Annotated in this window: 38 protein-coding genes, 1 tRNA gene and 1 CRISPR repeat array; of the genes, 18 read left to right on the top strand and 21 right to left on the bottom strand. The window is 50.6% G+C overall.

Translation table 11 applies throughout. The annotated features are described in order from the left end of the window. Positions 1–265 precede the first annotated feature (265 nt). Positions 266–3,189: direct repeats of the CRISPR family, unit length 36 nt; unit sequence GTTTTCCGATTACCTCAAATCGGATTAGTTGGAAAC. A 52-nt stretch (positions 3,190–3,241) separates the two neighbouring features. The 3 genes from ACN4EK_RS24885 to ACN4EK_RS24875 form a co-directional block, all read right to left on the bottom strand. Further along, positions 3,242–3,439, bottom strand: coding sequence for a hypothetical protein (locus ACN4EK_RS24885; RefSeq protein WP_431660974.1), 198 nt, complete (start codon positions 3,437–3,439; stop codon positions 3,242–3,244). A gap of 32 nt (positions 3,440–3,471) precedes the next feature. Then, positions 3,472–4,257, bottom strand: coding sequence for a Uma2 family endonuclease (locus ACN4EK_RS24880; RefSeq protein ID WP_431660973.1), 786 nt, complete (start codon positions 4,255–4,257; stop codon positions 3,472–3,474). A 208-nt stretch (positions 4,258–4,465) separates the two neighbouring features. Continuing rightward, positions 4,466–4,538, bottom strand: a tRNA-Phe gene (locus ACN4EK_RS24875). Between the two features lie 175 nt (positions 4,539–4,713). On the opposite strand from ACN4EK_RS24875, the gene ACN4EK_RS24870 reads away from it, so the two are divergent. The 5 genes from ACN4EK_RS24870 to ACN4EK_RS24850 all read left to right on the top strand — a co-directional run bounded on the left by ACN4EK_RS24870 (position 4,714) and on the right by ACN4EK_RS24850 (position 7,665). Continuing rightward, positions 4,714–5,535 (top strand): DUF1350 family protein, encoded by an 822-nt coding sequence (locus ACN4EK_RS24870; protein WP_431660972.1) that lies wholly within the window; start codon positions 4,714–4,716, stop codon positions 5,533–5,535. Continuing rightward, positions 5,508–5,858, top strand: a complete 351-nt coding sequence (locus ACN4EK_RS24865) for a hypothetical protein (RefSeq protein ID WP_431660975.1) — start codon at positions 5,508–5,510, stop codon at positions 5,856–5,858. The genes ACN4EK_RS24870 and ACN4EK_RS24865 overlap by 28 nt, the downstream gene beginning before the upstream one ends. Before the next feature lie 81 nt (positions 5,859–5,939). Continuing rightward, complete coding sequence (locus ACN4EK_RS24860) at positions 5,940–6,293, top strand: resolvase (protein WP_431660971.1); 354 nt, start codon at positions 5,940–5,942, stop codon at positions 6,291–6,293. Between the two features lie 314 nt (positions 6,294–6,607). Further along, positions 6,608–6,790, top strand: coding sequence for a hypothetical protein (locus ACN4EK_RS24855; protein WP_431660970.1), 183 nt, complete (start codon positions 6,608–6,610; stop codon positions 6,788–6,790). 227 nt (positions 6,791–7,017) lie between these two features. Further along, positions 7,018–7,665, top strand: a complete 648-nt coding sequence (locus tag ACN4EK_RS24850; protein ID WP_431660969.1) for a DUF3318 domain-containing protein — start codon at positions 7,018–7,020, stop codon at positions 7,663–7,665. Between the two features lie 2 nt (positions 7,666–7,667). On the opposite strand, the gene ACN4EK_RS24845 is transcribed toward ACN4EK_RS24850, so the two are convergent. Further along, positions 7,668–7,973, bottom strand: coding sequence for a hypothetical protein (locus ACN4EK_RS24845; RefSeq protein ID WP_431660968.1), 306 nt, complete (start codon positions 7,971–7,973; stop codon positions 7,668–7,670). A gap of 1 nt (position 7,974) precedes the next feature. Then, the gene (locus tag ACN4EK_RS24840; RefSeq protein WP_431660967.1) at positions 7,975–9,288 is read right to left on the bottom strand and encodes a tetratricopeptide repeat protein; all 1,314 of its coding nucleotides are present in this window, start codon (positions 9,286–9,288) and stop codon (positions 7,975–7,977) included. A 210-nt stretch (positions 9,289–9,498) separates the two neighbouring features. Between ACN4EK_RS24840 and ACN4EK_RS24835 the strand changes: the two genes are divergently transcribed. Beyond that, positions 9,499–10,581, top strand: a complete 1,083-nt coding sequence (locus tag ACN4EK_RS24835) for a tetratricopeptide repeat protein (protein ID WP_431660966.1) — start codon at positions 9,499–9,501, stop codon at positions 10,579–10,581. On the opposite strand, the gene ispD is transcribed toward ACN4EK_RS24835, so the two are convergent. Beyond that, complete coding sequence (gene ispD / locus ACN4EK_RS24830; protein ID WP_431660965.1) at positions 10,571–11,278, bottom strand: 2-C-methyl-D-erythritol 4-phosphate cytidylyltransferase; 708 nt, start codon at positions 11,276–11,278, stop codon at positions 10,571–10,573. The genes ACN4EK_RS24835 and ispD overlap by 11 nt on opposite strands. Before the next feature lie 284 nt (positions 11,279–11,562). On the opposite strand from ispD, the gene ACN4EK_RS24825 reads away from it, so the two are divergent. Beyond that, a complete protein-coding gene (locus ACN4EK_RS24825) occupies positions 11,563–12,525 on the top strand; it encodes a glycosyltransferase family 9 protein (RefSeq protein ID WP_431660964.1) in 963 nt (320 codons plus the stop codon). 7 nt (positions 12,526–12,532) lie between these two features. Here ACN4EK_RS24825 and ACN4EK_RS24820 read toward each other — a convergent pair whose 3' ends face one another. Further along, positions 12,533–12,784 (bottom strand): MBL fold metallo-hydrolase, encoded by a 252-nt coding sequence (locus tag ACN4EK_RS24820; RefSeq protein WP_431660963.1) that lies wholly within the window; start codon positions 12,782–12,784, stop codon positions 12,533–12,535. A gap of 147 nt (positions 12,785–12,931) precedes the next feature. Here ACN4EK_RS24820 and tnpA point away from each other — a divergent pair, with 147 nt between their 5' ends. Continuing rightward, positions 12,932–13,327, top strand: coding sequence for an IS200/IS605 family transposase (tnpA, locus tag ACN4EK_RS24815; protein ID WP_431657961.1), 396 nt, complete (start codon positions 12,932–12,934; stop codon positions 13,325–13,327). Further along, on the top strand, positions 13,320–14,588 hold the full coding sequence (locus ACN4EK_RS24810; RefSeq protein WP_431657960.1) for an RNA-guided endonuclease InsQ/TnpB family protein: 1,269 nt from the start codon (positions 13,320–13,322) through the stop codon (positions 14,586–14,588). The genes tnpA and ACN4EK_RS24810 overlap by 8 nt, the downstream gene beginning before the upstream one ends. Here the strand turns inward: ACN4EK_RS24810 and ACN4EK_RS24805 are convergent. After that, positions 14,585–15,214, bottom strand: a complete 630-nt coding sequence (locus ACN4EK_RS24805; protein ID WP_431660962.1) for a 4Fe-4S domain-containing protein — start codon at positions 15,212–15,214, stop codon at positions 14,585–14,587. The two genes, ACN4EK_RS24810 and ACN4EK_RS24805, sit on opposite strands and share 4 nt — an antisense overlap. Before the next feature lie 216 nt (positions 15,215–15,430). Between ACN4EK_RS24805 and ACN4EK_RS24800 the strand changes: the two genes are divergently transcribed. Next, entirely contained in the window at positions 15,431–16,147 is a 717-nt protein-coding gene (locus ACN4EK_RS24800; RefSeq protein ID WP_431660961.1) for a response regulator, read from the top strand. A gap of 150 nt (positions 16,148–16,297) precedes the next feature. Here the strand turns inward: ACN4EK_RS24800 and ACN4EK_RS24795 are convergent, their stop codons facing one another. Both ACN4EK_RS24795 and ACN4EK_RS24790 read right to left on the bottom strand, forming a co-directional pair. Beyond that, a complete protein-coding gene (locus ACN4EK_RS24795; protein WP_431660960.1) occupies positions 16,298–18,937 on the bottom strand; it encodes a CHAT domain-containing tetratricopeptide repeat protein in 2,640 nt (879 codons plus the stop codon). An 11-nt stretch (positions 18,938–18,948) separates the two neighbouring features. Next, positions 18,949–21,741 (bottom strand): two-partner secretion domain-containing protein, encoded by a 2,793-nt coding sequence (locus tag ACN4EK_RS24790; RefSeq protein ID WP_431660959.1) that lies wholly within the window; start codon positions 21,739–21,741, stop codon positions 18,949–18,951. Positions 21,742–22,264: 523 nt separating this feature from the next. Between ACN4EK_RS24790 and ACN4EK_RS24785 the strand changes: the two genes are divergently transcribed. Further along, positions 22,265–23,311: a diguanylate cyclase domain-containing protein gene (locus ACN4EK_RS24785; protein WP_431660958.1), complete on the top strand. Its 1,047-nt coding sequence runs from the start codon at positions 22,265–22,267 to the stop codon at positions 23,309–23,311. Further along, a complete protein-coding gene (locus ACN4EK_RS24780) occupies positions 23,308–24,123 on the top strand; it encodes a DUF6816 family protein (RefSeq protein ID WP_431660957.1) in 816 nt (271 codons plus the stop codon). The genes ACN4EK_RS24785 and ACN4EK_RS24780 overlap by 4 nt, the downstream gene beginning before the upstream one ends. Before the next feature lie 68 nt (positions 24,124–24,191). On the opposite strand, the gene ACN4EK_RS24775 is transcribed toward ACN4EK_RS24780, so the two are convergent. The 8 genes from ACN4EK_RS24775 to topA form a co-directional block, all read right to left on the bottom strand. Beyond that, on the bottom strand, positions 24,192–25,388 hold the full coding sequence (locus ACN4EK_RS24775; protein WP_431660956.1) for a hypothetical protein: 1,197 nt from the start codon (positions 25,386–25,388) through the stop codon (positions 24,192–24,194). Between the two features lie 309 nt (positions 25,389–25,697). Further along, complete coding sequence (ilvN, locus tag ACN4EK_RS24770; protein ID WP_431660955.1) at positions 25,698–26,216, bottom strand: acetolactate synthase small subunit; 519 nt, start codon at positions 26,214–26,216, stop codon at positions 25,698–25,700. A gap of 129 nt (positions 26,217–26,345) precedes the next feature. Continuing rightward, entirely contained in the window at positions 26,346–27,965 is a 1,620-nt protein-coding gene (locus tag ACN4EK_RS24765) for a serine/threonine-protein kinase (protein ID WP_431660954.1), read from the bottom strand. 493 nt (positions 27,966–28,458) lie between these two features. Further along, positions 28,459–30,258 carry an aspartate--tRNA ligase gene (gene aspS / locus ACN4EK_RS24760; RefSeq protein ID WP_431660953.1) on the bottom strand — a complete coding sequence of 600 codons (1,800 nt, stop codon included), beginning with the start codon at positions 30,256–30,258 and terminating at the stop codon, positions 28,459–28,461. 166 nt (positions 30,259–30,424) lie between these two features. Next, a complete protein-coding gene (locus ACN4EK_RS24755; protein ID WP_431660952.1) occupies positions 30,425–31,177 on the bottom strand; it encodes a Uma2 family endonuclease in 753 nt (250 codons plus the stop codon). A gap of 139 nt (positions 31,178–31,316) precedes the next feature. Continuing rightward, on the bottom strand, positions 31,317–32,018 hold the full coding sequence (locus ACN4EK_RS24750) for a CADD family putative folate metabolism protein (protein ID WP_431660951.1): 702 nt from the start codon (positions 32,016–32,018) through the stop codon (positions 31,317–31,319). A gap of 14 nt (positions 32,019–32,032) precedes the next feature. Then, entirely contained in the window at positions 32,033–32,155 is a 123-nt protein-coding gene (locus tag ACN4EK_RS24745; protein ID WP_431660950.1) for a hypothetical protein, read from the bottom strand. Then, entirely contained in the window at positions 32,152–34,911 is a 2,760-nt protein-coding gene (gene topA / locus ACN4EK_RS24740; protein WP_431660949.1) for a type I DNA topoisomerase, read from the bottom strand. Before topA ends, ACN4EK_RS24745 begins: the two co-directional genes overlap by 4 nt. 662 nt (positions 34,912–35,573) lie before the next feature. Between topA and ACN4EK_RS24735 the strand changes: the two genes are divergently transcribed. Then, positions 35,574–37,154, top strand: coding sequence for an NAD(P)H-quinone oxidoreductase subunit N (locus ACN4EK_RS24735; RefSeq protein WP_431660948.1), 1,581 nt, complete (start codon positions 35,574–35,576; stop codon positions 37,152–37,154). A 380-nt stretch (positions 37,155–37,534) separates the two neighbouring features. Here ACN4EK_RS24735 and ACN4EK_RS24730 read toward each other — a convergent pair whose 3' ends face one another. Genes ACN4EK_RS24730 through ACN4EK_RS24720 form a run of 3 tightly spaced genes read right to left on the bottom strand, consistent with a single transcriptional unit; the run spans position 37,535 to position 40,940 of the window. After that, positions 37,535–38,182 (bottom strand): GDYXXLXY domain-containing protein, encoded by a 648-nt coding sequence (locus ACN4EK_RS24730; RefSeq protein WP_431660947.1) that lies wholly within the window; start codon positions 38,180–38,182, stop codon positions 37,535–37,537. A 3-nt stretch (positions 38,183–38,185) separates the two neighbouring features. Next, on the bottom strand, positions 38,186–39,634 hold the full coding sequence (locus ACN4EK_RS24725) for a DUF2157 domain-containing protein (RefSeq protein ID WP_431660946.1): 1,449 nt from the start codon (positions 39,632–39,634) through the stop codon (positions 38,186–38,188). A gap of 40 nt (positions 39,635–39,674) precedes the next feature. Continuing rightward, positions 39,675–40,940 carry an RNA-guided endonuclease InsQ/TnpB family protein gene (locus ACN4EK_RS24720; protein ID WP_431660945.1) on the bottom strand — a complete coding sequence of 422 codons (1,266 nt, stop codon included), beginning with the start codon at positions 40,938–40,940 and terminating at the stop codon, positions 39,675–39,677. Between the two features lie 36 nt (positions 40,941–40,976). Here ACN4EK_RS24720 and ACN4EK_RS24715 point away from each other — a divergent pair, with 36 nt between their 5' ends. The 5 genes from ACN4EK_RS24715 to ACN4EK_RS24695 all read left to right on the top strand — a co-directional run. Then, the gene (locus tag ACN4EK_RS24715) at positions 40,977–41,117 is read left to right on the top strand and encodes a ribbon-helix-helix protein, CopG family (protein ID WP_431660944.1); all 141 of its coding nucleotides are present in this window, start codon (positions 40,977–40,979) and stop codon (positions 41,115–41,117) included. A 192-nt stretch (positions 41,118–41,309) separates the two neighbouring features. Then, the gene (locus ACN4EK_RS24710; RefSeq protein WP_431656348.1) at positions 41,310–42,374 is read left to right on the top strand and encodes an IS4 family transposase; all 1,065 of its coding nucleotides are present in this window, start codon (positions 41,310–41,312) and stop codon (positions 42,372–42,374) included. A gap of 246 nt (positions 42,375–42,620) precedes the next feature. Beyond that, a complete protein-coding gene (gene ylqF / locus ACN4EK_RS24705; RefSeq protein WP_431660943.1) occupies positions 42,621–43,463 on the top strand; it encodes a ribosome biogenesis GTPase YlqF in 843 nt (280 codons plus the stop codon). A gap of 121 nt (positions 43,464–43,584) precedes the next feature. Beyond that, positions 43,585–44,526, top strand: a complete 942-nt coding sequence (locus ACN4EK_RS24700; protein WP_431660942.1) for a DUF2382 domain-containing protein — start codon at positions 43,585–43,587, stop codon at positions 44,524–44,526. 731 nt (positions 44,527–45,257) lie between these two features. Beyond that, positions 45,258–46,267 (top strand): protein kinase domain-containing protein (locus ACN4EK_RS24695; RefSeq protein ID WP_431660941.1); only part of this gene is annotated, 1,010 nt, incomplete at its 3' end.

The raw sequence follows: 46,267 nt of genomic DNA, 5'->3' as shown, positions 1-46,267 counted from the left end.
AGATGTGTATAAGAGACAGCCTCCTCACCTCCCCCTCTCCCCATCCCCCCATCTCTCCAGTTCCTATTAGCAACTCATCCTCGCTCCACAGGTCGCCGGATCGCCAGAACTCCCATTCTTCCGTTGACCTCTGTGGATTGCCTGCGTAGTAATGGTTTCAGCTACCTGCTAAGAGGCTAAGTCGAGAGATGTTAAGCTGGATTTACCCCCCTCTGGAGTTTCGCTGCCTGAAGTTGGCTTCGGGTAGGGATCTCTGGAGGGGTGAGTTTTCCGATTACCTCAAATCGGATTAGTTGGAAACCAGCCATAAAACCGAACGAAAAACCGGTCAAAATTACAAACGCGTTTTCCGATTACCTCAAATCGGATTAGTTGGAAACAAAACTCAGACCCGCTACCGACAAACATTGTGACCAGAATTGGTTTTCCGATTACCTCAAATCGGATTAGTTGGAAACTCTCACTCTACAGCCAGAAACTAAAGACTAAATAAGTTTTCCGATTACCTCAAATCGGATTAGTTGGAAACTCCGCCTGTTCAGAAGTGAAGCTAGAAAGTTCTTCATCCACGTTTTCCGATTACCTCAAATCGGATTAGTTGGAAACGCGGCAAGCCACAGATTCATCCGTTAACCAGGATGAAGACTCGTTTTCCGATTACCTCAAATCGGATTAGTTGGAAACACGTCGTAGGTTATATATACATAACTGATAAAAGCCTTAGCGTTTTCCGATTACCTCAAATCGGATTAGTTGGAAACTTGGGGCAATAATATCTTACCCCGTTCATCATCACCTTGTTAACGTTTTCCGATTACCTCAAATCGGATTAGTTGGAAACTAATCAACCTCCTGAAGATCGGGATCTCCAGTTTCATAAGGTTTTCCGATTACCTCAAATCGGATTAGTTGGAAACGTTCCGCTTGGAACCGCAGTCGGTGCAGCAATGGCAGCAGGTTTTCCGATTACCTCAAATCGGATTAGTTGGAAACTTTACCATTACCTTGTTCACGTTACTTGGTTCACGACCGCCTCCTGGTTTTCCGATTACCTCAAATCGGATTAGTTGGAAACAAGTGGTCTTGAAGAGCTTGCTCTGGTGTCCAGCTTGAATGTTTTCCGATTACCTCAAATCGGATTAGTTGGAAACTTAATAAGTTGGAAGTGAGGGAGTGACGTAGGGAGCTATGACTTAGTTTTCCGATTACCTCAAATCGGATTAGTTGGAAACCCGTGACAGGTGGGGTAGTGGGAGTCGGTTTCATCAGAGGTTTTCCGATTACCTCAAATCGGATTAGTTGGAAACGTTGGCTACAGTCAACCCAACTTTGATCCACCAATCTATCGGTTTTCCGATTACCTCAAATCGGATTAGTTGGAAACTCAAGGTGGAGTTCCCAGCAGGAAAGGTGGAAAATCCTCTCGGACGTTTTCCGATTACCTCAAATCGGATTAGTTGGAAACCTAATTGCTCTTGATGCACAACCATCATTGCCGTGGTTATGTTGTTTTCCGATTACCTCAAATCGGATTAGTTGGAAACCTGCCAAATGCTCCCGGTATAATAGGAGTCTGGAACACCAAGCGTTTTCCGATTACCTCAAATCGGATTAGTTGGAAACCATTGATGCAGGCATTGTACTCCTGCATGGCCATAGAATGTTTTCCGATTACCTCAAATCGGATTAGTTGGAAACCAATATCATGCCGCTAAAAGCAACGGCTCCCATAGCCCGTATAGGTTTTCCGATTACCTCAAATCGGATTAGTTGGAAACACAACAAACAAAACTGAAAAGTCAGTTAGTCGATTTCGTGTTTTCCGATTACCTCAAATCGGATTAGTTGGAAACGAAAGTCATCCTTTGAAACGGTTTTGCCCTTCAGATCACCAAGAGTTTTCCGATTACCTCAAATCGGATTAGTTGGAAACTTACGTCAGGCTGGGGATAAAAAGTTGATTCTTGTCTCAAGTGTTTTCCGATTACCTCAAATCGGATTAGTTGGAAACTAGGTTCACCTCACCGGGTTCGATAATCATAACTGGACTCGCGTCCGTTTTCCGATTACCTCAAATCGGATTAGTTGGAAACACCTTTTTGGAATTTCATGATTTGAACCCTCTACAAAAAATGTTTTCCGATTACCTCAAATCGGATTAGTTGGGAACAGTAATGCTGGGTGCATCAACAGCGCCATTGATGTTATCGTTTTCCGATTACCTCAAATCGGATTAGTTGGAAACATTAGTGTTTGCCCAAAAATCTGATGGCTATAACAGATAAGGTTTTCCGATTACCTCAAATCGGATTAGTTGGAAACTTGACTCTCACTAATTGGGCTGTGTGCCAGTAGGCTGTTGCGCCTGTTCCGAGAAGTTTTCCGATTACCTCAAATCGGATTAGTTGGAAACTGTTTTACGAGGACACAATTGTCAGAAAGCATGCTGTTTGCGGTTTTCCGATTACCTCAAATCGGATTAGTTGGAAACGGCAGCAGAACATAAAGATTTGACACGATGAAAAAGTCATTTAGGTTTTCCGATTACCTCAAATCGGATTAGTTGGAAACGTTCCAGCGTCGATCGTGCCATGCCGGAAACTTGTATCAAGTTTTCCGATTACCTCAAATCGGATTAGTTGGAAACTTTATGCGTTGCCATAGGTTTCTGCCTTCTTCACTCAACCATGTTTTCCGATTACCTCAAATCGGATTAGTTGGAAACTCCCAGTATAAATGGTGTCAGCAATCCCAAGGCCGTCAACGCGTTTTCCGATTACCTCAAATCGGATTAGTTGGAAACGAGGGTGGTTTGGTAACTCAACGATGTGTTGGGTGCTGAAAGTTTTCCGATTACCTCAAATCGGATTAGTTGGAAACTGTAGTCGTCTCTATGGTTCTTTGCTGCATTCCAATCAGAGTTTTCCGATTACCTCAAATCGGATTAGTTGGAAACCACAGCAAGATGCTGCTAGCAACTAAACTCAAGCCGAACGTAACGTTTTCCGATTACCTCAAATCGGATTAGTTGGAAACATTGCCGTAGCTGTCGTGCAGTAGATGATCGTACATACGTTTTCCGATTACCTCAAATCGGATTAGTTGGAAACGTTATAACTTTATCAGCATCGATAATATATGTTGAGCTAGGTAGTTTTCCGATTACCTCAAATCGGATTAGTTGGAAACTGCTTAATACCGCTACAGCGATTGGGTCGATGCTTAGGGTTTTCCGATTACCTCAAATCGGATTCTCCACATCATCGTAGACATAATTCTCTGTCCCTGGCTCCCCTGGCGAAACAACGTCCACCACCAATCGGGGCGCAGGCATCTCCAGCAACATCAGCGATCGACTCGCCCCCGCCAACGCCGCCAGCGTCTCCTCCCTCAGCACCATCAAATCAGGACAGCGACAACCTACCGATCGACTCTCCACCGCAAACTCTGTTCCCCCACTGGCGATCGCGATCAGATCTCATCTGGATCAATCCCGGCTTGCCGTAACCGCTCGGCTAATCGTTCAGCCCGTTGGCGTTCCTGTTCGGCCCGTTGGTCTGCCTGCTGTGTCCGGAGACGTTCCTGTTCGACTGCCAGAGGAATCCAGTTATCTTCGGCATCATACCAGCGCAACCATTGGCGGTTAACACCGTGATACTCGCCCTGCCATAGCCCCAAGCCTAGCTCCAAACTGGGTAGCCAGACTCTTGACTCGGTTAAGCCTTGCTGACGGTAGCGATCGCCTTCAAGCTGAAACACCAGAAATTCATTGGTATAGCGATCAAAGACGATGTAGTAGGGGATGCCTAAAATCTGCTCGTAGACTTGCCATTTGGTGGGTTGGGGAGTACGTTGTTGGCGCAGCCCCAGGTCTTCATCGCGGGTACTGGGGGAGAGGAATTCAATCGCCACGATCGGGCGAACGCCTTCCTGCCAAAGAACATAGCTGAGGCGCAGGTCGCGGTCTTCATAGAGACGAGAAACACCGACGACGGCGAACCAATCGGGACGTTTATACCAGTTGGTATGGCGGGGGTCGTAGTAGAGGTTCAGGTCGCTGGCGACGAAGACTTGTTCGGGGGGATGGGTGGGGGGATGGAAGGTGGTGCTACAGAGTTCTGCCTGCCACAGGTGAAATTCGTCGGGCAAACCGGGCTCCTCGGGATCTTCGCTGGGCAGATCATACATAGTAGGCAGGGTTTCTTTGGGCGATCGAGGTGGATCAACCTGCTCAGTTAATGGTCTGACACCAGACATAAGCCGTTCTCTAGACGCAAATGCCCGTATTTTAACACTGGGGGTTTTGGGAAGTTCCCTGAGCCAGGGTTTGCAATCTCACCGAAGACTGGGTATGCAGCAGCCAAGCTTCAACTTGCCCTACCTTTCCGATCGTACGACTCACCCAGAATTCTTCTGACCCAATCAGAACCATTCCGTAAAGCCATCACAGCAACCAATCTACTAATGCCAGGAACCGGACTTGAACCGGTGACACGAGGATTTTCAGTCCTCTGCTCTACCAACTGAGCTATCCCGGCGGGGAACGTCTGTGTTTTTGACGCTTAACCAAATTAGCAAACCAGAGGGCGTTATGGCAAGGGGATTTTGGAAAAAGATGGCAATTTGGTTAGATCACCCGATCGCATCCAATCGCTCAAGACACCCAACCACGATCGAGAGAGTACGGCAGAATAGGGAATGGGGCGAAATGGTGTGTCCCGGATCCCTTACCCTGATTTTCTGGACGACATGGACTGGCAAGAACTTTCTGGAAATTGGGTCTTAATGCCACCCCGACCAAGCGCGATCGTGCATTTTTTAGGCGGGGCGTTTGTGGCGACGGCTCCCCAAGTCACCTATCGGCGGTTGCTAGAACGGTTAGCCCTGCAAGGATATGGCATTGTGGCAACCCCCTTTATTAATACCTTTGACCATCAGGCGATCGCCCAAACGGTGCTGCGGAACTTCGATCGGGCAATGGAACATCTGTATGAAACCACCTTACGCAAACGCTACCTGCCGATTTATGGCATGGGGCATAGTTTGGGCTGCAAATTACATTTGTTGATTGGCAGTACCTTTCCGGTGGAACGGGCGGGTAATGTGCTGATTTCGTTTAATAACTTTGCCGCGCGGGATGCGGTGCCCCTGGTGGAGCAAGTGTCGGCACTGTTCGCCCAAATGTCTACCCCAATGACGGCAGAATTCATCCCTTCGCCAGTCGAAACCAATCGCATCATTGCCGAAAATTACCAGGTAAGGCGTAATTTGCTGGTGAAGTTTACCAATGACACGATCGATCAAACGACTGCTCTCACAGAGCTATTGCAAACTCGTTTTCCGAATATGATCGTGGCGCAAAAACTTCCTGGCACCCATCTCACCCCCTTAGGTCCCGATGTGCGTTGGCAAACGGGCAGTATCTTTACTCCCTTTGATGCGATCGGGCAATGGATGCGGCAAGAGGTTTACCGAGAATTGCATGAATTAGAGCGATCGATCGTGCGGTGGTTGAATCCTTTGTCGCCGCGTTAGGGCATCCTGAAGAGATGAACGATAGTGATCAAATCATCGGGATCCTGCCAACGCATGGGTGTAGTGGTAATTACGCTTCATTTCCCACTATCAAAATTACTCATGCTCATGAGGGATTATTTCGCATTGGAGGCAGAATTTATATGTCCTATCTTGGTACTGTGTTGTTAGGAGTCGCACTCTTCCTGTTGACCTCCTTACTTTGCTGGTTAATCGGCAGCCTGTTGTTAGTCTTTCCGATCTACGGCATTCTGTTGCTCCCGATCGGGTTACTCGGTGTCGTGCTAGCTGTAGATGCGATTCATCAAGGCTTTTTGACTTAAACAGCGCTCTGTGACGTTGATCACAGCCTCAAATGTCTAGTCTCATGGTAAGATTGACAGGTCTAAAATTGATTCTGTCGCATGAGTATGGATGGTGAGATTGGCATTGAGCAGAGTGGATTGATGGATATAGAAGCGGTGCAAAAAGCGCTGAATCGTTCTAGAGCGTCGGTCTATCGGTATGCTAATACCGACCCCAATAGCCTCAATCCGCCCTATCATCCCAAGCGGCTTAACCCCGAGATCCGATCCCATAAAGATGATTTGTTGTTATTTCATCCCAATGAAGTGGCTCGGTTTGCCAAGGATGTGTTGAAAATTCGCCCTGTGACGATCGAAGTGCGGGAGTCGCCGCGTAACTCGACGCAAGAACTGTTACAAGCGATTCTGACTGAGCTACAGAGCATTCACCAACTCTTAAAAACCCGCTCCTAAGAAAGTGTTTGAAAAGTCAAAATCGTTACCTGAACCGCCCCCCTAGCCCCCCAATTCTGGGGGGAACCGGATTCAAAGTCCCCCAGAGTTGGGGGCTTAAAGCCCTACGGGCATACCAGAAAAGGGGGCAAGTGCAATCACTTTGATACTTTTAAAACATCCTCTAAGTAATTTGTTCCCCGTTTGCATTGAGATTGTTTGCTATACACTACTTTCTCCAAGCAGGGTGATTACAATTTTTGTACAGAGGAGTATTCCCCGTCCTAGTCGTTCCAATTTAATTCGCTTGTTGTTATCAGCTTTTCCCTACTTTTATGGAATCAGGTAGTCCATCTGCCAGTTCGTCTGACCGATCGTCCTCCCGATTTGCCACCCTTTTCGGAACCTTGATCGCGGTGCTGACCCTCACCTTGCCACTGATGGTGATTGCTTATTACTCTAACTCTCAAGCCAGTTCTCAATTACCGACGCGCTATGTATCTGTAGAACGGCGTTAGAGTCTAGAGCCAGAAGTCGGTTAACCGCATTGCTCAGGAGAGCTTCCCATGGTTCTGAAGGCGAGACAACCGTGGCGGTGGGACTGGAGGAGTTGCTGTGTCAGCCTGGAGTTTTGCATGGGCGGATTTCCCTACCTGGGTGAAAAATCACCTGTCAAACGGGAGCAGGATCGCTATGATCCAAGAGGAAGCACTATAGTTATTAATTGAACACTCCAGGTCTGGACATGGCATACGCATCCTCTACTGCTAGAGCCGAGATGAGCGAGCTACGGCGTTTGCGGAGCTTATTACCTCCCGAACTCCAAAGCTGGGTTTCCGTTGAAGCGACTTCTTCCGTCAATCCACCACTGATTACCTCTGAAGAGATTGGTAAAGATGAGGTAGAAATTCTGATTGATATGGTGCGATGGGAGCAGTTGGCAACCGATCAACGGAATTTGCTGTTCTGGCATGAGATCGGACGGATCCAGAATGATACGATTCCCAAGGATGGCTGGGAAATGGCAGCCCTGGCGATCGGGTTAGGGGGTGCAGTAGGGGAACTATGGGTACAGGATGGCTTGTTGTTACTGTTAGCGCTGGCGCTGTGTGGCGTATCCGGTTGGCGACTGTGGCAGAAGAATAGTAACGATCGCGTGATTAAAGATTTAATTGAAGCTGACGAACGGGCGATCGCGCTGGCAACTCGCTTTGGCTATACTTTGCCCAATGCCTATAAGAGTTTGGGTAGTGCGCTGAAAACTTTGATTGACCAGTCGCCGAAGAAGAAATTGCGATCTCAGTATGAAACGCGCTTAGACGCTTTGAAGAAGAGTGCGGCTAAAGCTAAGGCAAAAATGAAGGCACAGCCTGAAGACGCTTACTCGGATTAGTATTACCGCGTTGAGGGTGGGGAACAGGTATTGGCGACCCCCCGAGGAAGTCCATCTGCCGGAATGGTCCAGGTGGTGGCATCTGCGGTGCAGCGAATTACGCCCCGACCGCCCCGCTCCACTCGTAATAAATCCCCGTGGTACAATCGCTCATTCACTTGCACTGGGCGATAGTTGGGTTGCCCTTGGGGTTTCAGTTCGACCTTGCCTTCCACGCGAACCATCTGGGCGATCGGTTGTCGGGGGGGAAATTGACTCTCACTGGCTGGAGCGATCAGTACCAGGGTCAGAGCCAACGAGATAGACACACTAGCTTTCATTGCTATTCATTTCAACCCGTAATCGTTTGAGTGCCAAACCGATCCAGAGATCCTCATCTGGATCTTTTTGATTGGCGAATCTAAGACATTGTTCCCAGGCTGCCATTGCCGCGATCGGATCTTGTAATCCTTCTAATGCTTGTGCCTGTAAGCAGTAGGCGGGAGCCCGTTCGGGAGCTAGATTAATCGCCCGTTGCAACACATCGCCAGCTTCGATATACCGTTCCTGGTTGAGTCTTGCCCACCCCAGATTCTTGTAAATGGCATACATTGTCTCCTGATCATTTTTGGCTAACGCTAACCCCAAGCCTTCATTCAACAGCGACACTGCTTTGGAATAACTTTCGGGGGTGCCGTCCAGAATATAGATGCGAGCGAGGCGATCGTAGGCTTTATAGGCTTCGCCATCGCGTCCCCCTTTCACCGCAATCTGATACTCGATCGCCGCCTGATCAATTTGGGTGAGGTCTTCATACAACCGTCCCAACTTATAGTGAATATCCAAGTGGCTGGGATGCAGCTTCAGTGCCCGTGTATAGCGATATTCCGCCATTGCCAGTTGACCATCCCGATAGGCCAGATCAGCACTTTGCTCATATAGAACTGCAATGTAGGGCAGAGCCAGCCAGAAGCTGATCATCGACAGCAGAAACAAGGCTGATAGCCCACAAAAAATTTCATCCCACCAATGGCGGGCAATTCTGAGGCTACTTAAAATATGTTCCATTGCCTGCCGTCCGGTTTTAGTTAAGGCCCCACCGCCCGTCAGCAGCCCAACCACGCTGGGCATAATCACCGCAAACGCGCCTAAGGCATCGGGACCGCCTTCCAGGAAGCGGGCAGATAGCCCCACCAGGAGACTGAGGGCAACGGAAAGTAGCGAAATGGATAATCCCTGCCACAGCCAATCAAACCGATCGCGCCACGAGGAAATTTTGGGAGCTTCTAGCAACCGCAACCATTCCCGTTCGGGAGGCGGTAGTAATACCTGCCAGTCCTCCAGTTTGACAGCTTGATTGATGTAAGTCGCCTGTTGATTTAACCGCGCATCCAGCCGATTCACTACCCGTTGCCAGTCGCGGCGTTGCGATCGGGGCTTGTGGTGGGTCATCCTAGCCCAGAGGTTACCTAAGCCTTGCCGCAGAGAAGCCCGAGGATAGGCGTTCAGCGTTTGATGCACCACACTTCGGGCAACCAGCGCTTCCAGTACCTCTTCTGCCGAGAGTCGTTCCCCCGCTACTTCCAGCGCCACGATCGCGGTTTCATAGCGTTCAATCGCATTCGTTAAAGTAGAGGTCGTCATGGCGGTTTGCTGGGGCGGGCGGGCTACTCAATAAGTCGTTAATGGCACAGACAAATGTTCCAGATCTTCGGGTGAGCTTGGTGCTCCTGCTTCAATCGCCAGAGGGATGTTTATTCGCGATCGCGTTGAGATTTATTACAAAATGTGCGAAAGTTACCAGGTGTGCGAAAGTTAAACCTTGATTTTTTCATAGGGCAGTTAGGCAAGCTGATGGCAAGTAAACCAATTTCGTTGCTGGCAAGTGTTTTATTGGGGGTGGGGCTGGTTGTCAGCATTCCACAGATCACCTATGCTCAACGGTCTGGAAATAATCCTCAGTTGACTGAGCTGTTGAAGCAAGGGAAGCAGTTAGTAGATCGGGGTAATTTTGCGGCTGCCCTATCGGTTTACCAGCAAGCGGCGGCACTGGATAATACAAACGCCCGGATTTTCTCGGGTATGGGCTACTTACAAGCCCAGCAGGGCGATTTTGAATCGGCGGTACGTTCCTATCAGCAGGCGATCGCCTTGGATGGCAAAAATGCTGAATTTCATTATGCCCTGGGCTACAGTCTGGCAAATTTAGGTCGAAATGATCAAGCGGTGATGGCATATCGGGAAGCCACCCGCTTGAGTCCGCAGCACGTCAACGCCCATTTAGGCATGGGAGTGGTGTTTAGTCGTAAAGGGCTGTATGAAGATGCCATTATGGCTTACCGGCGAGTGATTGCCTTTGCTCCCCGCAATGCCCAGGCGTATGAATTGGCGGGTACGGCATATATTCAACAAAACCGTCCACGGGAAGCATTGGACTTTTTAACCAAAGCGGCGGAATTGTCACCTAGAGATGGCAGCATTCAGGTACAACGCGGCGCTGCCTTGCTACAAATGAATCAAGTCCCGGAAGCCCTGGAGGCATTAAAAGCGGCAACTCGCTTGTCGCCACGGGATGCCACGGTACAACTGCAAATTGGCAAGATTCTACAAATTACGGGGCAGTTGGATGAAGCACTCCAAGCCTATCGGCAAGCCACGGCACTGCAATCGAATTTGCTAGAGGCGCAGGTGGCACTGGGTGACATCTATATGGAAAAGCAAAATTATCTCTATGCGATCGTGGCGTATCGCAAGTATGTGGCGTTAGCTCCTCAGGAACCCGATGCCTACTACAAGTTGGGCACAGCCCTAAAACGGGATGGTCGCAAACAGGAAGCGGCAACCACCTTTGAGCTTGCCAAAAACCTGTATCAGCAACAGGGCAAATCCAATGGCGTAAAGCAAGTGGATCAGCAACTGAAGGAACTTAAGAAGTAACGGATGGCTGATTGGCTTCGCGTTGCCGCAGGATAAAGGCTGCGATCGCCAGGTCAATCGGCGTTGTTACCTTAAGATTCGTTTCTTCACCGGCGACGATTTGGACGGGTAGCCCACATTGTTCAAATAAGGCAGCATCGTCGGTCACTTCCCAACCTTGCCGTAATCCTTCGTTGTGGCAATGGAGCAGTTTTTCCACCTCAAAGCCTTGGGGAGTTTGGGCTGCCCACAACTGTTGGCGATCGGGGGTACTGGAGACTAGCTGGGTACCCGATTCGACCACTTTGATCGTGTCTTTCACCGGAATCGCAGCGATTAATCCGGGACAGTGTTGTAGGGCTTCAGCACAGCGATCGAATAACTCTGGAGTGGCTAAACATCGCGCTCCATCATGAATTAATACCCGCTCTGCGACGGCAGGTAGCGACTGTAGTCCACGATAAACCGATTCCTGGCGGGTTGTGCCTCCCTGAATCAAGTGGACAGATTTGCTCATGCCCAGACTGGTGACAATGTCTTTGAAGTCTGGAAAATCATCGGTTTGCCCGACTAGACCAATCCAGCGAATGACTCGGGATGCCTTGGCAGCGGCTAACGTCCAGGCCAACAGCGGTTTGTCTAGTAACGGTAAAAGCAGTTTGTTTCGGTTGCTACCCATCCGGCGACCTGATCCAGCAGCAGGAATCAGTAAATACACAAGCGCTCCTCAAAAATGCCTTTAAATTATGATCTCTGGAGGTGCGACCAGCATCAATCTGACTAAAAAATCTGGAATCCCACTTCTGGGGGAAGTAAAACAGCTCTGAAAGCCGCAAGATCCAGTCAGACTTGTTCTGGAGTGCCCATCAACGTGATCAGAAAATTCATTGATCAAGGGATTTCTAAGGCAGAGGGTTGTATAGAGAACGGTTAAGACAGATGAACTGAGATAAACTAACGATGGATTATCCGAATCATGCTTAAACCTGTCACTGTTTAGATATGCGAATAGTAGCCCTCGTTCCCGGTGGAATTGGCGATCAGATTCTGTTTTTCCCGACCCTGGATGATCTGAAGCAGGCATACCCCAACGCCCAAATTGATGTGGTGGTGGAGCCCAGAGCCAAGGATGCTTATCGGGTGTCCAAATCAGTCACCAATACCATGCTGTTTGACTTCAAGGATCGCAATAGTCTGGCAGACTGGGGTAACTTACTTGGGGTGTTGCGCGATCGCGAATATGATGTCGTCATTTCCCTGGGACGACGATGGGCAGTTGGCTTCCTGCTCTGGCTAACGGGCATTCCCACCCGGGTTGGTTATGCTGGCAGCGCCGGACAAGCGTTTCTGACCAATCCTGTGCCGTTGAAAACCGGACAATATGCGGCAGAAATGTACCATGATTTGCTGCAAGGCTTGGGAATTAACACCCCCTGTCCGGAGGTGGCAATCAGTGTGCCAGCCAAAGATTTAGATTGGGCGGATGCTGAACGCAAGCGGCTGGGGATTCAAAGTAGTGGCTATGTCATGATCCACGGTGGCTCTAGCCAGTTAGCCAAACTCAAAGGCATTGACAAAATTTATCCGATCGAGAATTGGCTCGGCATTATTCAAGACTTTCAACAACGGCAACCGGATCTACCGATCGTCCTGGCTCAGGGCCCAGAGGATACCGAACTGGTCGCCGCCTTAGTCGAAGCCAACCCGAAGCTAAAGGTGACGACTCCCGGTGATGTCGGCAAACTCGCTGCCATGATTGCCGGAGCAAACTTGATGCTGTGTACGGATAGTGCGCCGATGCATTTAGCCGTTGCTGTGAAAACCTATACGCTGGCGTTATTCGGCCCCACCGATCCGAAGAAACTGCTGCCAGATAGTAATCGGTTTGTCGGCATCAAATCCCTAACGGGCAAGATGGCAGATATTTCTCCCCAAACGGTAATGGAGAAAGTCTGGGGCGGTTAATGGTTCGCTAGGACTGATGATCCATCCAGTTCAGGCAACGCTGCATTTGTTGCTGCATAGTGGCACGATCGCTGTGGTAGCGGCGACCATGACCCGGTAGCACCCACTCAAACGAGTAATCCGCCAGTCGATGCATAGATTTAACCTGTTCTGTCCAGGAATACCAGCAAAAGTCGCGAAAGGCATAGAGCTGCTGGCGATCGTCTGACCAGGCTAGATGGTCGCCAGTAAACAAAAAGGTTTGATTCGCCAACAGCACCGTATGCCCTTTACCAAAAACGAGCTAAAGCCCCTGAGTTCAGGCATGGGGATGTAAGCGATTCGCGGCTTTAGCCGCCTAATGTAAGTAACAAAGCGGCTTCTGTGGCTTTCCCGGATTAGATAGCTCACTGCTGTATAATGAAGCATGAGCAAATTCAAGTCAAACCATAACGTTGTTTATTCCTGCAAATATCACGTTGTCTGGTGCCCTAAGTATCGACGCAAAGTTTTAGTCAATGGGGTAGAGGTTCGGCTTAAAGAACTGCTTCAAGAGATTTGTGCCGAATTCACGTCAGAGTTGATTGAAATGGAGGTAATGCCTGATCACGTTCATTTATTGGTTGAGGTAAACCCACAATTCGGGATTGCTAAGCTGATTCGATACCTGAAAGGTAGAACATCACGCATTTTAAGACAGGAATTTCCTTGGTTAAAATCTCGACTACCTACACTGTGGACTAATAGCTATTTCGTCTCGACTGTTGGCGGTGCGCCCATTTCAGTCATTAAGCAGTACATCGAAAATCAAAAAAATGTCTAGCTTTGGATGCCAGCAAATTCTAATTAGTTCAGACTCAGAGCTTCGAGCAATTCTTGAGTTTATTTGTGGTGAGTCGGCAAAACTGAGTAACTGTGGCAACTATCTATCCCGACAGTTGTATTTCAAGACTGGTAAGGCTCCCAGTAAGTTTGACTTGCATCGTGAAATGAGTCGCAATCCTCACTTTCAGGCGTTGCACTCCCAGGTCGCACAACAATGTCTGACCACTGTTGCAGAGTCCTTTAAGTCTTTCTTTGGACTACTGAAAGTTGTCAAAAATGGCAAGGTAGACCAAAGGCCAAAATTGCCGGGATACCGGAAAGGTGGGTTGAACTTAGTCACGTTCCCTGGTCAAGCAGTCAAATTGAAGTCTGAAGGGTTGCGTTTTCCGCTTGGCAGTAAAGTTAAAGCGTGGTTTGGAATAGATGCGTTCTATCTGCCAATGCCATCCAACCTTGAATACAAATCAATTCGGGAATATCGAATCCTCCCTCGCAATGGGCAGTTCTATTTAGAACTCGTCTACAAGCTACCTACAGTGGAAGCTGAGGTTGATTTTGACAAGGTGTTAGGCATTGACCCAGGGCTGGATAACTGGCTAACCTGCGTCTCTAATATTGGGACAAGCTTCATTGTTGATGGGCTGCACTTAAAAAGCTTGAACCAGTGGTACAACAAACGAGTATCTGTCCTGAAAGAAAATCAGCCCCAAGGCTTTTGGAGTCAGCAATTAGCTGGCATCACAGAAAAACGGAATCGACAAATCAGGGATGCTGTAAATAAAGCGGCTCGACTCGTTTTGAATCATTGTTTGGAACATGGAATTGGCACAGTTGTTTTTGGCTGGAATAAGGGACAACGGCAAGAAATAAACCTTGGCAGCAAAACTAATCAGAAGTTTGTCCAGATTCCAACGGGCAGGCTGAAAGATAGGATTGCTCAACTTTGCCAGCAATACGGTCTGAAGTTTGTTGAGACAGAGGAGAGCTACACTAGCAAGGCAAGTTTTCTGGATTCGGATGAGCTACCTACATTTGGCGAAAAACCCGAAGGGTGGCAAGAATCAGGGAAGCGTGTCCAGCGTGGTTTATATTGTTCTGCTGATGGCACAAAAATAAATGCTGACTGCAATGGAGCAGGCAACATTCTTAGAAAAGTAGCGGCAAAACTCAGACTAGATCTGAGTGGAGTCAGTAGGGGTGCTTTGATTGCGCCTTTGAGAATCCGTTTGTGGGTTGCTCAAGAATCCCCGTCCCTTTAGGGCTGGGGAGTATCAATGTGTCCTGGAACTGGAATAATCAACAGATCCGGAGCAAATTGGATCGGTTCAGAGCCGGATAGGGGGATTTCGACTGATTTTGTTACCTTGGTAATGTCATCGATATGGAGCAAGCGATCGCAGCCGAAGTGGGCATGGAATTTTTCGTGATCGGCAACGTCATCCCGGTGAGTGAGATACAAATACCGCACTCCGCCCAGGGCTTCCAACTGTTTGACTAAGGGAGCGGCAAACCGGGGCGAATCGACTAAGACATTGCCCGCCGGACGCTGAATGAAATAGCTGGCGGCAGCAAAGGAACTTTCAGCATGATAGCCACAGTGGAAGACACTGGCGGCGATCGCAATTGGGAAACTCTCCTGAGCCTGTTTAATATCAGTCGGTTTAGCGACGGTGCCGATCGAACTGGTAGGGCAAGATAACAAAGCTTGCATGGCGCGTAAGCGCTCCTGGTCATTTTCGGGCTGATGATAGACTGCGGATTGTTCGCCTGCCTGGTAAAACACGTCCGGAGCCATCCAGCGACAGGTATCGCAGTCAATACAGGTGCGATCGACATAGAAATCGCCACTGACATTTTCGGGGCGGCGTTGAGTCAGGTGTGCCATAGGGCGATGGGGAGGTGGGGAAGGTGAGGGAGATGACTGAAGTGATGTCAATAATCTGTTGCGATCGTAACGAAGTTAGACAGCAATTGGGGTAGCCAAAGGGTAGACAGGGACTGAACCTGATTTCTCCTCCTACAGATAGAACTCTTTCATCAGGGCATCCCGCATAATAAAGAAAATGAAACGCTAATTCCGGTGAAATTTTAGTTATTAGTTATGAGCGATCTCTCGGTTATCTTAATTGAAGACCATGATCTAACGCGGGTAGGGTTGAAAACAGCTTTGCAATGCAAAGATGGGATTCGAGTGTTAGGGGAAGCGGCGAATGCAACTCAGGGTTTAAAACTCCTATCCACGATGAAGCCTGATGTGGCGATCGTGGATATTGGGTTGCCGGATATGGATGGGATTGAGCTAACGCGCACGTTCCGGCAGACGCAGGAAGAGGGAGCGCAGGATGCGACTAAAGTGCTGATTCTGACGATGCATGAGAGTGAGGATGCTGTGCTGGCGGCGTTTGCGGCGGGGGCAGATTCCTATTGCATGAAGGATATCAGTATCGATCGCTTAGCGGAAGCCTTACATGCGACCCATGCCGGTAACTGTTGGATTGATCCGGCGATCGCGGGGGTGGTATTGCACCAGATGCGGCAGGCGGCTCCGGCAGCGGATGTTCCCTTTAACAAAACCGTGACGATTCAAGGCAATGATCCAGAATTGGAGCAAGCCCTGGAAACTAGCCCCTTAACGGAACGGGAACTGGAAGTTTTAGAGTTAATTGTGGCAGGATGCAGCAATGCCGTGATTGCTGAAAAGCTCTATATTACGGTGGGGACTGTGAAGACCCATGTTCGCAATATTCTCAACAAACTCTGTGCCGATGACCGAACTCAAGCGGCGGTGCGGGCACTGCGATCGGGCTTAATCAGCTAAGGAATAGGGATTAAATCAGTTCGAGTTTGGCTAGGGGCGGGTTTTGTCAGCCAATGGATTGGAGGAGGCAGATTGATCGGCTAAACCCGTCTGTACAGGTTGTTGATTGATTAAATTCACGCTCCTAAGACAGATGGGTAAGAGGATTCTTTACTGAGCTTCACCGATTAATGTAAAGGCTGCCCAATCCATCGGCGACGGATACTCTTGCATGGTGGTCAACATGGCTTGTCGCAGTGCCTGAGCTTTATCTGGGGCGGTGGGTAAGTTGTGATAAAAGGCTTGCATCAGGGTTGAGGTGGAACTGTCGTCTACTGCCCATAACGACACAATCACACTGGGAACTCCGGCGGTAATTAAGGCTCGGGATAAGCCAATCACGCCATCGCCGGTAATTCTGCCCTGTCCAGTATCACAGGCACTCAAAACCACTAATTGAGCTTGTAATCGTAGACTAGCAATCTCACTGGCGGTTAGTAGTCCGTCATTCTGCCCATCCGGGGCTAGGGCGATCGCCCCTGGCATACCAATGCCCTGGAGCAAGGATTCCTGGGTACCGTATTCCAACAGTCCGTGGGTGGCTAGATGAATGATGTTAGCTTGAGCAAGTTGCTGTATTACGTGGGTTTTGGTGGCGTTTTCTCCAATTAATGCTTGCGTATTCAGCAGTTTGGCGATCGCGATCGCTTCCTGCTCGGAACCGGGTAATTCACTCAATTGGTAGGGTTCATCCTCGGGAGTTAAGCGCACCTTGGGCATGATCGGGTTGCCGACGACTAACGCTTGCTTGGATAGGGAGGTTGCCCGATCGTGTTGCAACTGTTGGGTCAGAGCCAGCACCTGAATTGAGGGAGCGGTCAGGATGGTATGGTGTTCGATTAAGTAACTCCCATCGGCGGCTTGCAATGCCGGGAAGGGCAGGAGGAAGAGGGACTCCTGGGGAATAAAAATGACGCGAGCGTTGGGGTCGCTGGGCAATAGATCCGCGATTGGGGTAATCAGCAGTTCATATAGCTTGCGTAAGCCGGGGTATTCCTGGCTGGCAGAGCGTACCTGAGCCGTTGGGGTCGATCGCGGAGGGCGGGGTTGGCTGGGCGGGAGGGTATCCCGGAGTCGATCGCCCATTTCCTCGCAATCATTGATCGGCACTAAACAGCGACCGGCGATGACTAACTCATGCAAATCAAAGTCTTTTTCCCATAAGGGACGCAGGTTAACCTGCCGCAGGTTGACCTTGCCAGTCGGTTGCACGACCCAGATCAACAGTTGGGCTTCCTTAGCACGTTGCTTTCCCCGAAATTTAAAGTCATCATCCGCCACGATCGCATATTCCACTAATGTTGCATTCTGTTGACGAGCAATCTGCCGAATATCCGCGATCGTGATCGGAGCGGCGGCTGACTGGGAATCACGACGCGATTTAGCTCCAGTGGCATGATCCCTCTTAGCCAGTAATTCCACAAAGGCGCGGGCGCGTCCATGTTCGGCGGCTTCCAGGGCGGCTTCGGGCTGATTTGCCGCCATCAGAATCTGTTGTAATAGGCTGTAGGTATGGATTTGGGTATCAAAGATCGACACTTGATAGCGATCGCTCAGCCCGGGACGGAGGGCATCTAGTAACTGGACGGCTGCCCGCAGTTGTGTTTCTGCCTCTGCCAAGCGTCCGGCTTTGAATAAGGTATGCCCCAGGTTATTTAACCCTCTGCCAATGGCGGCAGGATCGCCAAGCTGACGAGTGATTGCCAGACTTTGTTCTTGGAATTGGATCGCTTGAGTAAATTCCTGAGACTCTTCATAGATTAGCCCCAAGCTGCCCAGGGCTTCACTGGTGCGGCGGCGATCGTTCGCTAACTTTGCCAGTGTCAGTGCCTGTTGGTAGGCAGCAATTGCCTGATCGCGCTTACCCAGGGCATGATACGTGGAGCCTAAATTAATTAAGGTACTGGCTTGTCTGCCGGGTTGATTTAAGCGTTGGCTAATCATCAGGCTTTGTTGCAGCGTTGTGATTGCCGACTCATGTTGCCCCAAATTGCCATACACGCCGCCCAGGTTATTCAACGCCAGACTTTCTCCCAACGGATCGGGAATTTGGCGGACTAATTTCAAGCTCTCCTGGTATTGGGCGATCGCATTATCGTAATCTCCCAATGCTTCATAGACATTGCCCAGGTTATTCAGCACTTGGGCTGCCAGGTGGGATTGCTGCAATTCCTGTACCAGCGTTAACGCTTGCCGATTGGCGGCGATCGCCTGGTTATAGTGCCCCAGAGCTTTGTGAGCGATCGCGGCATTCCCCAGCAGAATGGCAGTGGTTTGGCGCTGATCCTGAGCCAGCGTTAGTCCCTGTTGATAGAGGTTGAGCGCCTGGGCATAGCTGCCCTGACTGGCATAGGTATCCGCCAGGGTGATCAGGATGGTGAGTTCGGCTGCTTGATTCTGCTGCGATCGTGCCAATGATAAGGACTGCTGCAAGTAGGCGATCGCTTGGGTATAGTCCTGCAATGCCAGGGTCGCTGCACTAAGGTTCTTGAGAGTGGTGGCGGTTGCCGAATCATCCTGCACTGCCTGGTAGAGCGTCAGGGATTGTTGCCAGGAGGCGATCGCCGCCGCTAGATCATGAGCTTGAAACTGCTCCACGCCCTGCTGAAATAAGCGATCGGCTTCTAAGGCGGTGGCTGGAGGGGTAGGTGGACTGGGCGCTGCGATCGTAAGGACAGTTTCACTTACCCCGTAAAGGGTGAGCAGTCCTAGGGTGATTAAAGTGATCCAACCAGTGCGGCTGCCTAGCATGATGGAATGGGTTAAGGTGTATCGGCTTCCAGCACCTGGAGAATTTGTCCGTCATTGCTGACCTGCCGACAGGGATCGGTTGCCGTCGGAGCCGATGATCGCTCGGTCGTTTCAGCCCGATTGCGGTTCTGTCCCCGATTTAGGGCAACGAGCATCGTCCCCGGTGAACAGCCATCGATAGAGGCTTGGTTGGTGATTGGACGTTGAATTGCTTGGGTGTCCGGATTAGCGATCGTGCTGGTAGTGGCGATCGTTGGACTGGTGGAACTATTGGGGGTCGAACTGGAGGCGTTATTCCCTGGAGAATTCCCTGGATTTGCTGCCGTTACCGGATTCGTCGGCGAAGTGGGTGTGTTGGCGATCGGGAGGCTGGGGCGAGGAATGGTGCTGACCTGGATGTTACTGCTATTGCTGAGTCGGCTATCTCCAAAGGAGCCATAGAGAATCGCGTCTGTGCCAGCGCCAATAAAGATAGCGCCGACGGTGTAGCTGGCATCGGGAGAGATAGTGGTTAAGTCGTAGGGAACAGAGCGGACAGTGACGTTATCAGTATCTGCAACCACTGTGCCGTCCGCAAATTCAAATAGCATGGCGGAAGAATTGGCGGCTGTAGGACGGATAAACACCTGCTCTCCGGCGCGAGTGCCATTACTGGTGCGGAACACCACATTCCCAGCGGCATCCCGTTCCACCCCTAATCCGGCAGTGAAGGATGCGCCACCATGCTGGATCGACACACTGCCAGGAGTAACAATGCTGGCAGGGGCATCCTCTAAGCCATTATAGGAACTGCCAATCAAAAAGGTGTTCCGCGCCTGAAAGATACCATTGGCCCGAATATCCACCGCCATATCCGTGGATGAAAGAGGACTTCCCTGTAGGACTCGGATGGAATCGACGACGACGTTGCCCGTGGTGCTGGTCAGGCTAACGTTACCTGTTGCTAGCCAGGGAGCCGAACTCTGCTCGGTGAGGATCGTCCCCAGTTGCAGGTTCCCGCTGCCGGTGACCGTGAGTGACCCGGCTTGAATATTGCCAGCCGTCACACTACCCGTGGCATTAACAGTGACACTATGTTCCGTCTCCAGATTGCCCAGGGCGACATTGGCTCCGGAGATGGTTAAGCGTCGTCCCCCCAACACTCGTAAGGTATCATTGGCATCCATCGTAAAGTTGCCGACTCCATTACCATCGGCATCAGCCCGGAAGGTAATCGAGCCATAATCACTCCCGGAGGCGGATAGGGGGGGGATGGGAGGGATATCTAAAACGTTATCGGCGAGGGACTCGATCGTGATGTTGTTCGTCGCTTCCAAAATCAAATGATTCACATTTGCCATGCCTTCCAATTCCGATTCATACAGAATGGTTGGGATCGGATCACTGGCAAGTACCTGACCATTCTGCCCAAAGGCATCATTGCCAAAGGCGATCGTTGAACCCCCGTTATCATTGCCATCATCTGTTCCGGATCGGATCACAATGTTGGTCGGATCGAGTAATAACGTACCGGTTGTGCCATTAGGTGCGGCGGTATTCACACTGCCCTGATAAACCAAATTTTGTTTGCCAGACACTTCCACAAAACCACCATTGCCAGCTTGCGCCCCTCCTTGCGCCGTGATGCTGCCATAGAAGCGAGTCGTGCCATCTGCCCAGACGATCGCCCGTCCGCCATTCCCTGTTTGCAGGGCATTGACATTGATCACTGAGTTCGGGCTGACATAGGTTTCTTGAGCGTTGGGAATCGTTCCCTGTCCCCGGAAATCGCCGCCAATCAACACTGTGCCCCCTTGAGTGCCGATCGCGGTGACGGTCGCATTTACCAGCGCCACCCGATCGCCCAATACCGATACTGTTCCCCCGGTTTGATTGAGGCTGGAGGCAGTCAGGGTTCCCCCCGCGATCGCCGTTCCTGCTGTGGGAGCGATCGTCACTCCTGATCCCGTTAAGCGAATCGTGCCATCCGGATTGGCTATGATCCCGGTGGCATTAGTCAGGGTTCCCCCAGTCAGCAGTTGTGGTAAGGAAAGGGGCGTATAGGGTAAGGAATTGACGGCAATGGCGGTGTTCGTAGGGAGATCAAGGCTGAGAATACTGCCCACTTGACTGACTCGTACTAGCTTCTGTCCGGGAATAGCAGCTACGGTCACGCTCCCGCCTGGAGCCGATAATGAGCCAGTATTCACCACGGTTCCACCCAGGAGTGTCAGGTTTTTGCCTTGGGTTACGGCTAAATTGCCCGCATTGACGATCGCCCCAGGTTGGGAGGATGAAAAGACTAAGGTGCTGGGAGTGCCTAGTAGGGTGGCATAGTGGTTTGTTCCAGTTGCCTGAAACCACTGTTCGCCACCAATGCCGGGACGAAAGCCGATCGCGGTAGCTGTAGTGGCTGTGAAAGAACCGGGTACATTTAGACTGGCATGATTGCCAAAAATAATCCCGGCGGGATTCATTAAGTACAGGTTAGCCGTACTACCTGTCACCCGGATCTGTCCGTCAATTACGGAAGCACTACCGCCCGTGACGCGACCCAGAATATTTTGAATGCTGGGGTTAGAGAGAAAGGTGGCAATTTGCCCCTGACTCAAGCCAAATTGCTGAAAGCTATGAAATAAATTACCCCCGGCTTGGGTGCCGCCGCCAATATTGAAGTGATTGGGATTGCTACTGGCTGGAGTGACTACGGTTCCGGCATCGTTGGGGGTGGGCGTAATTTGCGATTGTCCTGGGCTAGCAGTAGTGCCCAGAATGGTAGTGGTTCCAAGCAGTAAGCCTACAGCAGACCAAGTGATTGGTTTCATAGAACAGCAACGAATGAGGGGGCTATGGGGACAATGCGCGATTCATAGATACACCTCAATCCAGAATAATTCCTGAAGTGATTCGTGGCTATTGCTAACCCGATCGCGACACTGGTGAAACAAACCGTATTTTGGCGGGTAATCAGCGATGAATGCCTGGGAGACAGACAACTTTTGGTATAAATTGTGACAAAATTCCATGCGGTTGAACCAGCGTTGGTGCTACGATCGAGGCAAAATTAGCTTCAATCTTAAGTCCGTCCTACGAAATCACCGCTTGCCCCTTGACTGAACTGGAGCAGTTATCAGCTTCTCTACGAAAAACGGTGCTAAGTTGGGGAGCAAGGGATAATGTAAACAGATTTAACTATTAGACGACTGCTATCCTGCGTTACATATCCTGCGTTACAGAATATGCCAGTCGAGCCGAAGAGGCGATTTCTAGATTATTCTGAAGCCACTCGCTCCTACTGTCGTCGCGATCGGTTCCAGCCATCACCCTTATTTAACCGACTAAACCGAGATGCATGATGGAACTATTGGAAATATCCTGATTGTGGATGATTTACCTGACAACTTGCATCTGTTGTCTAAAATTCTGACTCGTCAGGGCTATGAGGTGCAGGCGGTTGGCAGTGGTCAAATGGCGATCGCCGCAGTGCAGACCAAGCTACCGGATTTGATTCTGCTGGATATCTGTATGCCAGAAATGGATGGCTATGAAGTCTGCCAGCAGTTGAAGCAGGATGCTCGCACTCAGGACATTCCGATTATCTTCATTAGTGCGTTGGATGAGTTAGGGGATAAGGTCAAAGCATTTAAAACCGGCGGTGTAGACTACATTACCAAGCCATTTCAGATTGCTGAAGTGGTGGTGCGGGTCAGAACCCACATCACGTTGCGCCATCTGCAACAGCAATTACAACGGCAAAATGCCTTGCTGCAACAGGAAGTCTGCGATCGCCTTGCTGCTGAAGCAGCTCTCCAGGCTGCCAATCAGGAACTGCAACGACTGGCCCATTTAGATGGCTTGACCCAGGTGGCAAATCGTCGGTGCTTTGATGATTATCTGGCGCAGGAGTGGCGACGGTTAGCGCGAGAACAGTTGCCCCTGTCTTTGATCCTGTGTGATGTTGATTTTTTCAAACAGTACAACGATAGTTATGGGCATCAGGTGGGAGATACCTGTTTATGCCAGATTGCTAATGCCATTCGGGCGGCAATTAATCGTCCGGCGGATCTGGTGGCTCGCTATGGGGGAGAAGAGTTTGCGGTCATTTTGCCGAATACGCCCCGATCGGGGGCAGTGCAGGTAGGGCAGCGGATTCAAGCCCAGGTTGCCCAACTTCAAATTGTTCATATTGGCTCCGAGATTAGTCAGTTTGTTACCCTCAGTTTGGGAATTGCCAGTGTGATTCCTCAACCAGACGGGGATATGGTGCCATTAATTACAGCCACCGATCGGGCACTGTATCACGCGAAATTGGCAGGACGCGATCGCATCGCGGTAGAAGAGATTCCGGTAGCGGAGAGCCATTCCTCCTATCAGCCAGTGATTGTGGAAGCATGAAGCAAGTTCTCAGACGATCGTTATTGATGTTGCTGGCACTGCTGCTCAGTTGGAATTTAGGGATAGGGGTAGCTCTAGCAGGGGCGTTGAGCGATCGAGTCGCTCAATTTCCGCACTGGCAAACCCTACCACCCCTGACGGCGGCTCAAGGAGATTTGACCTATCCCGAGTGGTTGGCTGGTACCTGGACTGTCAGCACGACGCTGGTAGATTTAGTGGCACCTCTCGCACCGGAACTAACCACACCAGGCTTTGAGAGTAACCGTGTCTATCTGAATCAGCCGATCGACTTCCAGGCTCGGTTTATTTCGGCTAGTCCTGTCAAGTCTGATCGCCGCTTCTTGGCTTTACCGCTTCAGCGCGATCCTGGTTCACCTGCGATCGTTGCCGATCGGGCGTTTAATGGCTTGAATCTAGCCAGGGCATATTTGCAGTCTGAGCAAGCTGAATCTCCTGTACTAGCGGTCAAAGTAGATCCAGCAAATCCCAATCGGCAAATTACGTTGCTGCGCCCCGATCGGCAGTTAGTCTCTACCGTCACCGCGCGGGCAACCGAAGCACCAACTCCCGATCGATATATGACGACAGAATTGTTCCAGCAGGAATTTCGGGGACTGCCGCAACCTTATTTCAATCGGGTGGAAACGACGACCGATTACCACCGTCAAGCCACAGGGACGAAGACAGGTCAACCTGCGATCGTGGCGGATCAAATCACGGCGATCTATCTCTCGCCTCAAGACCCCAATTACTTTCAAGCGGGCGATCGTCCGGTTGCCCTGTATCGCTATCGCTTAGAGTTTCGGCAATAAACAAAAGCAGGGACGAATACCAGATCCGCCCCCGCATTAACCAGAATCACTAAGTCATCTGGCGTGGCTTACACAGAAATCGGATGCTTGCCTTCCGTTTGCGATCGATACTCTCTGCCCAATTGGTCAACATGCTCCTCGATCACTTTTTCACTGGGAACACCGCCCGCGTTGACCGTCTTTTGATACTGGAAGTACCGGGCATCTGACGGCAGTTGTTCCACGGGCACAAACTCAGTATCTAGACCGGTGAGATTCACCTGTTGCTCTAATACCCGGCGAATGTATTCCTTGTTTTGTTCAAACAGGACGGGTTCGGGCAGTTGCTTCGGCAGAAATTCCTCTGGATCGCGGCGATCGTATTGCCGCAGTAGCTCACAGGCAAGCCGGAGATGTTCTAGCTCCATATTGAGATGCAGTTCCCACAGTTGCTTAATCCGAGGATCGGATTCCTGCTGCATGAAGGAGTAATACAGGTAGCACTCGTTGTACTGATGTAGTACCTCTTGCTCAAACCAGGATGCCCGTGGATCTAACAGCGATTCGTAATGGGTGACATGCTGCTCTTCAATTTGGGCAATTTCCAGATATAGCCCCCGCGCTAAGGGGTTGAGGGGTCGGTTGCCGACGTTCATGTAGTAGTTCATGGTTTGCTGCTCTGAGGCAACTAGCGTCAGCACATGCAACAGCGACAGGGGATCGGCTTTGGTGCGATCGCTGGGACGACGCATATCATCATAGGGATGGCGATGTTCGGCTGCCGTTGCCCGACCGGGCATAATTTCCGTCAGTCGTCCGGTGATCTCCTCGGCTTTCTTGCCTTCCAGCATTTCCAGCAGGTTGGCATAGCGATAGAGGTGATCAAAGTCCTCTAGCAGCCCAAACTCAAACGCCTGCCGTAAATAGGGATCGGGTTCTGTCCGCGCCAGATAGGCTGTCAGATCCACGGCAACCTGTTCATAGCCGATCGTCACCTCTAGCGTCGATTCATTACCGGGAGTCAACCAGTTCACGGCTTTTTGCTGTTGCTGCTCGATCCGTCGGGTCATTGCCAGATACTTACGGATCTCTGGGTCATCGGTGTGGCGAGCAAATTGATGCGAGAAGAAAATTGATTCTGTCTCAATCCCATTCATCGTGATCACCCGAGTCCGGGTATAGGGATCGACATGATTTTTGTCATACGGTTGAACATTTAGTTCTGACCAATTCCGCAATTGGCGATCGAGCGGAATACCCCGTTCGGTCAGAGGGTTAAAACTCATTGTGGTACCTCGTTAGATAAATCGTGCTACAGCCTGGTTAAATTCGTCCTTTCAGGGTAGCGATCCGCTAGGAGGGAAACCGTCTATCTGGGGTAATGAGCTTATTTAGCCTACGATGTGCCTGCGATTACTTTCCTGCTTGCTAGGCTTGCAATAGTCGTTTGAGTCTGTACCATTGGGCGAACCAGGTGTGACAGCATCACAGATGGCTACCACTGTTGTAGTGGCAGGATTTCCTGGCTCCTGGAATAACCAAATTTCACCCAATGTCTAGCCGTTATTGGCTTTTCCTCTCAATCGGTATGTAATTTAGACTTTCGCTTCCAGCGCTTTGAGGTATTCCGTATTCACGCCCGATTCACGGGAGAGGGCAATTTTGCCAGTCCGGGCAATTTCCCGAATGCCAAATTTATTCAACACCTGGACGATCGCAACCATTTTGCCTGGATCACCAACCACTTCCAGCGTCAGGGAATCCTCTGCCACATCCACCACCCGCGCCCGGAAAATCTGAGCCAATTCAACAATCTCCGATCGAGTCGAACTGGTCGCATTCACCTTCATTAGCATCAGTTCCCGTTCCACACAGGGCACTTCGGTAATGTCCTGCACTTTCAGCACATTGATCAGCTTGTAGAGTTGCTTGGTCAATTGCTCGATCACATGATCGTCCCCTGGGACTACCATCGTGATGCGGGAAACCCCGAGTTGTTCTGCTGGCCCCACCGCTAAACTTTCAATATTAAATCCCCGGCGGGCAAACAGCCCTGCAATGCGGGTGAGCACTCCAGCTTCATCTTCAACCAGAACAGATAGCGTATGTTTCATTGCCGTCGCGTTAAGAGAATGTGCCTCGATCTAGGTTAGGGGCAAATCTTATTCTATCCTGCTAGACTGCGATCGTTGCCATCCGTTCTGTGTCAGATGGGCTTTTCCAGGGCAATTGTCAGCAAGTGCTTACCAAACTCCCCGCTTACCACTCGGTCTTACTGTCATCCAGTTGACCCGCGCCTGGGCTAACTGTTCCTCAGTCAACTTCGCCCCGGATAGATTGGCTCCGCACAGATTGGCTCCCCGCAGGTTGGCGTTTAGCAGATGTGCCCCGCGTAAATCGGCTCCTCGCAGATCGGCTCCTTGCAGATCGGCATAGCTGAAGTAAGCGTCTCCTAAACTCGCATCCCGGAAATTGGCATGGGTTAAATCGGCTCGTCCAAACCGCGCACTGATTAAATTAGCCCCCTGGAAGTTAATCTTACTCAGCTTGGAATTGTGAAAATCTACTCCTGGCATATTGGCTTTAGGCAGAGACAGCGATCGTAGATCGTGATCGGTAAAATCCCGTCGCCCTTTAGCATAGTAACTTTGCACTGCATCCGCATCGAGGCGGGCGGGGGGTTTGGTCTTTTCGCCCGTGAAGTCCTTGCCTCGCCCGATCGAGCCCCGGGTATTCATAGACATCCCGCCACCCGAGGGGGGTAAGGTGCGACTGCGGGCAATTCCGGCGGCTAGATTGCTGGTTGAGTCAGGGCGTTGCCGGGAGCGAATCGCCATTGCTGCCCGACTAAAGGGGGAAGAGGCGGTGCCACCACCTCCAGAGTCAGGCCCAGAACGGTAATCAGGTTTGCGACCGGGAGCTTGGTTTGCCTTGGCAGAGGTCATGCTATTTTGCAGACTTTCCAGGTAAGGTTCCAAATCCAGATCACGAAAGATATGATCGGCAGTTTGATAGCGTTGCTTGACCGAGATTTCTAGCATCTTGGTTAGCACTGTAGAGAAGTGGTCGCTGATATGGACATGCCGTTTCCACAGCAATTCGCCCGTTGTCGGATCGTAGTCTAAATCCTTAGGCGACTTCCCACTGAGCAAATAAACACAGGTCACACCCAAAGCATAGATATCGCTGGCTGGCACAGGACGCATTGCCATTTGTTCGGGCGGGGCAAAGCCAGGAGTCCCGATCGCATAGGAGGTTAATGCGGTTTGTTCGGAGGTACTGGCGGCTCCCTGGTTCTGATACTTTACGGCTCCAAAGTCGATCAGTACCAGTTTGCAGTCCTGTGCCCGTCGAATAATATTGGCAGGTTTAATATCGCGATGAATTACTTTTTGAGAATGAATATACTCTAAAACCGGCAAAATTTCGCTAAGAAACTGTTTGACCCCCGCCTCACTCAATGGGCCCGATCGCTTAATTTCTTGCTGGAGGGTTGCCCCGCTCACATATTCTTGGACGAGATAAAATTCTTGATTCGCTTCAAAGTAATCTAGCAATCGGGGGACTTGCGGGTGGTTGCCAATTCTCCCGAGCGTTTCGGCTTCCCGTTGAAACAGATCGCGTGCCATCTGCATCATGTGGGGAGCAGTAGCATTGGGACGCAATTGTTTAATGACACAATTGGGATGACCAGGGAGCGATTCATCGATCGCCAGAAATGTTGCACCAAACCCACCTTGCCCCAATGCTTGCATGATCCGATAGCGATCGCGGAGCAGCAATTTGGAGCCACAAGCCTGACACGATTCAGTGTGGGTAAGGTTTTGCGGATTAGGACAGGCTGGATTTAGGCAGTAGCTCATTCAGCAAGACTCGCTTTAACGTTAACTACCGGGACATTTACCCTAGTTTTATTATCTGAGCAGAACCCCTAATTTGGGTGTGTTGTTACTGCGGGAAAGCCCTTGAAGAGTTGCTAAAGCTACGCGGTTTCAGCTTTAAGCCTAGATGAATACCCATGAATTCACGGATATCTCATGATCTCCAAGATACACCCTTGTTATTAATTTGCCCAAAACTCGCCGTTTCGCAACATGGCTTTCCTCTAATCCTATCTATACGGTAATACCGAGGAAAACGGGGTACTTCCGAACATTTATATATAAAGAGATATTGTCCCCTTTCTTCAGAATTCTGTTAAGTAGGGTGAGGCTCCTACCAGGGGGCAGTAAAGGTTGAGATAAAAACTGCGATCGCCAGATGGCAAAGGAGATGCTCTTGCCTCCCTTGCCATCCCGTCAGGTGATCAGGTACTGGTGCTCATCCCGGCAGGGGTCGTGTTCCCTGGCGATGGGATTACTCTTTCCCTTTCTCCTTAGACTTAGAGGTTGAAGCAACATGTAATTCCTTCAACTGTTTGGTATCTACCCCCGATGGCGCACCCGTCAAGAGACAGCGAGCCTGTTGGGTTTTGGGGAAGGCGATCGCATCTCGAATCGATTCTTCGCCGGATAATAGCATCACCCAACGGTCTAAACCATAGGCAATACCACCGTGGGGCGGAGTGCCATATTCAAAGGCTTCCAATAAGAAGCCAAACTTGTTCCGAGCTTCTTCCGGCGATAAGCCAATCAGTTCAAACACTTGGGATTGCAACTCGGGTTGGAAGATCCGCACACTCCCGCCTCCAGCTTCAAACCCGTTGTAAACCAGGTCGTATGCTTGGGTACGAGCAGTTTTTAAGTCGGCTAGATCGTCAGGATGGGGGGCAGTAAACGGATGGTGTAAGGCTTCCAGGCGCTTCTCGTCGGCATTCCACTCGAACATGGGGAAGTCTGTCACCCACAGCAGATTGATCTGGTTTGGATCAATTAAGTTCAGTTCCCGACCGAGACACTGACGTAGACGATCGAGGGTTTTGTTTACCGTTGCTGTATCTCCGGCTCCGAACAGTAACAGATGACCAGCCTGGGCATTGGTGCGACTCAGGATTGCTTGCTTTTGCTCATCGGTCAGATTGTCTTTAATCGCGCCGATCGTGTCAATTTCACCGTTTTCCCGCACCCGGATGTAGGCTAGACCCTTTGCCCCCGCTTCCGTTGCTTCTTTGAATAAATCACCACCGGGTTTGATCCGGACGTTGGAGATCAGATCATTGCCACCAGGAATCGGCAGAATTTTGACAATTCCCCCTTTGGCGATCGCATCGGCAAACACTTTGAAGCCAGATCCCTGCATGACATCAGAGACATCGACTAGCTCCAGATCAAAGCGGGTGTCAGGCTTATCGGAACCATAGCGATCCATCGCTTCCGCGTAGGTCAGACGGGGGAAGGGACGGGGAATTTCGATGCCCTTTAAAGTCTGGAAAATATGACAAACTAGCCCTTCGTTCAGGTTAAGAATTTCCTCCTGGGTCATGAAACTCATTTCCATGTCCAGTTGAGTAAATTCGGGTTGGCGATCGGCTCGCAGGTCTTCATCCCGGAAACAGCGGGCAATTTGATAGTAGCGATCGCACCCCGCCACCATCAATAATTGCTTAAATAACTGGGGTGACTGGGGTAAAGCAAACCACTCACCGGGATTGACTCGCGAAGGCACTAAATAATCTCTGGCTCCTTCGGGAGTGGAACGGGTGAGGATCGGAGTCTCCACCTCCATAAAACCTTCCTGATCTTCCAGGTAGCGACGAATAGCTTTGACTAATTCATGCCGCAACTTGAGATTGCTACTCATCCGCTCCCGGCGCAAATCGAGGTAACGGTATTTCAGCCGCAAATCTTCCCGGACAGCTTCGGTTTCAGCAGTAGACACCTGGAACGGTAATTGCTTCCGTACCGCGTTGAGAATTTCGATCTGATCCGCGTAAATTTCAATTTCTCCCGTGTCAAGGCGAGGATTGAGGGACTCATCCGGGCGCTTCGTTACCCGACCAGAAATTTTGACGACATACTCGTTGCGTAAACCCTCGGCTTGACTGTAGGACTCTGGGGTACGTTCGGGGTCGCTGACGATTTGGACAATGCCACTGCGATCGCGCAAATCAATAAAGATCACGCCCCCATGATCGCGGCGGCGATCGACCCATCCACACAAGGTCACGGTTTTTCCAATGTGTTCTGCTCGTACTTGACCGCAATAATGGGTTCGCATGGCTCCTGAAATCGTTGGCTGAAGTGGGTAATCAATCGGAATTTGCTTAGTCTAACGACTACAAAAGGCAATGAACACTTTCACTGCCTTCTCTTTAATGATTTATGGTGAAAACTTTCCCATTATGCCGTATCCCGACTGCCGTTTCGATCGTTCCCTGACAAATTCAGCCATCTAAATCCGGTTCAATCCCCAGCGATCGCAGTTGAGCAATTAACCGTTCAGTTTTTTGTCGTTCCTGTTGTACTAAGTCGGCTTCTCGCTCTAAGGGCGTGGGAATCCAGTTGCCTGAAGCGTCAAACCAGCGCAGCCATTGCCGATCGACACCTCGATATACGCCTTCCCAAATCCCGATGCCTAACTTAAGGTCACTGAGCCAGAACCGAGGTTGGGGCAGGTCTGTGACTTCGGTATAGTGCCAACCTTCTAAATGGAAGAAGCGCGGGATATTGGTATAGCGGTCAAACACGATGTAGTACGGGACTCGTAGCAAGCGTTCGTATACCTCCCATTTCGATGGTGGTTGATTCACCTCCCGTAGGGTTTGCCCCAAGTCTTCTTTCTCTGTGCCAGGAGAGAGTAATTCGACCACAACGATCGGGCTAACCCCCTCCTGCCAGATCACATAACTCATCCGCAGATCGTGCTGTTCATACAACCGGGGGACACCGACCACCCCAAACCAATCGGGACGTTTATACCAACCCAAGTTGCGGACATCGTAGTAGAGATTCAGGTCACTACCTGTAAACACTTGATCGGCGGGATAGTCAGGGGGTAAGAACGTTTCTTCCAGCAACCGGGGTTGGAGGAGATGGAATTCATCGGGCAAGCCAGGTTCCTCCGCCGATTCACTCGGCAGGTCATACATGGTGGGTAAGTAATCTTTGGGAGGGCGAGGCGGCTCAGGGTGGTACATCGGTCGTCCTCGGTAGCGATCTGCCTCTATTATCAATGCTGTTCAAGGAATCCTGAGTTGACGGGATGACCTAAAAAAGTTGCCGATCCTTCCAATATGCTGGAAAAGATCGGCATCAGATTCGCGATGAAGGTAAACGTTAAGCGATCGCCATTTCAGCCTTCAGATCCGCACAGTAGGTATCGTAAACGCCATCCAGGAATTGCCATAGGGCATCCGCTGCCTGGGTAGCTGCATTCAGCACTTCGGCTTCCTTCTCGGGAGTGTCGGCATACTGTTCAATTAATGCCAATTCCGTTTCCGAGTGGGCAACATCCGCCGCCTGGTGAACGCTGAAGAAGCGATACTCATCGGGGTTATTCATGCCATAGAAGCGTTGTAGCCCATCGATCTTGGTGGTGGCGATCGCGGGAATTTGCGATTCGTAGGCGTAGAGTGCTGCCAAACCAGCATAGAACGAGGAGTTCAGGCAAACTTGCCGGAAGGTGTCCACCAGATGAGTGGTGGTAGCCAGAGGAGCGGTATTGGCTAGGTCCTCATCGGTAGCGCCCAGAGCCAGGGCAAACTTCCGCCAGAGCGCCGGATGGTTTTGGTTGCCCCGTTCTTCTTCGATCAGGTTTTCTAGAATTTCTTGGCGAACCGCGATCGAATTATTGAAGTGAGGAGTATTGAAGTGGACAGCACTCAGGTAAGTCGGGAATGCCAGGACATTCTGAAAATACTGAACTGCATACTGTTTAAGCTGTTCCTGGGTCAGTTTCCCTTCCGTCCAGGCAACATAGAATGCATGTTTCAGCAGGTGCTTTTGCTCAACTACGGCTTGTAACTGTTCGCGCAGCACGATGAATCCTCCATCTATTGAGTAATGCCAAAAAGTGCCAATAAAGCACTGTTTACCAACAATACACTATCCGCTTGAAACTCCCGCAGTGGGCGGTAGGCTACCCGATCGCACGACAACCGATCAAGCCAACTCAAGTCTCTGCTTTTTTGCGAGTCCCGGCGCTGGCGGTAGTAGTTTTCTTAGTTGTGGTTTTCTTTGCTGCTGTTTTAGTCGTGCTGGCTTTTTTCGTTGTCGTTGACTTTTTCTTGGTCGTGGTTTCTGGGGTATCGTCTTCGCTGCTTGCCTCAGCGGCTTTACGGCTCTTGGTCGATTTACTGGACTTTTTGCTGCTGGCTTTGGCGGCTAGAGCTTCTAAGGCAATTTCCAGCGTGATTGATTCTACGGTCTGACCTTCAGGCAAAGAGGCGTTAACTTTCCCATGCTTAATGTAATTGCCGTAGGGCCCCTCGTAGATGTTGACGGGTTCGCCATCTTTGGGGTGGGCACCCAATTCTCGCAGGGGAGCCTTGGATTTGCCACGACCGCCGCGAGTGGCTTTGGGTTCGGCAAGGAGGGCTAAGGCACGATCGAAGTCGATCGTCAGCACATCATCTCCAGCCTTCAGCGATCGATATTCCTTACCGTTTTTCCCCTGGTCATGAAGGATGTAAGGCCCGAACCGCCCCAGGCTTGCCTGGATTTTCCCCCCGGTTTCCGGATGGATCCCCAAGTTGCGGGGCAATGCCAGCAACCCGACTGCCATTTCCAGCGTCACGTTATCGAGGGTGACTCCTTTGGGCAGAGATGCCCGTTTGGGCTTGGGATTCTCATCCGTGGCATCGCCCAGTTGCACGTAGGGCCCATACGCGCCAATCAGCAAATAGATCGGTTCCCCGGTTTCGGGATGGAAGCCAACTTTATCGGGACCTTCAGTTTTTTGCCGTAACAAGGTTTCAACTTGTTCTGGATCTAAATCGGAGGGCGTGAGGTCTTTGGGAATCGAGGCTTTCACCTGCCCCTCTTCGCCATCCACTTCCAAATAAGCCCCAAATCGACCAATCCGCACTTTAGCCGCCAGATTTTCCAGTTCGACGGTGCGAGCCTGGTTGGGATCAATCTGGCTCTCCTGTTCCTTCACCTGAGTTTCCAAACCCTGTTTGCCCAGGTAAAACTCTTGCAAGTAAGGGAGCCATTTGGCTTCTCCAGTGGAAATCTCGTCCAGGGTTTGCTCCATCTTTGCTGTAAAGCTGGCATCGACTAAATCAGGAAAATATTTTTCCAGCAGTGAGGTAACGGCAAAGGCGGTAAACGTGGGAACTAACGCATTACTAACCATTTGGGCATAGCCCCGATCGATGATCGTGCCAATAATGCTGGCGTAGGTACTGGGACGACCAATGCCTTCACTTTCCAGGGTCTTAACGAGGGAGGCTTCGGTGTATCGGGCGGGCGGTTGGGTTTCATGCCCGATCGCCTCTAGGTCGGTACAGGCTGGCGTATCGCCAATCTCCAGCCGAGGCAGGATCACCTCTTGATCTTCGATCGCGGCATCGGGATCATCTGACCCTTCTACATAGGCGCGGAAGAAACCTGGGAAATCAATCCGCTTGCCCGAGGCTCGGAAGCCCGCATCCTCGACCTGGATCTGCATTGTGATATTGGTTTGGCGAGCTTCTGCCATCTGGGTGGCGACGGTGCGTTTCCAGATCAGGTCATATAACCGCAGTTCCCGATCCTTTAGTCCCGTTTGCTTGGGAGTTCGGAAGCTACTTCCCGCCGGACGGATCGCTTCGTGGGCTTCCTGTGCCCCCTTACTCTTGGTGGAATATTGCCGGGGTTGGGGACTCAAGTAATCGGTGCCATACTTTTCTTCCACGCAGGCTCGGGCGGCGGCGATCGCCTGTTGGGACAGGTTCACGGAGTCAGTCCGCATGTAGGTGATATAACCCTGCTCATACAGGCTCTGGGCGACCCGCATGGTTTCTCGGGCTGAGAGTCCCAGTTTGCGGTTGGCTTCCTGCTGTAAGGTCGAGGTAGTAAAGGGTGGTGACGGTTTGCGGGTAACGGGACGTTCCTCTAGGTTCGTGACTGTCCAGGCACGATCTCGAATGCGATCGGCTAAGGTTCTAGCTTCGGCTTCATTCAGCAGCGTCACACTGCGTCCGGCAATAATTTGCCCTGTGGCTTCATCAAAGTCGGCACCCGTAGCCACTTTGATCCCAGCTAAACTGATTAACCGCGCCTCGAAGGAGCCTTGAGCTTCCGGGGTATCTCCTCGCGCTTCCAGGGTGGCTTTTAAATCCCAATAGCTGCCTTTATGGAAGGCACGACGCTGGCGTTCGCGTTTGACCAATAACCGCACCGCCACGGATTGTACCCGTCCGGCAGAGAGTCCAAAGGCAATCTTTTTCCACAGCAGTGGCGAGAGGGTATAGCCCACCAGGCGATCGAGAATCCGCCGAGTTTCCTGTGCCCGGACTAACCGCTCATCCACCTCCCGACAGTTTTGGATGGCTTCTTGAATGGCTTCCTGGGTAATTTCGTGGAACACCATGCGTTTGGTGGGCACTTTGGGTTGCAGAAGTTGCAAGAGATGCCAGCTAATGCTTTCACCTTCCCGGTCTTCGTCCGTTGCCAGTACCAGTTCGTCAGCCTGCTTCAGGGCATCTTTCAATTCTTTGACGATTTTTTTCTTGTCCTGCGGTACAACATACAGGGGTTCAAAATTGTTTTCGACGTTTACCCCTAGCTGTGCCCACTTTTCCCCCTTGGCGCTGGCAGGAATTTCGCTAGCGGATTGCGGTAGATCGCGAACATGCCCCATCGAGGCTTCAACGCGATAGCCGGATGGCAAATAGTTGCGAATGGTGCGGGCTTTGGTCGGGGATTCAACAATGACAAGGGTGGACATGGGCTTGGTTGTAGGCGGCAATAACGGTCGTGCAGTCAAATGACATTATCAATAACGGGCGGCTGAAGTCACCAGTGGTTCTGATCTCTACTTATAGCCAATATTGATGGAATCGTTCGGTTTCCGAAAGGTTTCTGGGAGCAAGTTTATTCACACGGTATACCGGGAGGCGGGATGAAACGGTGATCTGAGGACGATCGCGATCGTACCCATTTCAATCATTGGTTTAAGAAATGTAGACATGGATCATTCGCTTCTTGCCGTGTGAATCGGGATCATCGGGATATCTCCAGAGACAGCCTTGCATAATTCCTTACGAAATTCAAATTAAACGGCGATTGGGAGGGCAGCAATGCTCGAAACTGGGCTGGATCATCGCCCGGATGCAGCAATAGAGACAATGCTCCTATAACTTATCAAACTTTCTATAACAGACAATTGGGGCGATCGGGAAGGTGAGTACCCATCTGGAAAGTTGACTAGATCAAGATAAAGGCGGTTTCAAGTCGCAGTCCTCTTCTGGTGTAAGCGCAGAGGGAGACGGTTGTAAAGGAGGATTGCGCGGTAAAATCCACTGTAGTGAATGGCGAGAACTTCAAGCCCAATTTATGGGCAAGAGGTTTGGTCATAAATTTCGTAAATAGTCGATTCGGACAACCCTCATGGATTTTGCCAGTCTCGCTGCCCAGCTTAACACTGGAACCATCCTGCCAGAGCTAATTGTCATTGCCACCCTACTATTGGTGGTAGTTGGCGATTTGATTGTGGGGCGCACAGCTTCCGCTAGCTGGACTCCCTACCTCTCGATCGTGGGACTGTTAGCTGCTGTTGGTTCCCTCTACTACCAGTGGGATAGCAGTGATCCCATTTCGTTTCTGGGTAGTTTTAACAGTGATGCCCTGAGCCTTGTGTTTCGGGGTGTAATTGCGCTGTCGGCTGCCGTGACGATTCTGATGTCGGTACGGTATGTTGAACAGTCCGGTACATCGTTAGCTGAGTTTCTCACGATTTTGCTCACGGCTACCTTAGGCGGGATGTTCCTGTCGGGGGCGAATGAGTTAGTGATGATTTTTGTTTCCCTAGAAACCCTCAGTATTTCGTCTTATTTGCTAACCGGCTATACCAAACGTGACCCGCGATCGAATGAAGCTGCTCTGAAGTATTTGCTAATTGGGGCTTCTAGCTCAGCGATCTTCCTGTATGGTTCATCGTTGTTGTATGGCTTATCGGGTGGGAAAACGAACCTGAGTGAGATTGCTGCCGGGATCGCCAGTGCTGGATTAGGACAGTCGATCGGGTTGATTATTGCTCTGGTGTTTGTGATTGCCGGGATTGCCTTCAAAATTGCGGCGGTACCCTTTCATCAATGGACACCAGATGTCTATGAAGGCTCACCGACTCCAGTGGTCGCCTTTCTCTCGGTGGGCTCCAAGGCAGCGGGATTTGCGTTGGCAATTCGGTTGCTGGTAACGGCATTCCCACTGCTGACCGAGGAGTGGCATTTTGTCATGACGGCGCTGGCATTCCTGAGCATGATTCTGGGAAATGTGGTGGCGTTGGCGCAGACCAGTATGAAGCGACTGCTGGCGTACTCGTCGATCGGGCAAGCGGGCTTTGTCATGATCGGGTTGGTGATTGGGACAGATGCTGGATACTCCAGTATGCTGTTCTACCTGATTGCCTATCTGATGATGAACCTGGGCGCGTTTACCTGTGTGATTTTGTTCTCGTTGCGGACGGGAACGGATCAGATTAGTGAGTATGCCGGGTTATATCAGAAAGATCCGCTGCTAACCCTGGGCTTGAGTATTTGTCTACTGTCCCTGGGTGGTATTCCGCCGATGGTGGGGTTCTTTGGTAAGCTCTACCTGTTTTGGGCGGGTTGGCAGGCGGGAGCCTATGCTCTGGTGCTGTTAGGTCTGGTGACGAGTGTGATCTCGATTTACTATTACATTCGGGTTGTGAAGGCGATGGTAGTGAAGGAACCCCACGAAATGTCGGATGCGGTGAAAAACTACCCCGAAATTCGCTGGGATCAGCGCGGTATGCGATCGCTGCAAGTGGGTCTAATCATCTCGGTGATTGCTACTTCCCTGGCTGGTATTCTCTCGAACCCATTGTTTACCCTGGCAAATACCTCGGTAGCCAAGACTCCCATGCTGCAAGCGGCTAAGGTGACTTTAGAACAACCTGTCGTTCAGGAAAAGATTGCTCCTCTAGCTGACCTGAGCCTGAAGCTGTAATCAAATTCTGAATCAATTCAAGCGCGATCGCTGTTTCTGTTAAACGGCGATCGCTTTTGTTTTATCTAGCTCCCACATGAGATGATTGGGCTGCCATTTTAGAGGGTATTTGAAAAGGTGCTAGCTGTGATGTTAAGCACTCAGAGATCCCCCCTAGCCCCCTTTTTAAGGGGGAATCAGTCTCATAGTCCCCTTTTTTCTAGCGTTAGCGGCGCGGAGCGCGGGGATTTAGGAGGAAAGCCCAGTATTATATGCTTTTGTCTAATCTGTTAGACAGCATTCAGTAGCTCAAGAATAGATAGTTAAGCAATTGCTTGATCGCACCAAATGGCTACAGAAAATCATAGACAGCGTTTCGCACAACGATTTGGCACAATTAGCTAAAAGCGGTAGTTACGATCGCGTACCCATAAACTAATCGGCACCGCATGACCACTACTATCCACCTTGGCTTCCACCACAAACGCCTGGGGCTGACGTTGTACCTGGGAGATCGCTGTATTAATTTGCTGACGCTGATCCTCTGGCATGTAGTAGGTTTCCAACCCGTAGGTGACTTGCCAACCGTTATAGTTCCCTCGAATTGCCACTTGATTTGCAGTGAACTGATTGGGACGATCGCCACTAATCCGCACCGGCTTCCAGGGTTTTGGTGGTTGGGAATTGCTTTGGGCAGGAGCCTCTAACACCACATAAAAATCTCCACTGGCATGTTGATCTAACCACTTACCGCCAGGGAGTTTTTTCAACGCATTCACGTCAGAAATGTCATAACGCAGGGTTTGGGAATAGCCCCGCAGCAGATCATAGGGATCAACCGGAGCCGTTTGCAGCGTAATCGGTTTACCCGCGATCGAGGTATAGGCATCCTGCGCCGGAACCATGATAATCAGTGCCGCCTGAAATACCAGAGGCAACCAGAATCGCCAGATTGGAATTTGTCGGGGAGACTCTATGGCTGGAGCAGGTTGAGGGATGGGGGACTCAACGGGTGGATCAACTGGGTGATTGGGAGGTTGTGTAGTCATAGTTTACTCCTGTGACGATGTGGGTAGAGATGCCGGACGATCGGCCTTGATATTCCGCTCAAACCAAACGCCAGATGCCATTACGCCTAAGCCACACAAGGCAAAGACGATCGCTTTAATTAACAGCCCTGTGTCGTATTCCAGCATCCGGCTCAGAATGCCGAGTACCAGCAACACCATGCCGCCCCAGAATGTATGCCGACTTGCCAGCGCCAACCCATCCCGAATTAATCCCAATGCCAGGACAAATAGGATCAGGTTAAACACCAGCACTCCCAACCCCGGCAGGAAGGAATGGCAGAAAAATACGATCGTCATCAGGATTAAGGTCAGGGCGATCGTGCCACTGTTAATCGCCTTTTCCTGCACTCGCAACAAATCACGCCGCAACTGATAACTCAGATGTAACCACCCTAATCCCGCGACGATCGCCAGCAACGTGGCATCAATCAACGGTTGCCAGTGCCAATTTGCCAGAGCGCCATCCCGGTAGCCTGAGTAGTCTGTCCATAACCAACGGAAGGACAGGGAATAGGTGAGAATTCCCAGTACCCAAATCGATAAACTGCGGGCGATCGGCTGGAAGGGGTCAGTCGTCACTGTCCGGGATGCCAGGGCAGGTGTGGCGGTGAGGGACGTAGATAAGCGCTGCCAGATGCGATCACTGTATGCCCATAACAGTGCCACTGGTAGACCAAAGGCGATCGCAGGTAGCCAGCCACTGGTCACGATCCCACTGGATAATGGCTTGAGATTAAAGATTAATGAGGTGGCGATCGTGATTGCACTCAAGCCAAAGATCACCCGCGATCGACACCAATATGCCAATGGGACAAACACCATGCTAGTCACTAGAGGCATGTGTTGGACAATCAGGGATATCCAGGAAAACTGTTGCCAAAGTTGCCAGTTGAACCAACCACCGGAATAGCCGAGATTCACCAAAATTAGTGCCAGTACACCGAGCGAGGTTAGCCGCAGACTGTACGCCATCGCAGCAACTCCCAGTCCCCAAACCAGAAATAGCTCATACAGTTCGCCAGTTTGGTGAAACATTTGGGACATCAAGCCCATGTTCGCCCCCAGCAGCATCGCCCCCAGGATCAACAATGCCTGCCCCAGTCGTTGCTGTCCTTTCTGGGAGGCTGGTCGCCGCCATAGGTGAAATCCGATCGCGTTCACCCCGATAAAACAACTCAGCAAGACAACAACTTTGAACGATCGCGACCACTCTTGCCAGTTCGCCGCAACAAAGGTGATCGCCCCTAATCCTAAGAGAATCGCTCCTAAACCCATGAGGATGGCAACAAAGCGATTACTCGCCTCCCGCTCCAGGTGTTGGAATTGGTAGCGATCGGCTAACTTTTCATACAGAGCCGCATCAATTAATCCCTCTGCCCACCATTGTTCAGACTCTTGCCGTAACTGCCGTCGAAACTTTTCGGAAACCATTCATCGATCACCTCTCAACAGGGAGTGACAAGTCTCACCGCTAACCGCAAGGCGGTGTAGCGGGAGCTTCCAACCTCACGATTGAAAATTGCTGCTTCACGGGCAGAGTAACCTCTAAGCCTCCACAGCCAGCAAACGCTAGTCCAAGCGTCCGTTGTACCCGATTCAAGATGTTAATCCCTGAGTTCCAATCCCCGTCAATCACCAGTCCACAACAACAACTATGAACCCGGTCTTTCAGTGTTTTCTCAACTCGCTCCCCACAACTCGAACATTCAATGCTAGTGCCTCTAGCGTCACCTTCCACTGCCCACTTGCCGCGTTTGACCGCTACTGCTTGCAGGATATTCAGGAATGTGCCCCAAGCGGCATCCAAGATCGACTTAGCCAGTCGGGTTCTAGCCAGTCCTTTAATGTTCAAGCTCTCAAACGCAATCAAGTCATACGTGGCACACAACCAATGGGCGACCTGATAATGAAATTCTCTGCGCTGATGAGTGATATGCAAATGCAATCGCGCCACTTTGTTCGCCTGCTTTTGGTAGTTCTTAGACCCCTTCTGCATTCGAGCCAGATTGCGTTGCTGTCGAGCCAATCGGCTTTGAGCCTTCCGGTAAAACTGGGGAATCTTAACTGCCTGCCCGTCTGACGTTGCTAAAAACTTCTCCAACCCAACATCGATGCCAACCGCAGATTTGATTTCATCCACAGGTAACGGCGCTGGAACGGTGTCATCTTCCAGGCTAAAGCTGACATACCAGCCATCCGCCTTATGCAAAATAGTCGCTTGTTTGAGCGCAAATCCGTCAGGGGTTGGGCGATGCAGAATCACCTCAACGTCGCTAATCTTAGAAAGTTTTAAAACATTTCCGGTTAAGTGTGCTCCTGCTTTGGGGCAATTCACCCGTGGGAAGGTGAACGAAGATAAATCACCTCTCGTCTTAAAGCGAGGTCTGCCTCCTCTCTGACCATTTTTGTTGGGGATTAGCCAACGCTTCCAGGCTTTATCCAGCCTCATAAGATTCTGCTGTTGGCAGTCCGCATAGATGGCTTTGTAGTCTGGGAATAGTTGTTTCGTTTGGCGTAACTCCGATGCTTGGGTATAGTAATCAACCCTATTTGGCACATCCCCAACGGCTTCAGCCACCAGACTGCAACGGTCTATGGGCGAACGGGTTCGACTCAACCAATCCAATCGCTGACCGAGCGCATAATTCCAATGCCGACGCAGTAACTCACCCCAGAGCGCCATAGTTGCCGCTTGTTCTGGAGTGGGGTTGAGCCGGTACTGATAGGTGATTCTCATGGTACTATTGTACCGCAAAACGCAGTACACGGAACAATGAAAAACCTCACCATTAGAATTCCTGAGCCTGAGTTGGGAATCTTGAAAGCTTATTGTGAACAGGAAGGACGGAATCAAACAGATGTTCTTAGGGAATTCATTCGCAGCCTTAAGCGAAAAGTTAAAACCGAATATTAATGTGGGCAACCTGCGTGGCATCGAACCACTTGCTTGCCGCTCCTATCCCCCTCACTGCCAATTGGAGTACCAATGTGGCGGGAGTACCCCGGAGGTTTTGATGGATACTCCCAAGCTAAGTACAGGACAAAAAGCTTGAAAGATTGAGCAGGGTAGGGTTTCATCAGAATTACGACACTCATCAGAAACCCTATGAGCCAATATAGCGAATTAAGGCGAGTCCTCCAAGCCCAATTGAACTGGCATGGAGCCAGGATTTCATTTCTGGCTTTGTTTTTGTTAGCCTTGCTGAAAGTCAAAACGGTAAATTTAAGCGAACTATGTTTAGGCTTTGGCGGCAAGGCTTTGCCCGAATCGAGCTACAAGCGGTTGCAGCGCTTTTTTCGAGAGTTTGACCTGGATTACACCGAACTGGCGACCCTGTTGGTGAGTTGGATGCAAATTCCACCAGGGTGGGTGTTGAGCCTGGATCGCACGACCTGGAAATTCGGGAGTCATTGGCACAACATTTTGACCTTAGGCATTGTGCATGAAGGGGTTGCCTTCCCGATTCTGTGGTGGCTGTTGGATAAAAAAGGGAACTCCAACAGCGACGAGCGGATGCGGTTTATGGAAACCTTTGCCAAACGATTTCCCACCGCTCGGGTGAACTGCTTGTGTGCGGATCGCGAGTTCGTTGGCCAAGCCTGGGTGCGCTATCTCCTGCTCGAACCGGCTTTAGCCTTTCGCTTACGGATTCGGGACACCGACCAGATTGAGCACGATGGCAAGGTCCTGGCGGCGCGGGTCGTCTTTGCCCATCTGCAAGTCGGTCAATCTCAAAGACTCACTGGCACTTGCCGGGTCTGGGGTTATCCGGTTGCTGTGGAAGCCCTGCGACTTGAGGATGGGGAGTTACTCGTGGTCATTGCGCCCGTCCACACCCAGAATTTGGTTCAAGATTACGCCAAACGTTGGTCGATTGAAACCTTGTTTGGCATTTTCAAAACGCGGGGTTTCTGTCTGGAATCCACTCACTTCACCGATGCCGAGCGGTTGAGCAAGTTGTTCGCCTTGTTGACCTTAGCTTTATGTTGGGCCATGAAAACAGGCGTATGGTTGCATCAATGGCAGCCGATTGAGATGAAAAAACACGGTCGTCGTGCCAAAAGTTTGTTTCGCTTAGGATTCGATTATTTGCGCCATTTGGTGCTCAATCCATCTGCGTCTAATGGGTCCGACTTTTTGCAATCTCTACAACTTTTGTCCCGTACTTAGCTCCCAAGATACTCATGAGTTGAATTTTCTTTCTAGAAAATTAGACACTCCGGAATCTGGTTTGCGGATCACTCTGGCTAGTCATTGCAGACAGCGATATTTCTGCCCAGCCAGGCTCCTTGTTCCCAATCACCTGACGATCTGGCACATTTCTGCTTAAAGTTCCGCAACGATCGCCCCAACCGTCTACACTCAACAAAGGCAGGCGATTGCCTGGATAAATCGATTCAGTTCTTAATAATTGCTATGAGTACCCCACCGATCCAGTGGTATCCTGGTCACATTGCCAAAGCCGAGAAGGCTTTACGCGAACAGCTTAAGTTGGTGGATGTTGTGCTAGAAGTCCGTGATGCCCGAATTCCACTGACCACAGAGCATCCGCAACTGAAGCAATGGATCGGTAATAAAGAGCGGGTACTGGTGCTGAATCGAGTCGATATGATTCCGCCCCATGCTAAACAAGTCTGGACAGAGTGGTTTCAGGCAACGGGAGAAACGCCCCATTTTACGGATGCCCAACATGGCAAAGGGATTGAAGCGATCATCCAATCCGCCCAGGTGGTTGGCAAGCAGGTGAATCAGCGGCGGGCTAATCGAGGCATGTTACCGCGCCCGGTGCGTGCAGTGGTGATTGGATTCCCTAACGTGGGTAAGTCGGCATTAATTAATCGTCTGCTGAAGCGTCGGGTGGTAGATAGTGCCCGTCGGGCTGGAGTCACTCGTCAACTTCGCTGGGTGAGAATCTCCGATCAAATTGAACTGTTGGATGCTCCGGGTGTCCTGCCCTCTCGCCTGGAGGATCAGGAGGCGGCTCTGAAATTGGCGATATGCGACGACATTGGTGAGGCGGCTTACGACAACCAACGGGTCGCTGCTGCGTTCGTCGATCGCTTAAAAGCCCTGCAAGCGGATTCAACCTTACACACTCGATATCAGTTAGCCGTAGCGGATTTAACGGGTGAAGATTACCTGCATACCCTGGCAGACCACCGATATCAAGGCGATGTAGAACGCACTGCCTGTCAAATTCTGAATGATTTTCGCAAAGGACACCTCGGCGCGATCGCTCTAGAATACCCTCCCGAATAACTTCAATTTCTCACAAGTCACTCTTTGGAAGGAGAGCCGAATCAAGCATCAGACTGATTCATCCCAATGAACGGATTTATAGCCTGATAAGGAAATCTTTCATTAAGGGAGAAACTACATTATGCCACTTTACAAAATCAAAGACTTTGATTCTGATTATCGTAATGGTTCTGACTACGATGTCCTGTCCTACGATCTATATGCTGGCAATGATAAGGTCGGCTCAGTGGATGATTTACTTGTAGATGATCAAGGAAAGCTCCGTTATTTGGTCGTAAATACTGGCGTATGGATTTTTGGTAAGAAAGTATTATTACCGGTTGGGTTAGCGAATATTAACGGGAGCGATCGTCGCGTTTATACCGATGGTCTGACCCGGACTCAAGTTGAAGATCTGCCTGAATACCGGGATGATATGACCGTTGACTATGATCAAGAAGAACGGGTGCGTGGGATCTATCGTCCGATGGCAAGCTCCCGCATGAACCGCACAACGGCGGTGGATCAATCAGCCGCCCTCGATAGCTCGACCGCCCTGGGATCTACTCCCCTAGATAGCTCTGCTACGGCTTACAATCGCCCTGCTAGCTACGATCGCAACTCCTATCGCTATGACTATGATGCCAATCTCTACGATCTGAATGATCGCGACCATCAAAGTCTGCGCCTGTATGAAGAGCGGTTAATTGCGAACAAAACTCGGCGTAAAACGGGTGAGGTTGCCGTTGGTAAGCATGTAGAAACTGAAACAGCACATGTTTCTGTGCCGATCGAGCGCGAACGAGTGGTAATTGAACGGACTACACCGACCGATGCCAATGCCGTTGTTTCTCCGGATGCCCATGCCTTTGGTGAAGGGGAAGTGGCACGGGTAGAAGTCTACGAAGAAACTCCCGATATTCGCAAGGAAGCCTTTGTCCGGGAAGAAGTTCGGGTGCGGAAAGAAGTCGAGCGGGAAACCGTAGACGCGGAAGAAACCCTGCGCCGGGAACGCCTGGATATTAATAAGGATGGAAACCCTGTCCTAGAAGACTCTGAGCGCCGCCGCAACGATCGCATCTAGTCCAACAACTCACTGGAGTCAAACTTAACTTGACTCCACCAGGGCGGGGTTTGCCAGGGTTCAACCATTGGGGTTGAAGCACACCTGAAAACAAACCTCGTCCTTTGTGCTGTCCATCAACAACTACGCCAGGACAGTCATCCAGAGCCAACGTCATTTCAACCCTGTCATCACCTTACCTCAGTAACCATACTGGGCTGATATTTAAGCCGACTAATGCGGTTGATAAGTCAGCAGGTAGTAGACCGTCACCGTTGAACTAATCAGTAGCAGTGTAACTAGTAGCATGGTTGTACTGGTAGAAAAACACCCTAAAAATCACCCGTATGGGGGATGACTATAATTTACTTAGTTATCCTATCAGGAGGAGAGTGTCAAAGTAGCAAATTTGATCCGACAAATTGCTGAGTTTTTCGTGAAAAGGCAAGCTTTTTACTGATTTTTCTGTTACAGTTATAAGCTTTGCCAAAGCATACACTGTCATCTCAGTAATATCCGATACCCATGGATGGTAGTGTTTATTCGGTGGTACTGTTCGTGAACTGTCACAATCTGTTGAAAAGCGGTTCCCCGATCGGCTGACCGTCATCCCTTCGGCAAGAGTATGATGAGATACTGCACAGCAATCCAGTGGCTTCACTGGCATCTTGGCTGCCTGCTTCTTACCAACCCCTCTGTTTTCACTTTGGAACCAGGTGAAAATGGAGTATACGTCACCTGGGTGCGGATGTATGACCTGTTGTTTAAATCCTGAGTGCCAACAGCCCCAGAATCCTGATGATGCCGAGTTTTGTCTCAACTGTGGAGCCAAACTGATTCCTTTGCTTCGCAGTCGGTATCGGGTGGTACGTCCGATCGGGCAGGGTGGCTTTGGCAAAACCTACCTGGCCTTAGATGAAGATCGACTCAAAAGTCGCTGTGTGATTAAACAGTTTTCGCCGCAAGTCCAGGGTGGCTCCAAGTCGATCGAGAAAGCGGTGCAATTATTTGAGCAGGAAGCCGTCCGGCTGCACGAACTGGGCGAACACCCCCAAATTCCGACTCTATTAGCCTATTTTGAGCATGAGCAACGGCTTTACCTGGTGCAGCAATTTATCGAAGGTCAAACCCTACTCCAGGAGTTGTTATATCAAGGTAGTTTCAGCGAACAGCGGATTCGGGAAGTGCTGGTTGGGGTGTTACCTGTCCTCAAGTTCGTTCATGATCATCAGGTGATTCACCGCGACATCACCCCCTCCAATGTGATTCGGCGCAAAGCCGACAATAAATTGGTGCTGATTGATTTCGGGGTTGCCAAACTCCTATCAACCGCTACAGCCTCCTTACCCGGCACGAAAATTGGCACCGAAGGCTATGCCCCAATGGAACAAATTCGCAGCGGTCGTGCCTTTCCTGCCAGCGATATTTATAGCCTGGGAGCGACCTGCCTCTTTTTGATGACCCAAACCAAGCCCGATGATCTCTATGATCCCTTAGAAGGACGCTGGCTCTGGCGAGAACGGTTACAGCAACGCGGTGGCAAAATCAGCGAACCGATCGCCCAAATTCTCGACAAAATGCTGAAGGATTTGGTCAGTGAACGGTACCAATCCGCCGATGCCGTGATGCGAGACTTACGGCAAGCCCTCTCCCGCCCCCCAGCCACCTCCAATCCCAGCATGTTTAGTGGAGTGACTGCCAGCTATCCCACCTCCCATCCCCCCTCGTCGGCTCATTCTACCCCTGTCTCTTATACACATCT

Source organism: Pantanalinema rosaneae CENA516 (assembly GCF_050753385.1).
Taxonomy (GTDB): Bacteria; Cyanobacteriota; Cyanobacteriia; order Leptolyngbyales; family Leptolyngbyaceae; genus Pantanalinema; species Pantanalinema rosaneae.
This window is presented reverse-complemented; position numbering and strand designations above follow the sequence as displayed.

What these genes read in the sequence shown, in the direction of transcription:
- ACN4EK_RS24700 (WP_431660942.1), top strand. Translation starts at nt 43,585, where the DNA reads ATGCCACTTTACAAAATCAAAGACTTTGATTCTGATTATCGTAATGGT.
- ACN4EK_RS24810 (WP_431657960.1), top strand. Translation starts at nt 13,320, where the DNA reads ATGTCTAGCTTTGGATGCCAGCAAATTCTAATTAGTTCAGACTCAGAG.
- ilvN (WP_431660955.1), bottom strand. Translation starts at nt 26,216, where the DNA reads ATGAAACATACGCTATCTGTTCTGGTTGAAGATGAAGCTGGAGTGCTC.
- ylqF (WP_431660943.1), top strand. Translation starts at nt 42,621, where the DNA reads ATGAGTACCCCACCGATCCAGTGGTATCCTGGTCACATTGCCAAAGCC.
- ACN4EK_RS24880 (WP_431660973.1), bottom strand. Translation starts at nt 4,257, where the DNA reads ATGTCTGGTGTCAGACCATTAACTGAGCAGGTTGATCCACCTCGATCG.
- ACN4EK_RS24795 (WP_431660960.1), bottom strand. Translation starts at nt 18,937, where the DNA reads ATGCTAGGCAGCCGCACTGGTTGGATCACTTTAATCACCCTAGGACTG.
- ACN4EK_RS24710 (WP_431656348.1), top strand. Translation starts at nt 41,310, where the DNA reads ATGAGCCAATATAGCGAATTAAGGCGAGTCCTCCAAGCCCAATTGAAC.
- ACN4EK_RS24790 (WP_431660959.1), bottom strand. Translation starts at nt 21,741, where the DNA reads ATGAAACCAATCACTTGGTCTGCTGTAGGCTTACTGCTTGGAACCACT.
- ACN4EK_RS24730 (WP_431660947.1), bottom strand. Translation starts at nt 38,182, where the DNA reads ATGACTACACAACCTCCCAATCACCCAGTTGATCCACCCGTTGAGTCC.
- ACN4EK_RS24840 (WP_431660967.1), bottom strand. Translation starts at nt 9,288, where the DNA reads ATGACGACCTCTACTTTAACGAATGCGATTGAACGCTATGAAACCGCG.
- ACN4EK_RS24805 (WP_431660962.1), bottom strand. Translation starts at nt 15,214, where the DNA reads ATGGCACACCTGACTCAACGCCGCCCCGAAAATGTCAGTGGCGATTTC.
- tnpA (WP_431657961.1), top strand. Translation starts at nt 12,932, where the DNA reads ATGAGCAAATTCAAGTCAAACCATAACGTTGTTTATTCCTGCAAATAT.
- ACN4EK_RS24775 (WP_431660956.1), bottom strand. Translation starts at nt 25,388, where the DNA reads ATGAGTTTTAACCCTCTGACCGAACGGGGTATTCCGCTCGATCGCCAA.
- topA (WP_431660949.1), bottom strand. Translation starts at nt 34,911, where the DNA reads ATGTCCACCCTTGTCATTGTTGAATCCCCGACCAAAGCCCGCACCATT.
- ACN4EK_RS24800 (WP_431660961.1), top strand. Translation starts at nt 15,431, where the DNA reads ATGAGCGATCTCTCGGTTATCTTAATTGAAGACCATGATCTAACGCGG.
- ACN4EK_RS24825 (WP_431660964.1), top strand. Translation starts at nt 11,563, where the DNA reads ATGCGAATAGTAGCCCTCGTTCCCGGTGGAATTGGCGATCAGATTCTG.
- ACN4EK_RS24715 (WP_431660944.1), top strand. Translation starts at nt 40,977, where the DNA reads ATGAAAAACCTCACCATTAGAATTCCTGAGCCTGAGTTGGGAATCTTG.
- ACN4EK_RS24725 (WP_431660946.1), bottom strand. Translation starts at nt 39,634, where the DNA reads ATGGTTTCCGAAAAGTTTCGACGGCAGTTACGGCAAGAGTCTGAACAA.
- ACN4EK_RS24755 (WP_431660952.1), bottom strand. Translation starts at nt 31,177, where the DNA reads ATGTACCACCCTGAGCCGCCTCGCCCTCCCAAAGATTACTTACCCACC.
- ACN4EK_RS24835 (WP_431660966.1), top strand. Translation starts at nt 9,499, where the DNA reads ATGGCAAGTAAACCAATTTCGTTGCTGGCAAGTGTTTTATTGGGGGTG.
- ACN4EK_RS24785 (WP_431660958.1), top strand. Translation starts at nt 22,265, where the DNA reads ATGCATGATGGAACTATTGGAAATATCCTGATTGTGGATGATTTACCT.
- ACN4EK_RS24765 (WP_431660954.1), bottom strand. Translation starts at nt 27,965, where the DNA reads ATGAGCTACTGCCTAAATCCAGCCTGTCCTAATCCGCAAAACCTTACC.
- ACN4EK_RS24720 (WP_431660945.1), bottom strand. Translation starts at nt 40,940, where the DNA reads ATGAGAATCACCTATCAGTACCGGCTCAACCCCACTCCAGAACAAGCG.
- ACN4EK_RS24780 (WP_431660957.1), top strand. Translation starts at nt 23,308, where the DNA reads ATGAAGCAAGTTCTCAGACGATCGTTATTGATGTTGCTGGCACTGCTG.
- ACN4EK_RS24735 (WP_431660948.1), top strand. Translation starts at nt 35,574, where the DNA reads ATGGATTTTGCCAGTCTCGCTGCCCAGCTTAACACTGGAACCATCCTG.
- ACN4EK_RS24860 (WP_431660971.1), top strand. Translation starts at nt 5,940, where the DNA reads ATGAGTATGGATGGTGAGATTGGCATTGAGCAGAGTGGATTGATGGAT.
- ACN4EK_RS24855 (WP_431660970.1), top strand. Translation starts at nt 6,608, where the DNA reads ATGGAATCAGGTAGTCCATCTGCCAGTTCGTCTGACCGATCGTCCTCC.
- aspS (WP_431660953.1), bottom strand. Translation starts at nt 30,258, where the DNA reads ATGCGAACCCATTATTGCGGTCAAGTACGAGCAGAACACATTGGAAAA.
- ACN4EK_RS24850 (WP_431660969.1), top strand. Translation starts at nt 7,018, where the DNA reads ATGGCATACGCATCCTCTACTGCTAGAGCCGAGATGAGCGAGCTACGG.